The sequence below is a fragment of the Micromonospora andamanensis genome, from assembly GCF_016863495.1.
In the GTDB taxonomy this organism is placed as follows: Bacteria; Actinomycetota; Actinomycetes; order Mycobacteriales; family Micromonosporaceae; genus Micromonospora; species Micromonospora andamanensis.
The window spans coordinates 115,344-171,506 of record NZ_BOOZ01000002.1 but is presented as its reverse complement, the minus strand read 5'-3'; the positions used below and the strand labels follow the sequence as shown (position 1 = coordinate 171,506).

General features: G+C 72.2%; 52 protein-coding genes (2 of these 52 running past the window's edge). 20 read left to right on the top strand and 32 right to left on the bottom strand.

Translation table 11 applies throughout. The annotated features are described in order from the left end of the window. Together Van01_RS01360 and Van01_RS01355 are read right to left on the bottom strand one after the other, a co-directional pair. On the bottom strand, window positions 1-730 hold the 5' portion of the coding sequence (locus Van01_RS01360) for an AbfB domain-containing protein (protein ID WP_203998142.1). It extends 140 nt beyond the left edge of the window; only the first 730 of its 870 coding nucleotides appear in the window; the start codon lies at window positions 728-730; its stop codon lies beyond the left edge, outside the window. A 366-nt stretch (window positions 731-1,096) separates the two neighbouring features. Then, window positions 1,097-2,155, bottom strand: coding sequence for a helix-turn-helix domain-containing protein (locus tag Van01_RS01355; protein WP_203998138.1), 1,059 nt, complete (start codon window positions 2,153-2,155; stop codon window positions 1,097-1,099). A 139-nt stretch (window positions 2,156-2,294) separates the two neighbouring features. Here Van01_RS01355 and Van01_RS01350 point away from each other — a divergent pair, with 139 nt between their 5' ends. After that, window positions 2,295-2,753: a DUF2690 domain-containing protein gene (locus Van01_RS01350; RefSeq protein ID WP_203998134.1), complete on the top strand. Its 459-nt coding sequence runs from the start codon at window positions 2,295-2,297 to the stop codon at window positions 2,751-2,753. Between the two features lie 105 nt (window positions 2,754-2,858). Here Van01_RS01350 and Van01_RS01345 read toward each other — a convergent pair whose 3' ends face one another. The 5 genes from Van01_RS01345 to Van01_RS01325 form a co-directional block, all read right to left on the bottom strand. Next, window positions 2,859-4,847, bottom strand: a complete 1,989-nt coding sequence (locus Van01_RS01345; RefSeq protein WP_203998131.1) for a cellulase family glycosylhydrolase — start codon at window positions 4,845-4,847, stop codon at window positions 2,859-2,861. 23 nt (window positions 4,848-4,870) lie between these two features. Next, complete coding sequence (locus tag Van01_RS01340; protein WP_203998913.1) at window positions 4,871-7,279, bottom strand: glycoside hydrolase family 2 protein; 2,409 nt, start codon at window positions 7,277-7,279, stop codon at window positions 4,871-4,873. 53 nt (window positions 7,280-7,332) lie between these two features. Beyond that, on the bottom strand, window positions 7,333-8,247 hold the full coding sequence (locus tag Van01_RS01335) for a carbohydrate ABC transporter permease (protein ID WP_203998128.1): 915 nt from the start codon (window positions 8,245-8,247) through the stop codon (window positions 7,333-7,335). Beyond that, window positions 8,244-9,236 carry a carbohydrate ABC transporter permease gene (locus tag Van01_RS01330; protein WP_203998125.1) on the bottom strand — a complete coding sequence of 331 codons (993 nt, stop codon included), beginning with the start codon at window positions 9,234-9,236 and terminating at the stop codon, window positions 8,244-8,246. The genes Van01_RS01335 and Van01_RS01330 overlap by 4 nt, the downstream gene beginning before the upstream one ends. A gap of 87 nt (window positions 9,237-9,323) precedes the next feature. Further along, on the bottom strand, window positions 9,324-10,601 hold the full coding sequence (locus Van01_RS01325; RefSeq protein ID WP_203998122.1) for an ABC transporter substrate-binding protein: 1,278 nt from the start codon (window positions 10,599-10,601) through the stop codon (window positions 9,324-9,326). Between the two features lie 342 nt (window positions 10,602-10,943). Here Van01_RS01325 and Van01_RS01320 point away from each other — a divergent pair, with 342 nt between their 5' ends. Further along, window positions 10,944-12,041: a LacI family DNA-binding transcriptional regulator gene (locus tag Van01_RS01320; protein WP_203998119.1), complete on the top strand. Its 1,098-nt coding sequence runs from the start codon at window positions 10,944-10,946 to the stop codon at window positions 12,039-12,041. Here the strand turns inward: Van01_RS01320 and Van01_RS01315 are convergent. Beyond that, window positions 12,033-14,306, bottom strand: a complete 2,274-nt coding sequence (locus Van01_RS01315) for a bifunctional diguanylate cyclase/phosphodiesterase (RefSeq protein WP_239098804.1) — start codon at window positions 14,304-14,306, stop codon at window positions 12,033-12,035. The two genes, Van01_RS01320 and Van01_RS01315, sit on opposite strands and share 9 nt — an antisense overlap. 234 nt (window positions 14,307-14,540) lie before the next feature. Between Van01_RS01315 and Van01_RS01310 the strand changes: the two genes are divergently transcribed. After that, window positions 14,541-14,939, top strand: a complete 399-nt coding sequence (locus tag Van01_RS01310; RefSeq protein ID WP_203998114.1) for a PH domain-containing protein — start codon at window positions 14,541-14,543, stop codon at window positions 14,937-14,939. Here the strand turns inward: Van01_RS01310 and Van01_RS01305 are convergent. Further along, window positions 14,933-15,859 carry a 2-hydroxyacid dehydrogenase gene (locus tag Van01_RS01305; RefSeq protein ID WP_203998111.1) on the bottom strand — a complete coding sequence of 309 codons (927 nt, stop codon included), beginning with the start codon at window positions 15,857-15,859 and terminating at the stop codon, window positions 14,933-14,935. The genes Van01_RS01310 and Van01_RS01305 overlap by 7 nt on opposite strands. A 38-nt stretch (window positions 15,860-15,897) precedes the next feature. Here Van01_RS01305 and Van01_RS01300 point away from each other — a divergent pair, with 38 nt between their 5' ends. Next, a complete protein-coding gene (locus Van01_RS01300; protein ID WP_203998108.1) occupies window positions 15,898-17,121 on the top strand; it encodes a PQQ-dependent sugar dehydrogenase in 1,224 nt (407 codons plus the stop codon). A 66-nt stretch (window positions 17,122-17,187) separates the two neighbouring features. Beyond that, window positions 17,188-18,804, top strand: a complete 1,617-nt coding sequence (locus tag Van01_RS01295) for a metallophosphoesterase family protein (protein ID WP_203998105.1) — start codon at window positions 17,188-17,190, stop codon at window positions 18,802-18,804. Window positions 18,805-18,883: 79 nt separating this feature from the next. On the opposite strand, the gene Van01_RS01290 is transcribed toward Van01_RS01295, so the two are convergent. The 13 genes from Van01_RS01290 to Van01_RS01230 form a co-directional block, all read right to left on the bottom strand. Then, window positions 18,884-21,241, bottom strand: coding sequence for a thiamine pyrophosphate-binding protein (locus tag Van01_RS01290; protein WP_203998910.1), 2,358 nt, complete (start codon window positions 21,239-21,241; stop codon window positions 18,884-18,886). Window positions 21,242-21,377: 136 nt separating this feature from the next. Further along, window positions 21,378-22,877, bottom strand: a complete 1,500-nt coding sequence (gatB, locus tag Van01_RS01285; RefSeq protein ID WP_203998102.1) for an Asp-tRNA(Asn)/Glu-tRNA(Gln) amidotransferase subunit GatB — start codon at window positions 22,875-22,877, stop codon at window positions 21,378-21,380. 13 nt (window positions 22,878-22,890) lie between these two features. Further along, window positions 22,891-24,366 (bottom strand): Asp-tRNA(Asn)/Glu-tRNA(Gln) amidotransferase subunit GatA, encoded by a 1,476-nt coding sequence (gene gatA, locus Van01_RS01280; protein ID WP_203998099.1) that lies wholly within the window; start codon window positions 24,364-24,366, stop codon window positions 22,891-22,893. Continuing rightward, a complete protein-coding gene (gatC, locus tag Van01_RS01275) occupies window positions 24,363-24,668 on the bottom strand; it encodes an Asp-tRNA(Asn)/Glu-tRNA(Gln) amidotransferase subunit GatC (RefSeq protein ID WP_088995614.1) in 306 nt (101 codons plus the stop codon). Before gatC ends, gatA begins: the two co-directional genes overlap by 4 nt. A gap of 223 nt (window positions 24,669-24,891) precedes the next feature. Next, window positions 24,892-27,330 (bottom strand): putative bifunctional diguanylate cyclase/phosphodiesterase, encoded by a 2,439-nt coding sequence (locus Van01_RS01270; protein ID WP_203998096.1) that lies wholly within the window; start codon window positions 27,328-27,330, stop codon window positions 24,892-24,894. A gap of 145 nt (window positions 27,331-27,475) precedes the next feature. Beyond that, on the bottom strand, window positions 27,476-29,608 hold the full coding sequence (gene ligA / locus Van01_RS01265) for an NAD-dependent DNA ligase LigA (RefSeq protein WP_203998080.1): 2,133 nt from the start codon (window positions 29,606-29,608) through the stop codon (window positions 27,476-27,478). Window positions 29,609-29,699: 91 nt separating this feature from the next. Continuing rightward, a complete protein-coding gene (locus tag Van01_RS01260; RefSeq protein ID WP_203998077.1) occupies window positions 29,700-30,704 on the bottom strand; it encodes an ADP-ribosylglycohydrolase family protein in 1,005 nt (334 codons plus the stop codon). A 196-nt stretch (window positions 30,705-30,900) separates the two neighbouring features. Further along, window positions 30,901-31,269 (bottom strand): VOC family protein, encoded by a 369-nt coding sequence (locus Van01_RS01255; protein WP_203998074.1) that lies wholly within the window; start codon window positions 31,267-31,269, stop codon window positions 30,901-30,903. Window positions 31,270-31,305: 36 nt separating this feature from the next. Continuing rightward, window positions 31,306-32,304 carry a methionine synthase gene (locus Van01_RS01250; RefSeq protein ID WP_203998071.1) on the bottom strand — a complete coding sequence of 333 codons (999 nt, stop codon included), beginning with the start codon at window positions 32,302-32,304 and terminating at the stop codon, window positions 31,306-31,308. 136 nt (window positions 32,305-32,440) lie between these two features. Next, window positions 32,441-33,514 carry a tRNA 2-thiouridine(34) synthase MnmA gene (gene mnmA / locus Van01_RS01245; RefSeq protein WP_203998068.1) on the bottom strand — a complete coding sequence of 358 codons (1,074 nt, stop codon included), beginning with the start codon at window positions 33,512-33,514 and terminating at the stop codon, window positions 32,441-32,443. Between the two features lie 48 nt (window positions 33,515-33,562). Then, entirely contained in the window at window positions 33,563-34,738 is a 1,176-nt protein-coding gene (locus tag Van01_RS01240; protein WP_203998065.1) for a cysteine desulfurase family protein, read from the bottom strand. A 60-nt stretch (window positions 34,739-34,798) separates the two neighbouring features. Then, complete coding sequence (locus Van01_RS01235; protein WP_203998062.1) at window positions 34,799-35,449, bottom strand: class F sortase; 651 nt, start codon at window positions 35,447-35,449, stop codon at window positions 34,799-34,801. Then, window positions 35,446-36,276, bottom strand: coding sequence for a DUF4397 domain-containing protein (locus tag Van01_RS01230; protein WP_203998059.1), 831 nt, complete (start codon window positions 36,274-36,276; stop codon window positions 35,446-35,448). Before Van01_RS01230 ends, Van01_RS01235 begins: the two co-directional genes overlap by 4 nt. 230 nt (window positions 36,277-36,506) lie before the next feature. Here Van01_RS01230 and Van01_RS01225 point away from each other — a divergent pair, with 230 nt between their 5' ends. Continuing rightward, entirely contained in the window at window positions 36,507-37,109 is a 603-nt protein-coding gene (locus tag Van01_RS01225) for an RNA polymerase sigma factor (RefSeq protein ID WP_203998907.1), read from the top strand. Continuing rightward, window positions 37,063-37,827, top strand: a complete 765-nt coding sequence (locus Van01_RS01220) for an anti-sigma factor (RefSeq protein ID WP_203998056.1) — start codon at window positions 37,063-37,065, stop codon at window positions 37,825-37,827. The genes Van01_RS01225 and Van01_RS01220 overlap by 47 nt, the downstream gene beginning before the upstream one ends. Before the next feature lie 106 nt (window positions 37,828-37,933). Here Van01_RS01220 and Van01_RS01215 read toward each other — a convergent pair whose 3' ends face one another. From Van01_RS01215 to Van01_RS01200, 4 genes are all read right to left on the bottom strand, one after another. Beyond that, entirely contained in the window at window positions 37,934-38,893 is a 960-nt protein-coding gene (locus Van01_RS01215; RefSeq protein WP_203998053.1) for an electron transfer flavoprotein subunit alpha/FixB family protein, read from the bottom strand. Between the two features lie 12 nt (window positions 38,894-38,905). Then, complete coding sequence (locus Van01_RS01210; RefSeq protein ID WP_203998050.1) at window positions 38,906-39,685, bottom strand: electron transfer flavoprotein subunit beta/FixA family protein; 780 nt, start codon at window positions 39,683-39,685, stop codon at window positions 38,906-38,908. 124 nt (window positions 39,686-39,809) lie between these two features. Next, complete coding sequence (locus Van01_RS01205) at window positions 39,810-40,232, bottom strand: hypothetical protein (RefSeq protein WP_203998047.1); 423 nt, start codon at window positions 40,230-40,232, stop codon at window positions 39,810-39,812. Continuing rightward, entirely contained in the window at window positions 40,229-41,026 is a 798-nt protein-coding gene (locus Van01_RS01200; RefSeq protein ID WP_203998044.1) for a GNAT family N-acetyltransferase, read from the bottom strand. Before Van01_RS01200 ends, Van01_RS01205 begins: the two co-directional genes overlap by 4 nt. Before the next feature lie 41 nt (window positions 41,027-41,067). On the opposite strand from Van01_RS01200, the gene Van01_RS01195 reads away from it, so the two are divergent. From Van01_RS01195 to Van01_RS01185, 3 genes are read left to right on the top strand one after another with little or no spacing between them, the layout of a single operon-like run. Then, complete coding sequence (locus Van01_RS01195; protein ID WP_203998041.1) at window positions 41,068-41,457, top strand: YidH family protein; 390 nt, start codon at window positions 41,068-41,070, stop codon at window positions 41,455-41,457. Next, complete coding sequence (locus Van01_RS01190; RefSeq protein ID WP_203998039.1) at window positions 41,454-41,756, top strand: DUF202 domain-containing protein; 303 nt, start codon at window positions 41,454-41,456, stop codon at window positions 41,754-41,756. Before Van01_RS01195 ends, Van01_RS01190 begins: the two co-directional genes overlap by 4 nt. Before the next feature lie 30 nt (window positions 41,757-41,786). Continuing rightward, on the top strand, window positions 41,787-42,200 hold the full coding sequence (locus Van01_RS01185; RefSeq protein WP_203998036.1) for a PLD nuclease N-terminal domain-containing protein: 414 nt from the start codon (window positions 41,787-41,789) through the stop codon (window positions 42,198-42,200). A gap of 24 nt (window positions 42,201-42,224) precedes the next feature. Here Van01_RS01185 and Van01_RS01180 read toward each other — a convergent pair whose 3' ends face one another. After that, entirely contained in the window at window positions 42,225-43,847 is a 1,623-nt protein-coding gene (locus Van01_RS01180; protein ID WP_203998033.1) for an acetolactate synthase, read from the bottom strand. 76 nt (window positions 43,848-43,923) lie between these two features. Further along, window positions 43,924-44,697 (bottom strand): enoyl-CoA hydratase-related protein, encoded by a 774-nt coding sequence (locus Van01_RS01175; RefSeq protein WP_203998030.1) that lies wholly within the window; start codon window positions 44,695-44,697, stop codon window positions 43,924-43,926. 193 nt (window positions 44,698-44,890) lie between these two features. Here Van01_RS01175 and Van01_RS01170 point away from each other — a divergent pair, with 193 nt between their 5' ends. From Van01_RS01170 to Van01_RS01160, 3 genes are read left to right on the top strand one after another with little or no spacing between them, the layout of a single operon-like run. Then, window positions 44,891-45,367 carry a DUF6232 family protein gene (locus Van01_RS01170; RefSeq protein ID WP_203998902.1) on the top strand — a complete coding sequence of 159 codons (477 nt, stop codon included), beginning with the start codon at window positions 44,891-44,893 and terminating at the stop codon, window positions 45,365-45,367. Between the two features lie 48 nt (window positions 45,368-45,415). Further along, entirely contained in the window at window positions 45,416-45,895 is a 480-nt protein-coding gene (locus Van01_RS01165) for a DUF6232 family protein (protein WP_203998028.1), read from the top strand. Window positions 45,896-45,940: 45 nt separating this feature from the next. Next, window positions 45,941-46,612, top strand: coding sequence for a hypothetical protein (locus tag Van01_RS01160; protein WP_203998025.1), 672 nt, complete (start codon window positions 45,941-45,943; stop codon window positions 46,610-46,612). Window positions 46,613-46,644: 32 nt separating this feature from the next. On the opposite strand, the gene Van01_RS01155 is transcribed toward Van01_RS01160, so the two are convergent. Further along, a complete protein-coding gene (locus tag Van01_RS01155; RefSeq protein WP_203998022.1) occupies window positions 46,645-47,103 on the bottom strand; it encodes a rhodanese-like domain-containing protein in 459 nt (152 codons plus the stop codon). A 71-nt stretch (window positions 47,104-47,174) separates the two neighbouring features. Here Van01_RS01155 and Van01_RS01150 point away from each other — a divergent pair, with 71 nt between their 5' ends. Continuing rightward, window positions 47,175-48,209: a helix-turn-helix domain-containing protein gene (locus tag Van01_RS01150; protein ID WP_203998019.1), complete on the top strand. Its 1,035-nt coding sequence runs from the start codon at window positions 47,175-47,177 to the stop codon at window positions 48,207-48,209. Here the strand turns inward: Van01_RS01150 and Van01_RS01145 are convergent. Both Van01_RS01145 and Van01_RS01140 read right to left on the bottom strand, forming a co-directional pair. Next, window positions 48,191-49,090: a ribokinase gene (locus Van01_RS01145; RefSeq protein WP_203998016.1), complete on the bottom strand. Its 900-nt coding sequence runs from the start codon at window positions 49,088-49,090 to the stop codon at window positions 48,191-48,193. The two genes, Van01_RS01150 and Van01_RS01145, sit on opposite strands and share 19 nt — an antisense overlap. Before the next feature lie 31 nt (window positions 49,091-49,121). Next, window positions 49,122-49,964 carry an ABC transporter ATP-binding protein gene (locus Van01_RS01140; RefSeq protein WP_203998013.1) on the bottom strand — a complete coding sequence of 281 codons (843 nt, stop codon included), beginning with the start codon at window positions 49,962-49,964 and terminating at the stop codon, window positions 49,122-49,124. A 102-nt stretch (window positions 49,965-50,066) separates the two neighbouring features. Between Van01_RS01140 and Van01_RS01135 the strand changes: the two genes are divergently transcribed. Both Van01_RS01135 and Van01_RS01130 read left to right on the top strand, forming a co-directional pair. Then, entirely contained in the window at window positions 50,067-51,080 is a 1,014-nt protein-coding gene (locus Van01_RS01135) for an ABC transporter ATP-binding protein (protein WP_203998010.1), read from the top strand. After that, on the top strand, window positions 51,077-52,090 hold the full coding sequence (locus Van01_RS01130) for an ABC transporter permease subunit (RefSeq protein WP_203998007.1): 1,014 nt from the start codon (window positions 51,077-51,079) through the stop codon (window positions 52,088-52,090). Before Van01_RS01135 ends, Van01_RS01130 begins: the two co-directional genes overlap by 4 nt. A gap of 26 nt (window positions 52,091-52,116) precedes the next feature. Here the strand turns inward: Van01_RS01130 and Van01_RS01125 are convergent, their stop codons facing one another. Further along, a complete protein-coding gene (locus tag Van01_RS01125; protein WP_203998004.1) occupies window positions 52,117-53,292 on the bottom strand; it encodes an ROK family transcriptional regulator in 1,176 nt (391 codons plus the stop codon). 167 nt (window positions 53,293-53,459) lie between these two features. On the opposite strand from Van01_RS01125, the gene Van01_RS01120 reads away from it, so the two are divergent. The 4 genes from Van01_RS01120 to Van01_RS01105 form a co-directional block, all read left to right on the top strand. Beyond that, window positions 53,460-54,911 carry a glycoside hydrolase family 3 N-terminal domain-containing protein gene (locus Van01_RS01120; RefSeq protein WP_203998001.1) on the top strand — a complete coding sequence of 484 codons (1,452 nt, stop codon included), beginning with the start codon at window positions 53,460-53,462 and terminating at the stop codon, window positions 54,909-54,911. Window positions 54,912-54,993: 82 nt separating this feature from the next. Beyond that, a complete protein-coding gene (locus Van01_RS01115; protein ID WP_239098801.1) occupies window positions 54,994-55,533 on the top strand; it encodes a DUF4813 domain-containing protein in 540 nt (179 codons plus the stop codon). Next, the gene (locus tag Van01_RS01110) at window positions 55,530-56,024 is read left to right on the top strand and encodes a thiol-disulfide oxidoreductase DCC family protein (protein WP_203997997.1); all 495 of its coding nucleotides are present in this window, start codon (window positions 55,530-55,532) and stop codon (window positions 56,022-56,024) included. The genes Van01_RS01115 and Van01_RS01110 overlap by 4 nt, the downstream gene beginning before the upstream one ends. Next, window positions 55,987-56,163, top strand: the start of a protein-coding gene (locus Van01_RS01105; RefSeq protein ID WP_203997994.1) for a TetR/AcrR family transcriptional regulator. 522 nt of this gene lie beyond the right edge of the window; the window shows 177 of its 699 coding nt (coding positions 1-177); it begins with the start codon at window positions 55,987-55,989; its stop codon lies off the right edge, out of view. The genes Van01_RS01110 and Van01_RS01105 overlap by 38 nt, the downstream gene beginning before the upstream one ends.

The following is a 56,163-nucleotide window of genomic DNA, read 5'->3' as shown; positions in this document are numbered from 1 at the left end:
CGCCGATGCCGGTGACCGGGCAGAACGTGGCGTCGGCGCGGAACAGGGCGCTGCCGTCGGCACGGTGCAGGAACACCCGGAACTCGGAGTGTCGTAGGTAAAGGCCGGGGAAGTTGACCGACTCGAAGGAGACGCAGCCGCTGCGGGCGAGACCGGAGCGGACGATGAACGCGGCATCGGCTTTCGTACCGGCGCTGCTTGTGGCGTTCACCTGTTCGACCCGGGCCTGGAAGTTGGCGTGTCGGACCCGGTGTCCGGCCGAGTTGGCAGCTTCCAGACCGATACGGGCACCGGGGACCAGCGCCGGTCCGGCCGGTCGGGCGGGTGCGGAGCCGGGTGCTGCGGGGGCGTTCGGGGCGGCCGGTGGGGCGTGGCCGGCCGGCTGCGACGGCGGATCACCGGGGCTGGTCGAGCCGGAGCCGGCGTCGGCCGGGGTGCCGCCGTCGGCGCGCGGGTTGAGGCCGGGCCGGACGACAGGGTCGGTACTCGGGTCACGCGAAGCCGCTCCGTCGCCGGGCACGTCGGATCCGGTGCCGTCGAGGCCGGAGGGCCCGCCGTCGACAGGGTCGTCAGTTGCGCTGTCGGGAAGGGGCATGCCGGCGACGAACTCGCCGTGGATCGGCTCCTGGGGAGCCCCGTCGCGCAGCGTCAGCACCCCGACGAGCACGGTAACGACGATGAGGGCGACACCGCCAAGCAACTGCGTACGCCGTGGGGCGACCCGGCCCATGATCGCGCCCTGGTCGCCCGGGGCGGTGGGCGGGCCCGCGTCGAAGCCACCCGGCCGTCGGACGCTCGACGCGATGGCGGTGGCCGGTGCGGACGGTGTGGTCGGTCGGTCGGCTCTGGCGGGCCGATGCCGCGCGCCGGGGACCGGTTGATCGGCTGCAGGCGGGGTGGGACCCGAACCGGGAAGCCAGCCACCAATCCGCAGGTGAGACTGATCATTGCCGTTCTGGGACATGGTGCTCCCCTGCTTGTTCAGCGCACACGGCTGACCCGGACATGATCAAAGGGCCGCAGCGGACACACTCTCACCTTCGCCGGACTGATGCCAGTACCTGTCGACGGTGAACCCGGTGCCGGTCGGGCCGCCTCACGGTACGGGACGGATCTGGGTCGCGCCGCGCCAACAGCCGGTGCGGCCCAGGGCCGAGCGCCATCCCGTCCCGGACAGCTGCACCTGTCCGTAGACGCAGCTCCGGGTACTCGTCAGCAGGTTGCCGAAGGTGGAGATGCCGCCGTAGTCCATGGCGAAGTCCGCCGACCGGGTCGGCTGGTCACCGTCGATCACGGTGAGCTGAATGCTGGCGGGCCGAGGTACGGCGTCCGCGCCGCCGGGCACCGGCATGAACCGGGGCCAACTCGCGCCGCAGGCCGGTGAGTAGCGCAACTCGACAGTGCCGATCACCCGTTCGTCGAGGAGCACAGCGGCACTGTCCAGGGTGGTCACATCGGCATCGGCGGCGCACCCGGCGTCCTTCGGGTCGGCACCGTCGCGGACGCCCACCGTCACTGTCGTCGGTTCGGCCGCAGGTGCGGAGGTCGGCCCTGCCTCCGGCTTGCCGAACCCTCCGGCGAGCCAGGGCACCGCGGCGAGCCCGGTCAGCACCAGCGCCCCGGCGAACACCGCTCGGGCGGTGCGTCGGCCCGGGCCGACGAGCGGGCGTCGCACGTTGGCATCACCTGCCCTGGTGGGCGGACCAGCCGGTGCCTGGCCGTCCGGTCCGGCGGCGGCAGGACCCGCAGCGACGGGCGGTGCCGTGCCAGGCCCCGCAGCACCGGACCCCGCGGCGGTGGGCGGCGCAGTGACGGATACCGCAGCCCCGACCGGCGTCTCGCTCCCACCGTCGCGGTGGCTGGTCGGGGTGGCGTGTCCCTGTTCCGCCGTGACCCGGCCGGCGACGGTACGCCACCGCTCGGTCCACTCCGCCTCGTCGCCGCCGAGTGCCCGCACGTACGCCAGCGTCGTGTCAAGCGTCGGGAGTCTCCGCCCGCCAGCCGCCTCGGACAGCGAACTCGCGGACCTGTGGGCCCGCCGGGCGAGGGCCTGGTAGGTGGGGCGGCCTGCCTGGTCGCGCAGCGTCCGCAGGTCGGCGGCGAACGCTTGGAGCGGGTCGGCGGTGGGGTCCAGGGGGCGTTCCGCCCGGGCCATGGGCCGCTCCTCGAATTGATTGACCAGAACCGCGATTCATTGTCCGACGCGACACAGCGTAGAGATCAGTGTCGACGGACGGTAGAGATGAGAAGCCGAATCCGGGACTGGCACAGCCCACCAGACGTCAGGAGACACGATGATCCGGAACACCCGCCGGTTGGCCGCCGCTGCCGCCGGTACCCTCATCGCGGCCAGCCTGCTGGTCGCGACCCCCGCCAGCGCCGCCACCTGTAGTGGACACGGCTGCGACGGCACCGACCCGATCGACACGGGTTGCTCGGCCAACGCCCGCAACGCCACGCAGTATCCGAAGTACATCATGCAGGGCTCGACCACCCTCGCCGTCGTGGAGCTGCGCTGGAGCGAGACCTGCAAGACCAACTGGGGCCGGATCTCCAACCGGGTCAGCCCGCACAACACCGTCCGGGTACGGGTGACCCGGGCCAACCCGAGCGCCACCACCGACTGGTACGGCGGCACCGGCAACCAGTACTACGGCGACCAGCTCTACGGCCAGAACATGACTGTCTGCGCGGTGGGCGAGGTCGTGACGGCGTCCGGCACGAAGTACACGAGCGACCCGCTCTGCGCCTGACACCTGCCGCTGTCGGCCCTGCGGTGCGAGCAGGACCGGCAGCCACGGCTACCGGGCCGGCGCGTCGTGGGACCACGCGCCGGCCCGGTACCCCAACCGTGCGGCCTACTCGGCGCGCAGGTGGTCCAGGTCGTGCACCCCGGGGCTGACCCAGATCAGGATGCCCCGGACGTCGGCCAGGGCCGAGGCGTCACAGGACATCTGGGTCAGCAGATCGATCTCCACGGTGGTGGTCGTGCCCTCCCCGACCCAGCCGAACGCCGACTGGCACCAGGCCCAGCCGGCACCGGTCTGCACCGCGATCGAGGTGGAGGTGCCCGCCGAGGCCGAGGTGCGCAGGTCGTAGCGGAGCACACCCTTCGCCGACAGGTCCACCGGCTCGGGCAGGCTCACCCCGAACCAGCCGCCGCCTGTCGCACTGACCCGCAGGCCGTACGCGCCGGCCGTGGCGAAGGTGTCGGTAGGCGCCAGGGTGCCGGCGTCGGGCTGCCAGTCACCGGGCGCCCAACCCTCCAGGCCGGTCTCCCAGGAGGCCAGCACGATCGGAGCGCCGGGTGCGGGCTTGACGGTGACTGTCACCTCGGCGACGTTCGACCGCCGGCCGGCGGTGTCCTTGACCGTGTACGAGGCGACGGCCCGGCCCTGGAACCCGTCGGCCGGGGTGAACTCGACCGAGCCGTCGGTGCCCAGCGCGAAACGGCCACCGGTGACGGAGACGGCGCGCTGCTGTCCACGTACGCCTGGATCGAGGTCGAGTGTGGATGGCCGGACGGTTGCCGCGTACGCGATGTCGTTGCTCGTCGGGGTGAGGGTGACAGGCGTGCCGGCCTCGGTGACAGCGGTGTCGTGGTCGGCGACCGGCGGGCGCGGCCGGAACCCGCGCCTGATGGTCTCGCCCGCGTTGCTCAACGTGGTGCAGACCGGGCTCGGGCAGTAGACGGTGTAGCCGTCGTAGTCCGGGTAGAGGGTGCCGTCGTCGGAGATGCCGGAGAGGATCCAGTGCATCAGTCCGGTGCCGCCGGTGCGGATGAACGTGTCGGTCCAGCGCTTGTAGACCGGGTTGCGGGTGGCCTTGTCGTGCCAGCCGAACTCGCCGAGCACCGCCGGCTTGCCGATCCGCCTCGCCTCCCGGTTGTGCCGCTCGATCCAGCGCACGCTCCAGTCGGCGTCGGTGCCCCAGTGGTCCGGGTACAGGTGGTAGCCGAGCACGTCGACGGCGGGCAGCCGGCTCAGCGCGATCGAGTCGACACCCTCGCCACAGTTGACGGTCCAGTGCCCGGCGTCCGGACCGTCGCAGAAGAAGCCCTCGTCGCCGACGCCGACCAGGTGTCGGCGGTCGATCGACTTGATGTGCCGGCTCATCTCGTCGGCCCAGGTGGTGATGGTGTCGGTGGAGCACTCCGGCGACGCCGGGTAGACCCCGGAGCCCTTGCAGCGCGGCTCGTTCGCCAACTCCCAGGCCATGATGGTCGGGTCGTCCCGGTACGCCACCCCGGTCAGCGGATTGACCCGGTTGAGCAGGTGCGACACCCAGTCGCGGTACCAGCCCCGGATCACCGGGTCGGTGTAGAAGTCGTCGTGGTGTTCGGTGCCGCGCCAGCGCACGTACTGGTCCATGCCGCCGAAGTCGCGCCAGTTGTTGGTAAGCGGGATGACCACCCGGACGCCGGCCTGGCGGGCCGCGTACAGCACGTAGTCGAGGCGCTGGAGGCCGTCCGGGCCGTCGTTGACGGCGGGCTTCTCGCCGTCCCAGTACTGGAACCAGACGCCGTCGGCGGGACCGTGCACCGAGTCGGTGCCGCCCGGGGTGCCGATGTCGAGGAATCCCCAGTGCCGCAGCACGGTGAACCCGGCGGCCTTCGCGTCGGCGAAGACGTCGTCGACCATCGTCCGGGACTTGTACATCAGGTAGTAGTTGTTCGTCCCGGCGAACCGGAACGGCTTGCCGTCGACGAACAGCCTGTCACCCTTGCGGACCACGAACCCCTGGCCATCCGCCGGGGCCGGTGGGGGTGCCGCCCCCGCCGGCCCGGCACCGGCGGTGGCCAGCAGGCCGGCCACGGCCAGCAGTACGCCGACCAGTCTCCTTCTCATCGGCTTTCCTTTCGGTGGTGGTGTCACAGGTCGTTGACGCAGCGCAGCACCGGCCGAGTGGTGAGGGCGGTGGGATCGAGGGGCGTGGCCGACCGCACGGTGAAGGTCGCCGACTCGCCGGGAAGCAGGGTGACGAGCGCCGCGTCGACCTCGGCGGACGGGTCGAGGCGGTCCGGGTACAGCGTCACGTCGCGCAGGATGGTGCGGGCGGTGACGCGTACCCGCTGACCGTCGTCTGTCGGTTCCACTGTCGCGTCGAAGGCCGCCGCCGGCCATCGGACGTCGCGGTCCTCGGCAAAGAACCACAAGGCCCGTTCGGTCGGGTCGCCGGTGTCGGCGACAAGCAGCTCGTCGGCGGCGGCGTCGGGCCGCGCCACCTCGTCCGGCAGCGCCACGGTCACCGCCGAGTGCGCGGGCACGTCCAGTTCCAGCGTGGTCTTCGCCCTCGGCTCGCCGGTCAGGGTGAGCCGGACGGCGGTGGCCGACGCCCGCCACGGCTGCCCGCCGTCGTTGACCGCGACCAGAGCCAGCCCGGAATCGCGGGGCTGCACGGTGAGCAGCCGGTCGGCGTAGGCGTGGCGCAGCGCGTACCAGAGGGGTTTTCGGCGGCCGTCGCCGTCGATGGCCGCCCAGGAGGTGACCGGCCAGCAGTCGTTGAGCTGCCAGAGGATGGTGCCCATGCACCGGCCCCGGTGGGAGCGGAAGTGTTCCACCCCGAGGGCGATGGCCCGGGCCTGGTTGAGCTGGGTCAGCCAGTGCCAGTCGTCGAAGTCGCGCGGCTCGGGCAGGTGTGCGTCAAGTCCCCGGCGCAGTTTCCGGTCGCCGTCGGCGGCCTTCTGGTGGTGCGCCATGCCGGGTGAGTCATGGGCGAGCGGGTTGTCGGAGAGCGCCCGGCGCAGCGTCGCGTACGCCGGTGGTCCCTGGTAGCCGAACTCGGCGACGAACCGGGGCAGGTACTCCCGGTACTTGACGTAGTCGTCGGTGTTCCACACGTCCCAGATGTGCGTGGTGCCGTACGCCTGGTGGTTGGGGTGGATCTTCTCGCTGCCCGACCAGGGGCTGCCCGGCCAGTACGGGCGGGTCGGGTCCAGCGCGGCGAGGATGCCGGGCAGCAGGTCCAGGTAGTAGCCCCGCCCCCAGCTACGCCCGGCCAGGGGTGCCTGCCAGTCCCAGTCGTGCCAGCCCCAGATGTTCTCGTTGTTGCCGGTCCACAGCACCAGCGAGGGGTGCGGCGCGAGGCGGATCACCTGCTCGGTGGCCTCGGCGGCCACCTCGGTGGCGAACGGCTCCTCCTCCGGGTACGCGGCGCAGGCGAAGAGGAAGTCCTGCTGCACCAGCAGACCACGCTCGTCGGCCAGGTCGTAGAAGTCCTCCGACTCGTACCGGCCGCCGCCCCAGACGCGCAGCAGGTTGACGTTTGCGGCCTCGGCCTGGTCGAAGCGGTGGGCCAGCCGCTGGCGGGTGACCCGGGTGGGAAAGACGTCGTCGGGGATCCAGTTGACCCCCCGGACGAAGACCGGCACCTCGTTGACGTACAGCGCGAACGGGGCACCGTGCTCGTCGGGGGTGGTGTCCAGGCGTACCGACCGGAAGCCGATCCGGCGGTGCCATTCGTCGAGCGGGTCGCCGTCGGCATCGTGCAGGGTGACCGTCAGCTCGTGGCGGTGCGGTGCGCCGTGGCCCCGGGGCCACCAGAGTTCCGGTCGGTGCACGGTGAGAGCCAGCACCGCGGACCGCTGCCCCGGCGGGACTGTCACCTCGGCCCGCTGCCCCGCCACCTGCGCCCGCACGGTGAGCGGCCGGTCGACGGCCCGTTCGACCTCGACGTGCACCTCCACCCGGCCGGTGTCGCCGTCGACTGTGACAAGTGGGCGTACCACCGCCAGTCGGGCGACCGACCAGCCGTGCAGGGCGATCTCCTGCCAGATGCCGGCGGTGACGAGCGTCGGTCCCCAGTCCCAACCGAAGTTGCAGGCCATCTTGCGGATGAACTGGAACGGCTCCGGGTACGCGTTGGGCCGGTCGCCGAGCCGGTCCCGCTGCGCCTCGGCGTACCGGTAGGCGGAGTCGAAGCGTACGGCCAGGTTGTTGGCCTCGGCGCGGAGCAGTGACGTGACGTCGAAGCGGTGACCCCGGTGCATGTTCTCGGTGCGGCCGACCTCGACGCCGTTGAGCGTGATGGTGGCGACCGTGTCCAGGCCGGCGCAGACCAGGTCGAGGCGGGAGTGGTCGCCGGGCAGCCGGTCGAAGGTGGTTTCGTACACCCAGTCGGTGCGCCCGATCCAGGCCAGCGCCGTCTCGTTGTCGTCGAGGTACGGATCGGGGATCAGCCCGGCCGCCAGCAGGTCGGTGTGCACACAGCCCGGCAGGGTGGCCGGCACCGTCGCCCCGTCGATCTCGGGTGGCACCTGCTGGCCCTGCATCGCCCGCATGGTCCACCCGTCGTGCAGCGCCAGCCGGATCGGACCGGTCCCCCGCGCGTCGCTCAAGACTTCACCGCGCCTTCCATGATTCCCCGGACGATCTGCCGACCGCCGATGACAAGCATGATCAACAGTGGGATGGTGGCCACGAACGCACCGGCCAGCACCCGGCGGTAGATGACGTAGTTGCCGCTGGCCAGGTCGGAGATGGCCACCATCGAGGTCGGATAGTCGGTGCCGTTCAGGGTGATCAGGGGCCACTGGAAGTCGTTCCAGGTGGCCACGAAGGTCAGCAGGCCGAGCACCGCAAGCGCCGGCCGCACCGCCGGCAACACGATGTTCCAGTAGACCCGCATGGTGGTGGCCCCGTCCACCCTGGCCGACTCGACGAGTTCGTCAGGCACCGTGTTGACGATGAACTGCCGCATGTAGAACACCCCGAAGGCGGTGACCAGGCCGGGCACGATCACCGCCAGCAGGGTGCCGTTCCAGCCCAGCTTGCCCATCACGATGTAGAGCGCGACCACGCCGAGCTGGTTGGGCACGGTCAGAGTCAGGATCACGAACAGCATCAGCGGTCTGCTGCCTCGGAACCGCAGCTTGGCGAAGGCGAAGCCGGCCAACGAGCAGAAGAACAGCACCGACGCGGTGACCACCGTCGACACGATCACGCTGTTCACCAGGGAGGCCGCGAAGTAGACGTCCTGGAGTGAGAACACCTCGTCCAGGTTGACCAGGAACTGGTCACCCGGGAGCACCACCGGTGGCAGTTGAGAGGTCGCCTCGTCGGTGCTGGTGGAGATGACGAACATCCAGTACAGCGGGAACGCCGCGAACAGCGTGCTCAGTGCCAGGAACAGGTAGGTCCAGAGGCCGGCCGGGGTGTCCTGCGGCGCCCGGCCCAGCAGCACGGCCCGCCTGCGTTCACCCTGCGGTGCCGACGGTGCCGGTCGGGGTCGCTCCAGCAGCTCGCTCATTTGCGTCCCCCCGAGATGCGGTTGGTCAACAGGGTGTTCAGGGCCGCGACCACGAGGATGATGAGGAACAGCGCCCAGGACATCGCGGCGGCGTAGCCGAGGTTGAGGTCCTTCCAGCCGACCTTGTAGATCAGCTGCGCGACGGTCTGCCACTCGCCGCCGGAACCGCCGGTGGCGGCCTGCGCGTTGAGGTCGAACAGCATCGGCTCGGTGAACAGTTGCAGCCCGCCGATCGTGGACAGCACCACCGTGAAGATGACCACCGGCCGGATCATCGGCACGGTGATCCGCCAGAGCTGACGCCACGGGCCGGCCCCGTCGAGTGCCGACGCCTCGTACACGTCACGCGGGATGGACTGCATCGCGGCCAGGTAGAGCAGGGCGTTGTAGCCGATCCACTTCCAGTTGACCATGGTGGCGATGGCGATCCAGGAGTGCAGTTTGTCGGCCCGCCAGTCGATCGGGTTCTCGGTGCCGATGCCGATCAGGCCCAGCGCCCAGTTCGCCATGCCGAGGTCACGGGAGAAGAAGACGTTGAAGACGAGCGTGGAGGCGGTGATCGGGGTGATGTAGGGCAGCAGGGCGCTGACCCGCCACCAGGTCTGGGCCCGGAGCCGGCGGTTGAGCATCGACGCGATGACAAGCGCGAGCAGCAGCTGCGGGACCGTGGAGAGCAGGAAGATGCCGAAGGTGTTGTAGAGGGCGTTGCCGAAGTCGCCGTCGGTGAACAGTCGACTGAAGTTCTCGAACCCGGCCCAGCCGGTCAGTTCCGGGTCGTCCAGGCGCCAGTGGCGTAGCGCCACCACGCCGTTGAAGACCATCGGGAAGAGCCCGAAGCCGAAGAAGAGCAGGAAGAACGGCGCGATCATCAGGTACGGCATGTACCGGACGTCGAAGCGGTGCAGCCGATCGCGCCAGGTCGTCGACCGGCCGGGGGTGGGCCGGGGGCGGCGGGTGGCCGGTTCGGGGGCCGCGCGCGTGGTGGACATGGGCACTCCAGTGCGGGGGCGACGGGGACTTCAGGCCGGAGCCGAGGTGGCGCGGGCATCCAGGCACCCGCGCCACCCACGATGGCGTTACCTGCTGGCCTTCTCGGCTTCCTTGATCGCCTCGGCCCAGGCGGCGTCCGAGGAGAGCGTGCCGTTCTGCACCCGGTTGATCACGTTCTCCACGGCGACGCGGGTGGGGCCGTTCTTCTTGCCCAGGTACTGCGGCGTCAGGCCCTCCGCCATCCTGGGGAAGATCTGGCCGACCGGCGCGGAGCTGAAGAACTCGTTCTTGAAGTCGGCGATCGCGGGGTCGGCGTAGAGCGCCGGCTGCGACGGCAGGTTGCCCACCGTCTTGAAGACCTCGATCTGCTGCTCCGGCTGGATCAGCCACTCCAGGAACTTGTACGCCTCGTCGACGTTCCTGCCCTGCTTGGGGATGGTGAGGAAGGAGCCACCCCAGTTGCCGCCGCCGCCGGGCACCGCCGCGATGTCCCACTTGCCCTTGGTGCCGGGCGCGGTGTTCTGGATGTGCCCGAGCATCCACGCCGGGCAGGCCAGCACGGCGAAGGAGCCGCTGGTGAAGCCCTTGTCCCAGTCGGCCTGGAAGCTTGTCAGGTTGGCCGACAGGCCGGCGTCGGCGGCCCGGACCGCGTAGTCGAAGGCGACCTTCGGACCGCCCTCCATGCGCAGTTGCTCACTCTCGTCGTAGAAGCCGACAGGCTGCTGACCCAGAATCGGGTTGAACAGGTTCGTCGCGTTGTCGACGAACTTCTTGTTGGTCTTGGCGGTGTACTGCTGGCCGACCTCCAGGAACCTGTCCCAGGTGGGCCAGAGCGCGGAGACCTGGTCCCGCTCGGTGGGCAGGCCGGCGGCCTCGAACAAATCGGTGCGGTAGCACATGGCCAGACCACCGACGTCGGTGCCGAGACCGATCTGAGTGGCACCGTCGGCCGACAGGGACTGCTTCCACTTCCACGGCAGGTAGTTCGTCTCGTACTTGCCGGCACCGGAGTCGAGCAGGTTGACGAACTTGTCGGCCTGGCTGCGGAACTGCACCATGAAGCCTTCGTCGATGGCCGCGATGTCGGGCGCGCCCGACCCGGCGATCAGCTTCTTCTGCAGGTCCTCGTGCTGGGCGTTGTACTCGCCCGAGTTGAGGGCGATCTTGACGTTCTGGTTCTCCGCCTCGTACTTCGCCTTCAGGTCGGTGAGGCCGAAGTCGCCCCAGAAATTGATCGTCAGCGTCACCGTGCCACCGCTGTCGCCGCCACCCTGGGTGCTGCGCCCGCTGCACGCCACGACCAGGGAACCGACCGTCAGACCTACGGCTGCCACCCGCAGCCAACGAGGCGTAGACCGTGTCATGACCCATCCTCCGAGACCATTGAGAACGCTCCAGAGATCGAGGAACGTTGACTGAACCGGATAAGTGAGGCCACCGTACGGGCGTGCTCCCACCGTGTCAACGACGGATTAAGGCCGAGCCAGATCCGTAACCTCAGCTCTACCTGGGGGCGTGAAATCGCCTGCCACCGCACGGTTCTGCGCAGACGGCCAGTACGTCCCAGGGCGACCAGGGAAGATCCGGACGGGCCGCTCCCGTAGACTGAACCGAACAAGCTCCGACACCCGGCAGGTGGCGAGCATCCCCGTACCGCCGCACCGGCGGGCGGACGGGTAGCGTGTCCAACGCCGCCCGCGCCACCGATGCGGCCGGCAGGACGAACTGGTTCAGGAGGACGTACGCCGGTGAAGCGGCCCACGATCGCGGACGTCGCCCGGCGGGCGGGGGTCTCCAAGGGCGCGGTCTCGTACGCGCTGAACGGGCAACCGGGCGTCTCCGAGGCGACCCGGCAGCGCATCCTCGCCATCGCCGCCGAGATCGGGTTCAGCCCGAGCAGCGCCGCCCGCGCCCTGTCCGGCGCGACCGCCCGCGCGATCGGCCTGATCCTCGCCCGACCGGCCCGCACCCTCGGCATCGAGCCCTTCTTCATGGAGCTGATCAGTGGCGTCGAGGCGGAGCTGTCCGCCCGGTCGTACGCGCTGACCCTCCAGGTGGTGGCCGATCAGAGCGCCGAGATCGCGGTCTACCGGCGCTGGTGGGGCGAACGGCGGGTCGACGGTGTGCTCGTCTGCGACCTGCGGACCGACGACGGTCGGGTACCGGTGCTTGAGGAACTGGGCCTGCCGGCCGTGGTGATCGGCGGTCCGACAGGTACCGGCGGGTTGCCGAGTGTCTGGTCGAACGACGCGGCGGCACTCGTGGAGACCGTGGAATACCTCTACGCCCTGGGTCACCGGCGCATCGCCCGGGTCGGCGGCCTGCCCGAGTTGCAGCACACCGCGATCCGTACCCAGGCGTTCACCGAGGTGTGCGGGCGTCTCGGTCTCGCCGACGCGGTCACCGCCTCCTCCGACTACACGGGCGAAGAGGGGGGGCGGGCCACCCGGCGGCTGCTCAGCTCCCGGGTCCGCCCCACCGCGATGATCTACGACAACGACGTGATGGCTATCGCCGGGCTGTCGGTAGCCCAGGAGATGGGGCTCGCGGTCCCCGCCGACCTGTCCATCGTGGCCTGGGACGATTCCCCGCTGTGCCGGCTGGTGCACCCGCCGCTCACCGCACTGGGCCGGGACATTCCCGCCTACGGGGGGCACGCGGCGCGCCAGCTGCTGCAGCTAATCGAGGGAGCCCCGACGGTCGGGCTGGAGGACGAGACTCCCCACCTGACCCCACGCGGCAGCACCGGCCCGCCCCCAGCACAAGCAGATGAAACGGTTAAGCAGCAGCGCCGGTCAGCGTGAGGTCGACGGAAACTCCTCGAAGTACGCCTCGACCCGCTCGGCGGTCGCCGGCCGGGCCAGCTCGAAACCCTGGCCGTACCGGCACCCGGCCCGCTGCGCCCCGTCGACCTGGTGCGCCGACTCCAGTTCCTCGGCCACCACCTCAAGGCCCAGCCGCTCGGCCACCGTGACCACCACGTCCAGCAGGGGACGGTGCGGGTCACCGCTCGCCGTGGCCACCTCCGGCCCGACCTTGAGCAGGTCGATAGGTAGCCGCCGGAGCTGGGCCAGCGAGGCGTGCTCGGCCCGGAAGTCGTCAAGGGCTGTGCGAATGCCCATCGAGCGCAGGCCGGCCAGTCGGGCCACCACTGTCGGCAGCTCGGCGGCCACCTTCGGCTCGGCGACCTCGATCACCAACTGGTCCGGCCCCACCCCGTACGCCTCGAGCACCGCCGCCGTCCGGGGCACGAAATCCGGTGAGGTGAGTTCCCGGGTGGTGACGTTCACCGCCATCCAGAGTCGTCGGCCGCCCACCGTCCAGTCGGCCAACTGTCGACAGGCGCGGTCCAGCACCCAGACCCCCAGCTCGCTCATGATGTCGAGGTCCTCGGCCACCGGGAGCAGCTCCGCCGGAAACACGGTGCCGAGTACCGGGTTGCGCCACCGCAGCAGCGCCTCCGTACCGACCGGAGCCCGATCGGCCAGGCCGAGCACCGGCTGGTAGACCAGATCCAACTCGCCCCGGGCGACCGCGCCGGGCAGTTCCCGCTCCAGGTCCAGCCGGCGGACCAGCTGTTCCTCCAGGTAGGCGTCGTACCACTCGACCCGGTCCCGGCCGAGCTGGGCCGCGCGCCGACGGGCCAGGTCCGCCTGACGGAGCAGGTCCTCCGGCCGGCCCCGCCCCAGCTCGGCCAGCCCGACGCTGGGGCGCGACCGCAGCACCGCCCCCGAGACCTCGTACGGTCGGCTCAGCGCGGTGAGCAGCCGGGCGCCCAGCGCGTACGCCAGCACCGGCCCGGACCCGCTGACCACCGCGAGTCCGCTACCGGCCAGGTCGAACACCTCGTCCTCGTCGGCTGCCACGGCGCGGGCCCGGCGGACCGCCTCGGCTGCCACGTCGTCGCGCACCAGCCGGCCGGGCAGCTCGGTTAGGTGCAGGTCGACCACGAGCAGGGCGCCCCGGACCGGTTCGGGACGGGCCGCCAACGCCCGCAGCAGGGCGACGCGACCGGCCGGGCCAGCCGAGTCGGTGGCTGTCGGTGCCGCCGGGGGCCGCGGAGTCGGGTCGGTGGCTGCCGGCACGTCCGGCCCGGTCGAGGCGGTGCCGAACAGCTCGCGCATCACCAGCGGTGGGACCACGGCGAGCGCGAGCAGCACCGCCGTACGGTCGGGTAGCAGGCCGGCCTGCAACTGGTGGACGACGGCGAACACCACAGCGACAGGTGGAAGCACCGCCCTCGGCCAGCGCAGCGGGCTCTGCCGGGTGGTCTCGACCTGGGCCACCTGCCGGACTCCGGCAGCGACAAGCAGCACGCCGACCACGAGTGGCGGTACGGCCAGCAGTGCCGCCCGCCCGGCGACCGGCCCGGCCGGCAGCGCGGCCAGCAGCACCAGGGCGAACAGGGTCAGGGCGGCGCCACCGCGACAACGGGCGGTACCGCTGTCGCGGTCCGCCCCGGTCAGCGCGGCCAGGGCGGCCACGGCGAGCAGGCCCAGGACCACCGCCACCGCCAGCCGCACCGGAACCGTCACCCCGGCGTACGGCAGTAGCAGCCAGGCGGTGAGCACCAGGCAGACGCCCGGCGCGGTCTGGTCGAGCAGGCGGTGCAGCCAGGCCCGGACCGACGCGCGCGACAGGTGCGGGAGGCTGACCAGACCGCCACCGAGCAGCGCCGTGGTGCCGACGAGCCCGGTCACGGCGGCCGCCGGTCGGTATCCGGTGGAGGCCAGCGGTAGCACCGCCGCGGTCAGGCCGGCGGTCACCACCGCGGCGTGCAGCAGGGCGGCAGCCCGACGCGGACGCGCCGCCCGACGGCGGGCCAGCCGTCCGGCGGGTGGGCCGTCGGGAGGCGAGTCGGGGCCGAGGGTCAACCGGGACAGCCGCACCCCGGCCAGTGTGGAGGCGGCCGCACCGGCGAGCGCCACCACCGCGAGCGCGGGCACCGGACCGGCCGCGCCGAGGGCGACAAGCAAGGCGGCGACCGCGAGTACGCAGATCTCCGGCAGGATCGGACGGTGGGCGGTGGCCCGGAACGGGGCGGCACGGAACACAGACGCGACGGGCACGACGTTCGCCTTCGTGAGGGGGCACGGGGGCGGTACGTGGGCGGTGGACATGGTCCACGGCCCACCATCGATGAACGAGTCGTTCGGCGGGAAGTGACGGCCAGTCGACAGTGAGTCAGGTCACCGCGACTGAGCGTCCGGGTGAGCGGGTACCGCCGGGTCCACCGGGTGGAGGTCCCGCCCGCGACCTCGGCCCACCGTCGGTCGGCCCGGCCCGGGTGGGATCATCTGGTCATGCCGCGCACCGACGTCACACGATTCCGGCACAACCAGGCCATCCTGGCCGGGGCGATCGTCGCCACCATCGGCGCCCTGCCGCTTGCCAGTTCCCGGCCCTATCTGCTGCCGGTGCTCGTGGTTCCGCTGGCGGTGGCCGTCTGGGCCTGGCGGGCCGGGACCGACGCCGACGTGCGTGGGTTGCGGGTACGGGCGCTCGCCGGAGAACGCCGGATCCCCTGGGACCAGGTGGTGGAGCTGGCGGCCGACCCACGCGGCCGGGCGGTGGCCCAGCTCGACGACGGCCGGTGGGTCATGCTCCCGGCCGTGCGTGGCGTGGATCTGCCGAGGCTGGTGGCCGCGTCCGGACGCGACGCCGCGGTACCGGAGCGCGACGCACCCGGATCGGATCAGTAGCCGTCCACCACCACGTTGCGCGGCGGCTCGCCGGCCACGAACCGTCGGATCTGCTGACCGACGAGGCGGTACGCCCTGGGCAGCAGACCCCGCACCGAGCCGGCCACATGCGGCGTGATCAGCACGTTCGGCAGCTCCCAGAGCGGATGATCGGCGGGCAGCGGCTCGGGTTCGGTCACGTCCAGCGCGGCGGAGATCCGTCCGGTGGACAGCTCGGCGACCAGGGCGTCGGTCCGGGCCACCGGGCCTCGGGCGGCGTTCACCAGCAGCGCGCCGTCCCGCATCGCGGCGAGGAAGGTCTCGTCGGCAAGCCCTCTGGTCTGGTCGGTGAGCGGCACCAGCAGCACCACGATGTCCGCCTGCGGCAACAGTCGCGGCAGCTCGTCAACGCCGTGCACGCCCTGCTCGGGCCGGGCGGTCCGGGCCACCAGCACGAACTCCACCTCGAACGGTGCCAGCCGGTTCCGCAGCGCGGTGCCTATCGAACCCGCGCCGACGATCAGCACCCGTTTGCCGGCCAGCTCGTCGGTGGGGGCCACCTCGTCGTACGCCCACTGGCGCCGGGTCTGTGCCCGGGCCATCGCCGGGAAGGCCCGCAACTGGGCGAGGATCGCGGCGACCACCCACTCGGCGGTGGACGGGTCGTGCACCCCACGGGCGTCGCAGAGCGTGACCCCGGCCGGTACCCGCCCCACCCAGGCGTCCGCGCCGGCCGAGAGGAGCTGCACGACGGCCAGGTCGGGCAGCTCGCGCAGCAGGGCAACCGCGTCCCCGCCGGACAGGAAGGGTGGCACCCAGAACCGGACGCCGGCCATCGGTGAGGGCAGCTTCGCCGGATCCGCCATCGTCTCGACGGTGACCTCCGGCGGCAGCTCGCCGAGCAGGGCGTGGCCGGCCTCGTGCGGGATCCATACCTTCACCTCGCCGACGATAGGCGTCAGGGCCGGCCGGCCAGCCGATGGGGGTCGGCCCGCGTCGCCTGCCACGGGGTCGGCCCGGGCGGGCTACTCTGGGGCGGGTGAGCGCTCCCCCGTACCTCCGCGCCCGTCAGGTCCGTGCCGCCCTCGTGGCGTCCTGCGCGACGCTGCTGCTCGTCGCCAGTGGTTGCAGCCTCGGGGATCCCGAACCCGACCCGGCCGGTGAGCCACCCAACCTGCCCAGCCCCACGATCACTGCGGACAACGGCGACCAGGAGGTCGTCGCCACGGTGCTCGCCCAGGGCCTGCGGGTGCCGTGGGGGATCGCCTTCCTGCCCGACGGCGGCGCCCTGGTCACCGAACGGGACAGCGGCCGGATCGTCCAGGTGGGGCCCGAGTCGACAGCCGACGGTCTACGGGTCACCGAGGTGCAGACCATCGACGACGTGGTCGCCTCGGGTGAGGGTGGCCTGCTGGGCATCGCGGTCTCACCCGAGTTCGCCCAGGACCGGATGGTCTTCGTCTACTACACCGCCGAACGGGACAACCGCGTGGCCCGACTGCGGCTCGGCGAGGAGCCGACCCCGATCCTCACCGGCATTCCCAAGGCGGGCATCCACAACGGCGGCGGCCTGGCGTTCGGCCCCGACGGGCAGCTCTACGCCAGCACCGGCGACGCCGGGGACACCGATCAGTCGCAGGACGTCAAGCAGCTCGGCGGCAAGATCCTGCGGATCACCCCGGAGGGGAAGCCGGCACCCGGAAATCCCTTCCCGGACTCGCCTGTCTGGTCCCTGGGTCACCGCAACGTGCAGGGCATCGCCTGGGCCGGCGAGCGGATGTACGCCGTCGAGTTCGGCCAGAACACCTGGGACGAGATCAACCAGATCACCAAGGGCAAGAACTACGGCTGGCCCGAGGTCGAGGGGCGCGGTGACGACGACCGGTACGTCGATCCGATCGCGCAGTGGTCGACCGACGAGGCGTCCTGCTCCGGCCTGGCCGCGACGGAGCGGATGCTCGCCACCGCGTGCCTGCGTGGTCAGCGGCTCTGGCTGGTCGAGCTGACCGAGACCGGCACGGTCCTCGGTCAGCCGCAGGCCCTGCTGACCGAGCGGTACGGGCGACTGCGTGGGATCGCCGCCGCGCCGGACGGATCGCTCTGGGTCAGCACCTCCAACCACGACGGGCGGGGCCGACCGGCACCCGAGGACGACAGGTTGCTGCGTCTCGTCTTCTCCGGCGGTGGCGCCGGGCGAAGCTGAGGCGACCGCACGACGCGTCATCCCAGGTTTGCCAAGATCCTTCGGCGGGCAGGTCAGAATCTCAGCATGGACGGTCAGCAGAACGACGAGTCGCGCCGCGATCGGGACGGGAGCCCGCCCGCTGGTCGGCCCCGCCGCTTCCCACAGCTGCGACTCTCCGCCGTACCGCGGGGTGGCGCGGGGCGGCAGCGAGGGCTGCGCCGGTTCGCCGTCGCCGTGGCCGTCCTGGTCGTCGCGCTCGTCGGGGTGCTCGCCGGTGTCGTGGCGGGCGGGAACGTGGGCACCGACATCGGGCCCTTCCACGCCCGGCTCTCCGTGTCGCCCGCGACCACCGGCGGCACCACCGTCGACATCCCTCCGCTGGGCTCGTTGCTGCTGGAGAGCCACGACGGGCCGACCCACCTGACCGTGGAGCTGGGCGCGCTGGACCAGGGCCGGGTCGAGGCGCTCATCGACGACCCGGCGAGCCTCAACCGGGCCACCCAGTCGGCGGTCGACGAGGTCCGGGAGGGGGTGATGCGGCTCGGGCTGCGTACCGTCGGCTCCTCCGTACTGGCCACGCTGGTGCTGGCGCTGCTGGTGTTCCGCGACACCCGCCGGGCGGCCTGGGCCGGCGGCCTGGCGCTGTTGATCACGGCCGGCAGTCTGGGCAGCGCCGCGGCGACCATCCGGCCCCAGTCGATCGAGGAGCCCCGGTACGAGGGACTGCTTGTCAACGCCCCGGCGATCGTCGGCGACGTACGCAAGATCGCCGACGACTACACCAGGTACGCCGAGCAGCTCCAGCGGCTCATCGGTAACGTCACGCAGCTGTACACGACGGTGTCCGCGCTGCCGGTGTACGAGCCCGAGCCGGGCACCACCCGGGTGCTGCACATCTCCGATCTGCACCTCAACCCGAGCGCCTGGCAGCTCATCCGGACCGTGACGGAGCAGTTCGGCATCGACGTGGTGATCGACACCGGCGACATCACCGACTGGGGCAGCGAGCCGGAGGCGTCCTACGTCGGCTCGATCAGCCTGCTGGAGAAGCCGTACGTCTACATCCGGGGAAACCACGACTCGGGCCGTACCGCCGCCGCGGTGGCCCGCCAGCCCAACGCGGTGGTGCTGGACAACCAGACCACCACCGTCGCCGGGCTGACCATCGCCGGAATCGGCGATCCCCGCTTCACCCCGGACAAGAGCACCTCCCCGGCCAGCGGTGGGCTGAGCCAACCCACCGCCAACGAGTTGATCACGACGGGCGAGAAGCTCGCCGCCACGGTCCGCAGCTCACCCCGGCCGGTGGACATCGCCCTGGTACACGACCCCGCCGCCGCCGGCCCGCTCTCCGGCACCTGCCCCCTGGTGCTCGCCGGGCACACCCACGATCGGCAGGTAAACACGCTGCCGGAGGTACCCGGCCAGCAACCCACCACGCTCATGGTGCAGGGTTCCACAGGCGGTGCCGGGCTGCGCGGGCTGGAGAGCGACGAGCCGACCCCGCTGGCGATGACAGTGCTCTACTTCGACCAGGAGCGGCGACTCCAGGCGTACGACGACATCACTGTGGGCGGCACCGGCCAGACCCAGGTGAACCTGGAACGCACAGTGATCGCCCCACCCCCCACCCCCCTGAACCCCACCCCCACCCCCACCACAACCCTCTCCCCCACCCCCACCCCCACCCCCACCCGCTGACCCCCACCCCGTCCCAGCGTCGATCATGAAGTAGTTGCCCGGGAGAGCGCCGGGGTGAAGGGGGTGGGGTGGATGTGGGTCAGCGGAGGGAGAGGGCGGCCAGGGCGGCGTTGACGATGCTGCCGGGGAGCAGGTCGTGCAGGTCGTAGAGGTCGTGGACGGTGCCGGACTGGCCGAACTCGTCGACACCGAGCGGCACGGCAGGGGCACCTACCGCCGAGCCGAGCCAGGCCATCGCGTGCGAGGCGGCATCGTGCACGGTCACCACCGGCACCCGGTCGGCGAAGGCCGACCGCAGCGCCCCGGGCACGCTCGGCACGGTCGCCGTGCGTACGCCCTGACGCAGGGTGCGCTGCCAGGCCCGGTAGAGGCGGTCCAGGCTCGTCACGTCGACGACGTGGGCGGCGACACCCTCGTCGGCAAGTTCCGCCGCGGCGGACAGCACCTCGGGCAGCACCGCCCCGGAGGCGGCCAGTTGCACGGTCGGCGCGTCGGCCAGGTGCGGGTACGCCTGATGGGCGTCGACCAGCCGGTACGCACCGGCGAGCACCTGCCGGCGCAGTACCGCGTCACCGAGCCGCGCCCGGGCCGCCTCGAACGGCGCCTGGTCCACCGGCCGGGTGCTGAGCCGGAAGTAGTACGCCCCGTCCTCGGCCGGCACCGCGGTCGGCGTCGGCCGGGCCGCGCCGGCGATGTGCCCGAACGCGTCGCAGAGCAGCCAGTCGAGGCTTGCCGCGTACGCGGGCTCGACGAACGTCACCCCTGGCAGTTCCAGACCGACGCTCGCGGTGATCGTCGACTGGTGCGCGCCGCCCTCCGGGGCGAGGGTGATCCCGGACGGGGTACCCGCGACGACGAACCGGGCACCCGAGTAGGTGCCGTACAGGAAGGCGTCGAGCCCACGCAGCACGAACGGGTCGTAGACGGTGCCGACCGGCAGCAGCGGCTGCCCGGACAGGTCCCAGGACAGGCCGAGCTGGCCGAGCAGCAGGAACAGGTTCATCTCGGAGATGCCCAGCTCGATGTGCTGGCCCTCAGGGCTCTCCGTCCAGCGCAGCATCCGGTCCTCGGACCAGGAACGCTGGGCGGTCGGGGCGAACACGCCTGTCTTGTTGATGAAGCCGGCCAGGTTCGTGGAGGTGGCCACGTCCGGCGCGGTGGTGACGAGGTATCGCCCCACCTGCGGATCGCGGGCCAGGTCGACAAGCACCCGACCGAAGACCTCCTGGGTGGAGATCGGCTTGTTGGCGCGTACGTTCGTGGCCTGTGGGACGGTGACCCCGAGCGCACGCTCTCGGGGCACGCGGGACAGTGCCTCCCGGCGCTGCCCGGCCCGGATCCCGGCCGGCGACGCCGGGTCCAGACGGTCCCACTCGGTGTCCCGGGTCAGCCCCTGCGCGGCGCGCAACGCGTCGACCTGTTCGCCTGTCAGCAGGGCGGAGTGGTTGCGCGGGTTCCCGGCGATCGGCAACCCCCACCCCTTGACGGTGTACGCGAACACCACGCTCGGCCGGTCGGTCACCGCGTCGCACTGGGCGTACGCGTCGAGCATGGCCGCCAGGTCGTGCCCGCCCAGGTCGGTGACGAGCGGACCGAGGTCGGAGTCGGAGACGTCGGCGATCAACGCCGCGATGCTTTCGGGGGCACCGTCCAGGAACTGCTTGCGCAGCGCCGGCCCGGTCAGCCCGAACAGCGACTGGTACTGCTCGTTGGGCATCGCGTCGATCCAGTCGCGCAGCGCCGCCCCGCCCGGACGGTCGTACGCCTCGGCGAGCCGGCGGCCGTACTTGACCTCGACAACGTGCCAGCCGGCGGCCTCGAACTGGCCGCGCCACTGGTCGATCCGCACCCCGGGGACGACCCGGTCCAGCGACTGCCGGTTGAAGTCGACCACCCACATCACATTGCCGAGCCCGGTGGTGGCCGGGTCGGCCACGGCCTCCCAGATGTTGCCCTCGTCCAGCTCCGCGTCACCGATCAGGGCGACGAAGCGGGAGTGTGGCCGCGCCCCGAAGTGGGCGTCGACGTAGCGCCGGGTCACCGCGGCGAACAGCGGCGCGGCGGCGCCGAGCCCCACCGAGCCGGTGGAGAAGTCCACCTCGTCCGGGTCCTTGGTCCGCGACGGGTACGACTGGAGGCCACCCCGCGCCCGCAGCCGGGGCAGGTACGACCGGTCCAGGTTGCCCAGCAGGTACTGGATGGCGTGGAAGACCGGGGAGGCGTGCGGCTTGACCGCGACCCGGTCCTCGGCGTCCAGGTGGGCGAACCACAGCGCGGTCATCGCGGTGACGAGCGACGCGCTGGACGCCTGGTGCCCACCGACCTTCACGCCGTCGCCAGCACCCCGGTCATGGTTGGCCGCGTCGACGATCCGAGTGGCGAGCCACAACACCCGCCGCTGAATCTCGTCAAGAACATCAAGATCGTGCTGGTCCACGGTGAACTCCATCCAGGACGTCCCCATTGACGCCCTCGCGAGGGGTGGTACACCTCGTTGATCATGGGGTTGACGGCAGTACGAAGATCGACAATTGCCGCCAACCTCATGGTCAACGCGGGTTGGTGGAAGGGGCTCAGCCTTGGGCGCCGAGGCGTTCGAGGATGAGGGTGCGGACGGTCTGGGCGTCGGCCTGGCCACGGGTGGTTTTCATCACCGCGCCGACCAGGGCACCGGCTGCGGCGACCTTGCCGCTGCGGACCTTGTCGGCGATGGCCGGGTTGGCGGCGATCGCCTCGTCCACGGCGGCGGTGAGCGCGCCGGTGTCGGAGACGACCTCCAGGCCCCGGGCGGTCATGATCTCGGTCGGCGAGCCTTCCCCGGTGACCACGCCCTCCAGCACGGTGCGGGCCAGCTTGTCGTTGAGCTTGCCGGCGTCGACAAGGCCCTGCAACTCGGCGACCTGGGCCGGGGTGGCCCCGATGTCGGCCAGTTCCACGCCCGTCTCGTTGGCCCGCCGGGACAGCTCACCCAGCCACCACTTGCGGGCGGCGGCCGGCGTCGCACCGGCTGCCACGGTGGCCTCGATCAACTCGACAGCACCGGCGTTCAGCACCGACTGCATGTCCGCGTCCGACAGGCCCCACGCCTCCTGGAGGCGACGGCGGTGCAGCCGGGGCAGCTCCGGCAGGGCGGCCTTCAGCTCGGCCACCCAGGCCGGGTCCGGCGCGAGGGGCACCAGATCCGGCTCCGGGAAGTACCGGTAGTCGGTGGCGGTCTCCTTGGACCGGCCGGGGGTGGTGTCCCCGGTGTCCTCGTGGAAGTGCCGGGTCTCCTGGGTGATCCGGCCACCCGCGCCGAGGACGGCAGCCTGACGCAGCATCTCCGAGCGGACCGCCCGCTCCACCGAGCGCAGCGAGTTGACGTTCTTGGTCTCGGTGCGGGTGCCCCACTCCTCGCCGGGCAGGTTCAGTGAGGTGTTGACGTCGCAGCGCAGGGAGCCCTCCTCCATGCGTACGTCGGAGACGCCCAGCGAGCGGATCACGTCACGAAGCTCGGTGACGTACGCGCGGGCCACCTCGGGCGCCAGCGCCCCGGTGCCCGGGATCGGCTTGGTGACGATCTCGACAAGCGGAATGCCGGCCCGGTTGTAGTCGACGAGCGACTCGGTGGCGCCGTGGATGCGACCTGTGGCGCCGCCGACGTGCAGCGTCTTGCCGGTGTCCTCCTCCAGGTGCACCCGCTCGATGCCGATCCGCACCAGCTCGCCGTTGACCTCGACGTCCAGGTAGCCGTCGAAGCAGAGCGGCTCGTCGTACTGGCTGATCTGGAAGTTCTTCGGCATGTCCGGGTAGAAGTAGTTCTTCCGGGCGAACCGGCACCACTGTGCGATGGAGCAGTTCAGCGCCAAGCCGATCCGGACGGTCGCCTCGATCGCCGCCTTGTTGGCCACCGGCAGGGAGCCCGGCAGGCCGAGGCAGACCGGGCAGACCCGGGTGTTCGGCTCGCCGCCGAAGTCGGTCGGGCAGCCGCACCACATCTTGGTGTTCGTGCCCAGCTCGACGTGGGTCTCCAGGCCGATCACCGGCTCGTAGCGCGCGACGACCTCGTCGTACGCGGGCAGTGTCGTGGTCATCCGTGCTCCTGCCTCACAGTGCCGGTGGGGTGAACGTGCCGACGGCGCTCTCCAACGCGGCGGCGACCCGGTACATCCGGTCGTCGGCCATGGTCGGGGCCATCACCTGCAAGCCGACCGGCAGCCCCTCGGAAAGTCCGCACGGCACCGAGATGCCCGGCCCGCCGTACAGGTTGCTCGGGATGGTGAACAGGTCGGCCAGGTACATCTGGTACGGGTCGGAGGTGCGCGCGCCGAGCGGGAAGGCGACGAACGGGGTGGTCGGCGAGATCAGCGCGTCGACCCGCTCGAACGCGGCGGTGAAGTCGCGGGTGATGAGCGTCCGCACCTTCTGCGCCTGCCCGTAGTAGGCGTCGTAGTAGCCCGAGGAGAGCGCGTACGTGCCGAGCATGATGCGCCGCTTGACCTCGGGGCCGAAGCCGGCCTCCCGGGTCAGCGACATAACCTCCTCCAGCGACCGGTTGCCGTCGTCGCCGGTCCGCAGCCCGAACCGGACGCCGTCGAAGCGGGCCAGGTTCGAGGAGCACTCGCTGGGCGCGATCAGGTAGTACGCCGGCAACGCGTAACGGAAGTGCGGGCAGGAGATCTCGACGATCTCCGCGCCGAGCTTGGTCAACGTGTCGACGGCCTCGCGGAAGGTGGCCATCACGCCCGGTTCCGCGCCCTCTCCGCCGAACTCGGTGACGATGCCCAGCCGTACGCCGCTCAGGTCGCCTGTCGCGCCGAGCTTGGCCGCGGCCACCACGTCCGGCACGGGTGCCGGGATGGAGGTGGAGTCACGCGGGTCGTGCCCGCCGATCGCCGCGTGCAGCAACGCCGCGTCGAGCACGGTACGGGCGCACGGACCGGGAGTGTCGAGTGAGGACGAGAAGGCCACCAGCCCGTACCGGGAGGTGCCGCCGTATGTCGGTTTCGCGCCGACGGTGCCGGTGACCGCGCCGGGCTGGCGGATCGAGCCGCCGGTGTCCGAGCCGATCGCCAGCGGCGCCTCGTACGCGGCGAGCGCTGCCGCGCTTCCGCCACCGGAACCACCAGGGATGCGGTCGGTGTCCCACGGGTTGCGGCTCGGCCCGTACGCCGAGTATTCCGTGGAGGAGCCCATGGCGAACTCGTCCATGTTGGTCTTACCGAGCATCACCGTGCCGGCGGCGCGCAGCCGTTCCACGATCGTCGAGTCGTACGGCGGACGCCAGCCCTCAAGGATCTTCGAGCCGACCGTGGTCGGCACACCCTTCGTGGTGAGGACGTCCTTGACCGCGACCGGCACACCGGCCAGCGGCCCCAGTTCCTCGCCGGCCGCCCGACGGGCGTCGATGTCCCGGGCGGCGGCGAGCGCGCCCTCGGTGTCGACGTGCAGGAAGGCGTTGACCCGGCCGTCCACGGCGGCGATCCGGTCCAGGTGGGCCTGGGTGACCTCGACCGCGGAGGCCGCGCCGGTGGCGACGAGCCCCGCGATCTGCGTCGCGGTCATTGCGGTGACGTCGGTCATGAGGCCACATCCTCGTCCAGGATCCGCGGTACGCGGAACCGCTGCTCCTCCGCGTCGGGGGCGCCCGACAACGCTTCCTCGGGGGTCAGGCACGGCGTCACGACGTCCTCGCGGAGCACGTTCGTCAGTGGCACCGAGTGGGAGGTCGGCGGGATGTCCGCGGCGGCGACCTCGCCCACCTGCGCGACGGCTTGGAGGATCACGTCGAGCTGACCGGCGAAGGTGTCCAGCTCCTCCTCCGTCACGGCGAGCCGCGACAGTCGCGCCAGGTGCGCGACCTCCTCGCGGGAGATGGCGGCCATCGGTGCCCCCTTCGTGGCTGTGCTGCGTCTGCCTGACCTGCGCCCACCGCTGCCGGGTACGCGACGCGCGGTGACCGCAGCGAGTCTATTGTTTCCCGCCCGGGGGGCCGTTGCCGCCTCCCCGAGCACCGGCCCGACCGGTCCCGCCCCGACCGGCGCCGCTGGTCCGGGCGCACCGACACCGCTGGTCGCGGTTCGGCCGACGTGGCTGGTCCGGCCGGGCTCAGCGGGCGTGCCGGCGCGGCACCTCCGCCTCGTCGTGACCGCCGAGCGGCCGCAGCGGGCGGTACCGGGCCAGCCAGGCGACAAGTTCCTCCGCCGGCATCGGCCGGGCGTAGAACCAGCCCTGGGCGGCGTCGCAGCCGGCCGCGTGCAGCATCCGCCAGGTCCGCTCGTCCTCCACGCCCTCGGCCACCACCCGCAGCCCCAGCGCCTTGGCCAGCTCGATCGTCGAGCGGACGATCGCCGCGTCGTCGCTGTCCTCGGCCATGCCGAGGACGAACGACCTGTCGACCTTCACCTCCGCCAGTGGCAGCCGACGCAGGTGCTGGAGGGAGGAGTAGCCGGTGCCGAAATCGTCGAGCGCGATGCCCACCCCGATCCGGTGCAGCCGGGTGATGGTGGTCAGCACCCGGCGCGGATCAGCCATCAGCGCGCCCTCGGTGATCTCCAGTTGCAGCCGCTCCGGAGCCACCCCGTAGCGGGCCAGCCGGTCGGCGATCTGGTCGGCGATGTCGCAGGTGTGCAGGTCCCGCACGCTGACATTGAGTGCCGCCCGCAGCCCGAGGCCAGCCGCCGACCACTTGGCGAGCTGCTCGACCACATCGTCGACGACCCGCCGGGTGAGCAGCCGCATCACCGCACTCTGCTCGGCGACCCGGATGAGCTCCTCCGGGTCGACCATCCCCCGGCGTGGGTGCCGCCAGCGCAGCAGGGCCTCCACCCCGACCACCTCGCCGGTGGCGATGGCGATCTGCGGCTGGTAATACATCATGATCTCGCCGGCGTCGGTGCCCGGCTCGGCACCGACGCGGCTGTCGGTGGTCGGTGTCGTGGGATCCGCTCCGGAGCCGTCGAGGTCCGGCTGCCCCCCGGACCACACCGCGCCGCCGGCCGGCACGTCATCCGATCCCACCGTCCGGGCCGCGCGGCGCAGGGTCGGGTCCGCACCGGTGATGATCCGGGCGATCAACTCGTCATCGTGGATCACCACCCGGGGACGGCGTCGCCACCGACCCCACCAGCGGGCACCGTTCGGCGCCTCCAGGGGTGTGGCGGTGGGGAGCACCGCGCCGTCCCCGCCACGGACGGTTGTCCCGACGGTCGGCGTGGCCCCGTCGTCCCGCCCCGACGCACCGGCCTCCAGCACCCGGCGCAGGTCGGCCAGCAGGCCCAGTCGCTCGGCGGAGTTGTGGTCGGATTCGGCGGTGTAGACGGCGACCGTGTCGTTGCGGTGCTTCGCGTCGTACATCGCCACGTCCGCGTGCCGCATCAGGGTGGCGAAGTCCTCACCGTGTTCCGGGTACAGGGCGATGCCTATGGAACCGCCGACATCAAGCGGCAACCCGTCCAGCGGCACCGGCTCGGCGAGGGCCTGGACCACCTGGTCGGCCAGGGCGCGGGCCTCGCCGGCATCGCTGAGCCCGGTCATCACGATCGCGAACTCGTCGCCGCCGAGCCGGGCCACCATCTGCGGCGGCGCGACCGCGTCGGTCAGCCGGGCGCTCACCTCCACCAGCAGCCGGTCGCCGACCGCGTGACCGAGCGCGTCGTTGACGTTCTTGAAGCGGTCCAGGTCGATGAGCAGCAGGGCGAGCCGGGTGCCGGGCTCCCCCCGCGCGGCGCGCTCGGCGTGCCTGTGCACCTGCTCGTTGACCTCTGCGAGCAGCGCCTTGCGGTTGGGCAGCCCGGTGAGCGGGTCGAGTGCGGCCAGTTGGTGCTGTTCCACGGTGAGGCGAGCCATCCGGTAGACCGCGAACAGCGGTACCAGCACCAACGGCACCAGGGCGGCACTGGCCCGGGCGGCGGTGACAAGCACCGGTGCGAGCAGCAGCAACGACCCGGTGGAGAGCAGCTCGAAGGGCAGGCCGTGCCACGCGTTTGGCCACCACCGCTCCCCGAAGCGCAGCCGCACCGCGGCGGTGACCAGCCCGTAGTTGACAGCGAACCAGGCGACCCCGGCACCGCCGATCGCGACGATGTCGGTCCAGTCGAGCGCCGCGCCGTCGTAGAGCCCGCCAGGGCCGAGCCGGGTCACCGCGTAAGCCGCCGCCAACGAGCAGGCGTACTGCCCGGCGTTGAAGGCCGTCCGCCAGGGCGCGTGCCGCATCCGGATTCCGGAGACCACCACGGCGACCGCCTGCACCGCGACCGCGGGGCCCAGCCCCCAGCCGAGCAGGATCGCGAAGGTGAAGCAGGTGGAGGGGAAGACGGCCGAGGAGGACTGCCCCCGGCCGGGTGGCAGGAAGGGACGCGCGTCGCAGGCCACGGCGAGCACCGCCATCGTCCAGAACGCCGCCGGCAGGTCGGGCACTGTCGACGGCAGGGACACCAGCCCGCCCGCCGAGACCAGCACGGCCACCACGAGTACGGCCGCGACGAACGTCGTGAACTGCGCGGTCCGCCCGGGCGGGACGAGGTTGCGCGGATCGGGCGACTCCATCACACCTCCCGGCACGAGACCGGCCCGTGGTTTCACGCGCCGTGCCCCAATGAAACGCCTCCACCACCCACTTTCCCGTCGCGACAGTCACGAATCGGTAGTAGTCGTAATTAAGTTGGTATCCGGGAGAGTGCCGTAAAGATCGTCACTCCGCGACGCGGGCCACCTGTCGGGCCGCCTCGGGGCCGGCGTCGAGCAGCACCCGGAAGCCGTCCTCGTCGAGCACCGGCACCTTCAGGCTGGCCGCCTTGTCCGCCTTGGACCCGGGGTTGTCGCCCACCACCACGAAACCTGTCTTCTTCGACACCGAGCCGCTGACCTTGCCACCCCGGGACTGGATCGCCTCGGCGGCCTGGTCTCGGGAGAAACCACCGAGCGTGCCGGTCACCACCACTGTCACCCCCTCCAGCGGGCGTGGCCCCTCCTGCACGGCCTCCTCGGCCATCCGGACACCCGCCTCGGCCCACTTGCGGACCACCTCGCGGTGCCAGTCGACGGCGAACCACTCGCGGATGCTGGCCGCGATGGTCGGGCCGACCCCGTCGACCGAGGACAGCTCCTCCTCGGTGGCCTGGTCGACAGCCTCGATCGAGCGGAAGTGCCGGGCCAACGCCTGCGCGGCGGTCGGCCCGACGTGCCGGATCGAGAGGGCCACGAGCACCCGCCACAGGTCGCGCTCCCGGGCCGTGGCGAGGTTGTCGAGCAGCTTGGCGGCGTTGCTGCCGAGGCTGCCGTCCTTGTTGACGAAGAACGGCGCGCGGGCCAGCCGCTCGGCGTCGAGCGAGAACAGGTCACCCTCGTCGGTGATGATCTGCGCGTCGAGCAGCGCGGCACCGCTCTTGTAGCCGAGCGCCTCGATGTCGAACGCACCCCGCCCGGCCAGATGGAACACCCGCTCCCGCAGCTGCGCCGGGCAGCTGCGTGAGTTGGGGCACCGGATGTCGACGTCGCCTTCCTTCGCGGGGGCGAGCGGCGTGCCACAGGCCGGGCAGGTGGTCGGCATGACGAACGCGCGGGCGTCCGGCGGACGCAGGTCGACCACCGGCCCGAGCACCTCCGGGATCACGTCACCGGCCTTGCGGATGACCACCGTGTCGCCGATCAGCACCCCCTTGCGCTCGACCTCGCGGGCGTTGTGCAGGGTGGCGTACTCGACTGTGGAGCCGGCCACCCGGACCGGGTGGAGCACCGCCCGGGGCGTCACCCGACCGGTCCGGCCGAGCTCGACCTCGATGTCGAGCAGGGTGGTGTTGACCTCCTCCGGCGGATACTTGAAGGCGATAGCCCAGCGTGGTGCCCGACTTGTCGAGCCCAGCCGCCCCTGGATGGGCACCGGGTCGACCTTCACCACCACACCGTCGATCTCGTGCTCGACGTCGTGCCGGTGCGCGGCGTAGTGCGCGATGTACTCCCGGACGCCGGTCAGGTCGGGCACCACCCGCCAACGGTCGCTGGTGGGCAGGCCCCAGGCCCGCAGCGCCGAGTACGACTCGGACTGGGTGGTCGGCTGAAAACCACGACGGGCGCCGATGCCGTGCACCACCAGGCGCAGCGGACGGGAGGCGGTGATCCGCGGATCCTTCTGCCGCAGGCTGCCGGCCGCGGCGTTGCGCGGGTTGGCGAAGGGTGCCTTGCCCTGCTCGACCAGGCCGGCATTGAGGTCGGCGAAGCCGGCCACCGGGAAGTAGATCTCGCCACGCACCTCGATGAACTCGGGCGGCGGCCCGAACTCCGCCGACTCGGTCAGCCGGCCCGGCACGTCCCGGATGCTGCGCACGTTCGCGGTGACGTCCTCGCCGGTACGGCCGTCGCCGCGGGTGGCCGCCCGGACCAGCCGGCCGCTCTCGTAGGTCAGGTTGATCGCCAGACCGTCGACCTTCAGCTCACACAGGTAGGGTGCCGGACCGCCGGCGTCCCGCTCGACCCGTTCCGCCCAGGCCGCCAGCTCCTCGTCGGCGAAGGCATTGTCCAGCGACATCATCCGTTCAGCGTGGGCGACCGGGGTGAAGTCGGTGGAGAACGTGCCGCCGACCCGCTGGGTCGGTGAGTCAGGGGTGCGCAACGCGGGAAACTCCGCCTCCAGCGCCTCCAGCTCACGCAGCTGGCTGTCGAAGTCGGCGTCGGAGATGGTCGGCGCGTCGAGCACGTAGTAGCGGTACTGGTGCTCGGTCAGCTCCTGGCTGAGCGTGGTGTGCCGCTCCCGCGCCTGCGGCGTCGGCTCGGGGCCGGCGGCCTCCTGCACCGCATCGACCTGCTGGGGAACCGCTTCCTCGGACACCCTGCCGCCTCCGGACACCGCTGTCGACCTCCCGTGATCGTGCTACCCCCGCACGGTAGTCCCCGGGTGGGACAACTGTGCCGCCACCTGGTCAGTCGTGCGGTGTGGCAAGCGCGGCGAGTTGATCCGCGTACTCGATCCGGCCCGCCCACCCGGCCGGCCAGCCCGGCATGCCGTGGGCCGCGCCGACGAAGGCACCGGCGAGGGCGGCGATCGAGTCGGAGTCGCCAGCGGTGCGGGCTCCCCGGGCGATCGCGTCGACCGGGTCGTCGGCGTGCCGGACGGCGCAGTACAGGGCCGCCGCGAGGGCCTCCTCGGCGATCCAGCCCTCGCCTGTGAACCGGCACGGGTCACCGCCGTCGTCCGGGGCGGTGAGTGCCGCGGCGAGCCGGGTCAGCGTCCGCTGGCACTCGTCCCAGCCCCGGGCGATGAACTCCTCGGGGGTGGCGGCGTCCGAACGCCGCCACAGCTCGCCGAGCCAGTCGGCCCGGTAGACCGTGCGTTGCTGGTGGGCCCGGGCGGTGAGCAGGCCGGGCAGCTCGGCCAGGGCCACGCCGTCGTCGACGAGCAGCCGGACCGCGTACGCGGTCAACTCGCTCGCCGCCAGCCCGGTCGGATGGCCGTGGGTCAGACCGGCCTGGAGCTGGGCCAGCCCGGCGAGGGTGTCGAGATCGACGTCGAGCAACCCGACCGGGGTGACCCGCATGTTCGCCCCGCACCCCTTCGACGCGGCCTGGGTGGCCTGCTGCCAGGGCAGGCCCCGGGACAGTTCGGCGCAGGCCCGCAGGCAGGTCATCCCCGGCGCGCGGTTGTTCTCCGGGCTGGCCGCCCAGTCCAGGAAACGGCGGCGCAGCAGCGGCTCCACCGCCTCGGCGGTGTACCTCGATGCGTCGTGCAGCGCCCAGCCCACCGCCAACGCCATCTGGGTGTCGTCGGTGACCAGCGCCGGGTCGCCGACAAGCTGCCGGGGGCCGGTCGGGCCGAACCGCCTGTCGATCTCGGCGACGGTGAGAAACTCGGTGGGTTTGCCGAGCGCGTCCCCGTAGGCCAGACCGAAGAGTGAGCCGGCGGCGCGGCGAGGTGCTGGACTGATCATGGACGCGATGATGCCCGTCACCCGCAAGCCGCGCAGCCTCCGATCGGACCACCACCATCGGGCGGCCGGCCTGCCGAGGTCGGCCGCCGGCCAGCTCCCGACACTTCGCGGCCAGCCGTGCGCACCCGCCCGTCCGGCGACGCCCGCCGGCCCGGCCGAGCCCGCTGGCTGGCCGGGCAACCCGCGCGGGCGGCGGTCAGTCCCAGCAGAGGCAGAACGGGTGGCCGGCCGGGTCGGCGTAGACCCGGAAGCCGTCCCCCTCGCCGGGCAGCCGGCGGGCGCCCAGGGCCAGGGCCGCCTTCTCCGCCGACTCGATGTCGTCCACTGTCACGTCGAGGTGGAACTGCTGGGGACGCTCCGGATCGGGCCAGGCCGGCGGACGCAGGTCGATCGCCCGCTGGAAGGCCAGCCGGGGCTGGTGGCCGGGCGGCCCGCCGAGCACCACCCATTCGTTGTCGTCGGAGTTGTCCTCAAGCAGCGGCAGGCCGAGCAGCTCCGAGTAGAAGCCGGCCAGCGCACGCGGGTCGGGGCAGTCGATCACCGTTGAACGCAGCTGTCCAATCATGACGAGCATCGTGCCCCGTGGGTACGACCAGAAACCTCACGCCTCGGCCAGCCGGCGACCGGCGTCCCGGCAGGCCGCGAGGACCGCCCGGACGTACGCCGCGTCGGCCCCGGCCAGGCCACAGGCGGGCGTGACCACCACCTGTTCGGCGAGCCAGCGGCGCGGAAACCCGAGGCGGTCCCAGAGGGTGCGTACCCGGTCGGCGAGGTCGGCCGAGGTCGGCGCGCGACCGGTGGGTGTCGTCGGCGCGGCACCGGCCAGCAGCCCGAACCCGGCGTCGAGCGCCTCGCCGAGCGGGTCGAGGTCGGTGATCAGGCTCAGGTCGAGCGCGACGCCTGTCGCGCCGGTGGAGCGGAGCAGGTCCAGCGGCACGTCCGGGGCGCAGCAGTGCACAACTGTCGGCACTCCCACCGCCTCGACCACCGTGCCCAGCAGCGCGCGGGCGTCACCCGACTCCACAGCCCGGTAGGTGCCGAGGCCGCTCTCGGTGGGCACCCGGCCGGCCAGCACCGCCGGCAGGGCCGGCTCGTCCAGTTGGAGCAGCACTGACGCACGCGGCAGCCGGCGGGTCACCGCCTCGACGTGGCCGCGCAGCCCTTCGGCCAGCGAGCCGGTCAGGTCCCGCAGCGCACCCGGGTCGCGCAGCAGCCGACCGCCGATCGGCAGTTCGATCGAGGCGGCCAGGGTCAGCGGCCCGGCCGCCTGGATCTTGAGTGGGCCGGCGTACTCCTCGGCCTGTTCGGCGAGCTGGTCGAGGTCGCGTTCCATCAGGTCGCGGGCCCGGCGCAGGTCGCGGCCGGGCCGCGGGGCCACCCGCCACCGCGCCGCGTACAGCTCGATCGGCAGTTCCACGAGCAGACCGCCGGTGCGCCCGATCAGATCGGCACCCGGCCCCCGGGCCGGCAGCTCCGGCAGATGCGGCAGGCCGGGCAGCTCACCGAGCACAACCCGCTGCGCCTCCGCGATGTCGGTCCCCGGCAGCGACCCGATACCCGTCGCCGCACCCACCCCCCACGGCAACCCCAGATCACTCACCGCCGCAGGGTACTGCCCGGGACCGTGCGGGCAGGGCCGAGGGCAGGACTTGCGGTATGTCGGGCGATCACGCCGACGGGAAGGCCCGAGATGCCGCAAGCCGTGACCGGTCCTCCACCGAGGGGCCGGCGCCCCCTCAGCTCGTGATGGTGGCGGAGCCGAGGACGATGTCGCCGGCGGGGTCGGGGCGGTAGGCGACGATGGCCTGGCCGGCGGCCACGCCACGCACCGGGTGGCGCAGGTCGGCGTGGAGGGCGTCGCCGTCGACCGTGACCGCGGCGGGCACCACGACGCCGTGGGCACGCAGCTGGACCTCGCACTCGATCGGGCCGTCGGGCCGTGGGCCGCCGGTCCAGACCGGGCGGGTGGCGGTGACCTCGGTGACCTCCAACGCCTCGGCGGGGCCGACGGTGACGGTGTTCGTCTTCGGCGTGATGGAGAGCACGTAGCGGGGCCGCCCGTCCGGGGCAGGCCGGTCCAGGTGCAGGCCGCGCCGCTGGCCGACGGTGTACGCGTACGCACCGGCGTGCTGTCCCACCACCGCGCCGGTGCTCGCGTCAACCACGTCGCCGGGTGTCTCGCCGAGCCGCTGGGCCAGGAAGCCCCGGGTGTCTCCGTCGGCGATGAAGCAGATGTCGTGCGAGTCCGGCTTGTCGGCGACCGCGAGGCCCCGGTCGGCGGCCTCCTGCCGGACCTGAGCCTTCGTCGAGTCGCCGAGCGGGAAGATCGACCGGTCCAGCTGCTCACGGGTGAGCACGGCCAGCACGTACGACTGGTCCTTGGCCGCGTCGACGCTGCGCCGCAGCAGGCCGTCGGGGCCGAGCCGGGCGTGATGCCCGGTGACCACGGCGTCGAACCCCAGGGCCACCGCCCGGTCCAGCACCGCGGCAAACTTGATCTTCTCGTTGCAGCGCAGGCACGGATTGGGGGTACGCCCCGCGGCGTACTCGGCGACGAAGTCGTCGACCACGTCGGCGTGGAAACGGTCGGCCATGTCCCAGACGTAGAACGGGATGCCGAGCACGTCGGCGGCCCGCCGGGCGTCCCGTGAGTCCTCCAGGGTGCAGCAGCCCCGGGCACCGGTGCGGTAGGTCTGCGGGTTGCGGGCCAGCGCCAGGTGCACGCCGGTCACGTCATGCCCGGCCTGCACCGCCCGTGCCGCCGCCACCGCGGAATCCACGCCGCCGGACATCGCCGCCAACACCCTCACCCGGACCACTCTCCCTTCCCACCGAGCCTATCTCCGCCCGGCGCCGGTTCAGCGGGGCGTACGCGGCGCCGCCGCCCGCCGGGCCCGCTCCACGGCCCCCGGAAGGGCGGCGATGAGCGCGTCGACGTCCGCTGTGGTGCTTGTGTGACCGAGGGAGAAGCGCAGTGACGAGCGGGCCCGGTCGTCGTCCGCGCCCATCGCCAGCAGCACGTGGGAGGGCTGCGCCACCCCGGCCGAGCAGGCCGAACCGGTCGAGCAGGCGATGCCCTGGGCGTCCAGCAGGAGCAGCAGCGCGTCCCCTTCGCAGCCGGGGAACGAGAAGTGCGCGTTGCCCGGCAGCCGGTCGGCCGGGTCACCGTTGAAGATCACCTCGGGCACCGCCTGGCGGACCCGCCGCACCAGGTCGTCACGGAGCGCGGCGACCCCTGCCGCGTACTCCTGCTGGCCCTTGACTGTCGTCTCGACGGCGACCGCGAAGGCGACGATGCCGGCCGCGTCGAGGGTGCCGGAACGCACGTCCCGCTCCTGTCCGCCACCGTGCAGCAGGGGTACCGCCGCCACGTCCCGGCCCAGCAGCAACGCGCCGACCCCGACCGGGCCGCCGAGCTTGTGACCGGTCACGGTGAGCGCGGCGACGCCGCTGGCGGCGAAGTCGACGGGCACCTGACCGACCGCCTGGATGGCATCGGTGTGGAACGGCACGTCGTACTCGGCGGCCACCGCGGCCAACTCACCGACGCGCTGCACGGTACCGACCTCGTTGTTGGCCCACATGGCGGTGACGAGCGCCGCCCGATCGCCGTGTTCGGCCAACTCCGCGCGGAGCGCGTCCGGATGCAGCCGACCGGCCCCGTCGACGGGTAGCCAGCCCACCTCGGCGCCCTCGTGCCGGTCCAGCCACTCCACCGCGTCGAGGACAGCGTGGTGTTCGACGGCACTGGAGATCACCCGACGCCGCCCCGCGTCGGCGTCCCGGCGCGCCCAGAAGATGCCCTTCACCGCGAGGTTGTCGCTCTCGGTGCCGCCACCGGTGAAGATCACCTCGGACGGACGGGCACCCAGCGCGGCGGCCACCCGCTCCCGCGACTCCTCCACCCGGCGACGGGCGCGCCGACCGGACGCGTGCAGGCTAGACGCGTTGCCGACCTCGCGGGCGGTCGCGACGTACGCCTCCAGTGCCTCGTCGAGCATCGGAGTGGTCGCGGCATGATCCAGGTAAGCCATCACGGTTCAGCCTAACGACCACTCCGGTGCCGACCGCAGGCCGGATTGCCTGGCGGGACGTCAGACCGGTGACGCGGTCACGACGATGTTGTCCCGGTAGCGACGCGCCTCGGCGTCGAACGGACCGCCACAGGTGATCAACGTCAGGCGGGGGCGCCCGTCCCGGGCGAAGTAGCGCTCCAGCGGGATCTTCGTCTTGTCGTACTCCTCGCGGGCCACCACCCGGTAGGTCCGCTCGGTCCCGTCGTCGCCGGTGGCCGTCACGGTGTCGCCAGGTGCGAGTTCACGCAGCCGGTAGAAGGCGCCCCGGCCCTGCTCGGCGCTGTCCACGTGCCCGGCGATCACCACCGATCCGGAGTCGGTCTCCAGCCCGGGACCGTAGCGGTACCAGCCGATCTGGTCGACGCTCGGCGGCACGTCGAACTCCTTGGTGCGCTCGTTCACACCGACCGGGCCGACCCGCGCGGTGACCCCGATCGAGGGGATTCGCAGCCGGACCGGGCGTACCGTATCGGTGTCTTCGGGCAGCGCGCCCGGGACCACCGCCACTGCGGGTCCGGCTGTCGACGGCGTGGGGCTGGCCAACGCGGCGGCCTGCTCGGCGCCGACGTCGCCCGCCGGTCTGGACACCACGGCCACCACGGCCGCGACAGCGAGCGCGGCGGCGCCGGCGGCCACAGCCGCCAGCGCCCCACGGTTGACGACGGTCACCGGCGACCCGACCGGACGACAGCCGCCCGCGCCCCACCCGCGACCAGCAGCAGGATCCCGGTGCCCGCCAGGGCGTACCACCAGGTGCCGAGACCGGTGTCGGCCTGACCGCCGGTGCCGCTCGGCACGCCGGACGGCGCCGAGTGCAGACCCTCGATGGTCTGCGCCACCACTGCCAGGTTCTCCGCCTCGGCCGAGCCGATGGCGTAGACGATCGTCGCCGTGCCCTCAGCCAGGTTGAGGTCGGCCGGACCGATCACCACGGTGTCGGTGCCGGCGAGCACCACGTCCGCCGAGACGCTGCCGGCGTCCACGTCGCCCTTGGCCTCGTTCGGGTTGGTCAGGCCCTCGAAGACCGGGCTGCCGCCGGCCCGCACGTCCACCGCCGGCGCGGCGGCGGTGTGCCGCACGATCAGCCGGGCCTTGCCGGCGTCCACCTTCGCGGTGTCGTTGACGAAGGGGGTGATCGTGGGTTCACCGTCGGCGTCGAGGTGGGCGGCGATGCTGATGTTCGCCCCGCCGGGGACCTCGGCGTCGTCGGCGGTGAGGATGGCCTGCCCGATCGGCTCGCCCGGCTTGGTCAGGGCGATGTCGTACTGCCCCTCCGGCAGGTCGAGCGGTCCCGCCACGTCACCGGGCTCGAAGTTCTCCAGGGTCTTCTCGCCGTTGACGTAGACGTCGACAGGGGTGTCCGGGATGCCGTGCACGACGGAGACCTTCGAGTCGGCGGCGTACGCCGGGGTGGCCGTCGCGATGCCGGCGCCGACGAAGGTCAGCGCGGCGACCGCGCCACCCGCGGCGACGCGGCGAAGGTACGCGAACTGCATGTCTGCCTCCTGGTGGTTCATGCCATTTCGTCAGGCTTGCTGTGCACCCCGAGTTACGCCGGCTCGTCGCCGCCCGGATGCGGGCCGGAGCGACTTTCTTTTTCCTGCCGCAACCGCATCCGCCGGGCACCACCCGGACGAAGAGAGGCCGAGGAGACGCTGGGCTGACAGAGGGGACGGCACCGGTGCGAGCTACAGTCGGGCATGCCCCCAACCAGGCGAACCGTCCCGTGACCGGGATCCGGCAGCAACCGGGCACACCCGAGGACGAGCTGGCCCGGCGGTTCCGCGCCGGCGACGAGCAGGCGCTGCGTGAGGCGTACGACCGTTACGGTCGGGCCGTTCTCCACCTGGCGACAAGCACGCTCGTGAACCGCAGCGACGCGGAGGACGTGACCCAGGCCACGTTCGTCGCCGCCTGGCTCGGCCGGGAGACCTTCGATCCGACGAAGGGCTCGCTTGTCGGCTGGCTGCTGGGTATCGGCCGACGCAAGGTCATCGATCGGCTCCGGTCCGCCGCGCGCGAGCACCGGGTGGTCGAGACCGTACGACAACTGCCCGATCCGGTGCCCGCCGGCAGTGACCCGGACACCGTGGTCGACCGGCTGGTGATCGCCGACGAGCTGGCGCGGCTGCCGGACGAGCAGCGGCGCATGCTGGAATTGGCCTTCTTCGACGACCTGACCCACCAGCAGATAGCGGCGGTGACCGGAGTGCCGCTGGGCACTGTGAAGAGTCACATCCGGCGAGGTATGGCAAGCCTGAAGCGCAGATGGGAGGTGGACGGTGCAGCACCTGGAGCACGACCGGCTGGTATTTCTGGCGCTCGGTGAGAGTGAGGTGGACACCTCCGACCGCACCCACCTCGACGCCTGCCCGCACTGCCGGGCCGAGTTGGAGAGCCTGCGCCATGTCGCCGGTCTCGGTGCCGCCACTCAGGGTCTGCGGGATCTGCCCGACCCGCCGGAGCACCTCTGGCAGGGCATCATGACCGAAATCACGGCGGCTAAGGAACTGCCCCGGCTCACCGCCGACCGGCACCGGCCGGACCCGGTCGAGCCGGCCGGCCCGGTCACCACCGACGCCCCGCCCGCACCGCGTCGGTCCCGGCGCGGACGCTGGTCCCGGCTTGCCACGACGGCGGTCACGGCGGTCGCCGCTGCCACCGTCGGGGTGGTCGGCACCGCCGCCGTGCTGCGCGACGGTACGCCCGCCGAGCCGACGGTGGTGGCAAGCGCTCCGCTGGCGGCGTACGGCTCGACCCCACCGGCCGCCCGGGGCGACGCCCGGGTGCTGGGCAGTGGCGAGTTGCACCTGCACGTGGCGAATCTCCCGGCCGTACCGGGGTACTACGAGGTGTGGCTCATCAACCCGCAGAGCATGGAGATGTTCTCGGTGGGTGTCCTCGGTGACGGCGCTGACGTGTTGTTGCCGCTGCCGCCGAACGTCGACCTGGGGCAGTACTCCGTCGTCGACGTCTCGGCCGAGGCGTTCGACAACAACACCGCCCACTCCGGTGACAGCTTGTTGAGGGGCTCCCTGACGGGCTGATCGGCGGGCCGGTTCAGCTCCCCGGCCCGCCGATCAGCTCCCTCGCACCAGAGAGACGCCACGGCCGCCGTCCGGATACCCGGACGGCGGCCGTGGCGCGTACTACTCACTTACGCTTGCGGATCTCCTCGGCGGCCTGCGGGACGATCTTGAACAGGTCGCCCACCACGCCGAAGTCGGCCAGCTCGAAGATCGGCGCCTCGCCGTCCTTGTTGACCGCGACGATGGTCTTCGAGGTCTGCATGCCGGCCCGGTGCTGGATCGCGCCGGAGATGCCCAGCGCGACGTAGAGCTGCGGGGAGACCGTTTTGCCGGTCTGGCCCACCTGGAACTGGTGCGGGTAGAAGCCGGAGTCGACAGCCGCCCGGGAGGCCCCGACGGCACCGCCGAGCAGGTCGGCCAACTCCTCGACGAGCTTGAAGTTGTCCGCGTTGCCGACGCCGCGACCACCGGAGACGACCACGCCGGCCTCGGTCAGCTCGGGACGGGAACCCTTCTGCTCGGCCACCCGGTCGACCACCCGGGCCAGCTTGTCGCTGTCGGTGGCGGTGACGGTGAGCTGCTCGACCGCGGGGGTGGCCGCGGCCGGCGTCGGGTTCACCGAGTTCGGCCGGACGGTGACCAGCGGCAGGCCCCGGGTGACCTTGGACTTGACGACTGTCGACCCGGCGAAGGCCACCTGGGTGGCGGTGCCGTCGGCGGCCAGGGCCACCACGTCGGTCAGGATGCCGTTGTCCAGCTTGACCGCCAGCCGGGCGGCGATCTCCTTGCCCTCCTGGGAGGAGGCGAGCAGCACGGCGGCCGGCTGCACCCGCTTGACCAGGTCGGCGACCACACTGGCCTTCGGCGCCACCAGGTAGCCGTCGATCTCGTCACCCTCGGCCGCGTAGATCTTCTCCGCGCCGTACTCGCCCAGTTTGCCCGCGAGAGCCTCGGCGGCACCGGTGCCGCCGAGCACCACCGCCGACGGAGTGCCCAGCTCACGGGCGAGGGTGAGCATCTCCAGGGTGACCTTCTTGACGCCGAACTCCGCTGTGGCTTCGACGACGACGAGAACCTCAGACATGTCCCACACCCCTCACACGAACTTCTCGGTGGCCAGGAACTCGACGAGCTGCGTGCCGCCGGAGCCCTCATCGGTGACCTTGACGCCACCCGAACGCGGCGGACGCTTGCTGTGCTCCACGACGGTGCTCGTCGCCCCGGCGAAGCCGACCTCGTCCGCGGCGACGCCCAGGTCGGTCAGGGCGAGCGTCTGCACCGGCTTCTTCTTGGCGGCCATGATGCCCTTGAACGACGGGTACCGGGGCTCGTTGATGGTGTCCCACACGGAGACGATGGCCGGGGTCGAGGCGGTGACCACCTCGTAGCCCTCCTCCGTCTGCCGTTCCACGGTCAGCGTGGCCCCGTCGACGGTGAGCTTGCGCGCACCGGTGAGGGCCGCGATGCCCAGCCGCTCGGCGAGCATGTGCGGCATCACCTGCACCCGTCCGTCGGTCGACTCCGAGCCACAGAGCACCAGGTCGGCGTTGAGCTGCCCGAGCGCGGCGGCGAGCACCTTCGAGGTGGCGACGGCGCAGGAACCGTGCAGGGCGTCGTCCACCACGTGCACCGCCTTGTCCGGGCCCATCGAGAGCGCCTTGCGGATCGACTCGGTGGCCCGGTCCGGACCCATGGTCAGGATCGTCACCTCGCCGCCGTGCGCCTCCTTGATCTTCAACGCCTCCTCGATGGCGTACTCGTCCATCTCGTTGATGACGTTGTTCGCCGAACCGCGGTCGACAGTGTTGTCGTCAGTACGCAGGTTGCGGTCCGCGCCCGAATCAGGCACCTGCTTGACGAGTACGACGATGTTCATCGCGCTTCGACGACCCTCCTGCTGTGGTTATGTGATCTTTTCGCCCGGATCTGGGCGCAGCCTCGCGCGTGCGGTGCCGTCCGGTCAACCATGGGCTGTTGTGCGGTTGCCCACGGCGCCCATGTTACCTGTCAGTAGCATCGACGCCCAGCACGCCCCTGATCCGTTCGATGACAGCGGCCTCGGCCGGGCTGACACCGTCGTGGGCACGGGCCGTACGGTCGGCCGCCGCCAGCACCACGGCGCGGTAGACCGAGACGTCCTGAGGGACCTTCTCGGTCAGGATCTCGACACCCCGCCGCAGCGCCGGCAGCACCACCGACTCCACCTCCAGCGCCGAGTCGCGCGGCAGTTTCGGCAGCGGCCCGCTCGTCAACGCCTCCTTCACCACGCCACTGGCGTCGGCCATCGCCCCGGAGGCGGCGAAGCTCTCGCGAAACAGCGCGAGCACCCCCGGGTCGGCGTTCGAGACCATGAACACCGCACCGAAGGCGCCCGTCTTCAGGGTCATTTTCTCGTCGTCCGTCAGCCGCTGGCCCATGATCACGGAGTGTAGACGTAGGGCGTGGTGGTGGTGACCGGGACGAGCCCGAGCCGCTCCAGCACCGGCCGGCTCTCGTCCGACGCGTCGACCTGGACCAACGTCCGACCACGCGGCCCGGCCAGTCGGGCCCGGTAGGAGACCAACGCGCGGTAGATGCCCTTACGCCGCCACTGCGGCAGGGTCGAGCCGCCCCAGAGGGTGGCGAACGTGCTGTCGGTCGGGTAGCGCACCCACCCGGCGCTCACCATCGTCTCCCCCGCCTCGGCCACCACGACGGTGATCGACTGCGGATCGGCGGTGATCTCCCGGTCCAGCGCGTCGGCCAGCCCGGACAGGTCACGTCCCCACACCTGGGTCTTCAGCGCCGCGATCCGGTCCAGGTCCGCGCGCCCGGTCACCTCACGCAGGCGTACGCCCTCGGGGACGACAGGCAGTGCGGAGGCCAGCGGGGCGACCGGGCCGACCACCACTGTCTCCTGCTCCTCCGGCACGAAGCCGGCGGCTCGCAGGCGCTGCGGCAGGTCGGCCGGCTGGTCGTGGCCGTGCAGCTTCCACTCGACCGGCTCGCCCCGCTCGCGGAACACCGCCACCTGCCGGGCGATCAGCTCGTCGAGGTCGGCTCCGGCCAGCCCGCCGAGGTCGCGGTAGGTCACCATGCCCCGCTGATCCAGGCCCAGCACCCGGAACAACGGACCGTCGGACTCCACCACCACGCCGTCGGGCACCGGGTCCGGCAGATCCGGCCGCAGTTGGTTGTCGTACGCCGCACGCAGGGTGGTCGCATCAAGATCCGTCATGCTCCCAAACTATTCCCGCTGGGCACCGGATAATCACACGCGTGTGGCAGATGATCAGGAACTGGTTCGATCCGCAGGAGTTGCGGTCGGTGGGCAACACCCCCGACTACCGCTTCTCCCTGGCCAACGAACGCACGTTCCTGGCCTGGCTGCGTACCGGCCTGGCGTTGATCGCCGGGGGGCTCGCCGCCGCGCAGTTCCTGCCGACCCTGTCCCTGGTCCACCTGCGCGAGGCGATCGCCGTGGTGCTGCTGCTGCTCGGCGGCGTGGTCGCCATCCGGGCCGTCGACCACTGGGCACGTACCGAACGGGCCATCCGGCTCGGCGAGGAACTGCCTGCCTCCCGCTTTCCGGCCGTCCTCGCCCTGGTCGTCGGCCTCGGCGCGTTGTCGCTGGTGGTGGCGGTGCTGGCGGGTGCGATAAACGGATGACCACGCTCCGCGACCCGGGTCTGCAACGCGAACGCACCAGGCTTGCCTGGCGGCGCACCCTGCTCACGCTGACGGTGGTGACAATGCTTGCGGTACGACTCGCGCTCACCGGGGGGCGGGGCGGGGCGAGGCCGGCGGCGTTGGCCATCATCGGCTGGGGCACGGTCGTCACGCTCTGTTGGCGGCGGGCCACCGGCAGCGGGGTGTCCCGCGCCGGCGGCCGACACCTCGCCCTGGTAGGGCTGGCCGCCGCCGGATTCGCGGTCCTCGGAGCGCTGCTGGTGCTGCGCGGGCTGTGACCGCTGTGCAAGGTAGGTAATGATGGTTACATGGCCCGGCTGTACATCCTCCTCTTCCTGGTGCAGGTCGTCCTCGCCGTCTGTGCCCTGATCAGTTGCCTCTCCGCCGAGGAGGACGGCATCCGCCACCTTCCCCGGATCGCCTGGTTGCTGATCATCCTCTTCTTCCCGCTGGTCGGCTCGATCGCCTGGTTCGTCGCCGGGCGGGAGCGCAAGGCCGTCGGCGGGTCGACGTCCTGGGCTCCGGGCGCGCGCCCGGCCGAGCGTCCCCGGCCGCTCGCCCCGGACGACGACCCGGAGTTCCTCCGCTCGATCGAGGAGCGCTCGCGCCAGGAGGACCAGGAACTCTTCCGCCGCTGGGAGGAGGACCTGCGCAAGCGCGAGGACGACCTGCGCAAGCGCGAGGGTGAGCCGCCGCGCGAGGAACCCCGCCCCGAGGTGTGACGGCCGGGGCGGGGGGCGCCCCGGTCAGGCCAGGTTCGAGGAACGGGGGTACGCGTCGGCCGGATCGGTGAGCACGTTCACCAGGTACGGCACCCCGGCGTCGAAGGCCCGTTGCAGGGCCGGACCCAGCTCGGTGGCCTTGGCGACCGTCTCGCCCGCACCGCCGAGCGCGCCGACCACCCGGTCGTACCGCAGCTCGGGCTGAAGGTCGGCGGCCACGTCGTAGCCGTACATGGCCCGCATCGGGTGCTTCTCCAGCCCCCAGATGCCGTTGTTGCCGACCACGATGACCACCGGCAGCTTCTGCCGGACCAGTGACTCCACGTCCATCAGCGAGAAGCCGGCCGCGCCGTCGCCCATGAGTACGCAGACCTGCCGGTCCGGGTGGGTGACCCGGGCACCCATCGCGTAGCCCATGCCGGTGCCGAGGCAGCCGTAGGGGCCGGGGTCGAGCCAGGTGCCGGGCTGGGCCGGCTCCAGGTAACGCCCGGCGTAGGAGACGAAGTCGCCGCCGTCGCCGATGGTGACCGCGTCGCGGGCGAGCACCTTGCGCAGTTCGCCGTAGATCCGGGCCGGGCGGATCGGGTCGGTCTCGGCGGCCATCTCCTCGGCGTCGCGTGCCTTCGCGGCGTCCTCCGCGGTCCGCAACTGGGCGACCCAGTCGTCGTGGTCGACCCGGTCGCCGGGGTGATCGGCCAGGGCGGTGAGGATGCCGCGCAGGTCACCGGCGGGGGCGGCGGCGGGTTGTACGTGGCCGGCACGCTGGCTGGGCGCGTCGACGATGTGCACCACCTGCGCCTCGCCGAAGTCGCCGAAGGAGAGCCGGAAGTCCAGCGGGGTGCCGATCACCACCACCACGTCGGCGTTGGACAGGGCCACCCGGCGTGCCTTGGCGAAGGCCAGCGGATGCTCCGGCGGCAGGGCGCCCCGGCCCATGCCGTTTGTGAAGACCGGCACGGTGAGCGCCTCGGCGGCGGCGCGCAGCTCGTCCACCGCGTCGCCGGTCCAGACGTCCGATCCGGCGATGATCACCGGACGGGCCGCCCCCGCGATCAGGCGGGCGGCGCTGGCCACCTCGTCAGGGTCGGCTTCGAGCGGGCTGAGCTGCGGGCCGGCCGGAAGCTCCGCGTCGCCGACCGAGAAGATCGCCTCCAGCGGGAAGTCCAGGAACACCGGACCCCGGTGCGGGGTGAGCGCGGTGGTCAGCGCGGCGGCCACCGCCCGGGGGATGTCGTCCGCGCTGAACACCGTCTCCGCGTGCTTGGTGACCGGGGCGACGAGCGGGAGATGGTCCATCTCCTGGAGGCTGCCCGAGCCCCAGCGGAACTGAGGTGCCCGACCGCCGAGCACCAGCACCGGCGAGGCGTTGAAGAAGGCGCTGGTGAGCCCGGAGATGCCGTTTGTCACGCCGGGGCCGGCGGTGAGTGCGGCCAGCCCGGGTCGGCGCTGGAGCTTCGCCACCGCCTCGGCGGCGAAGACGGCGGACTGCTCGTGCCGCACGTCGTAGATCGGGAAGTCGGTCTTGTGCGCGGCGTCGTAGAGCGGGAACACGTGCCCACCGGAGAGGGTGAACATCTCCCGCACCCCGTACGCACGCAGCGCCGCGAGGGCGAGTTCCCCACCGTGGCCTTCGATCCGCTCCGTCATTCCCGCTCCTTCTCGTCGCCTGACCGGAGTCACACGCTACTGGCCGGTAGAAGGAATGTGAACCGTTCTCGCGCGCTCAGCGGCCGGTGAAGTCCGGCTTCCGCTTCGCCACGAAGGCCGCCATTCCCTCGCGCCGGTCGTCGGTGGCGAACAGCGCCGCGAAGAGCTGGCTCTCCCAAGCCAGACCCGAGGACAGGTCCATGTCCAGACCGCCGTCGACGGCGAGCTTGGCCGCCCGCAGCGCCTGCACCGGCCCGTCGAGATACGGCCGGACCATCGCCACCGCTGTGTCGTAGACCTCGACCGCCGGAGCGATCCGGTCGGCCAGGCCGATCCGCAGCGCCTCCTGCGCGTCCACCATCCGGCCCGACATGATCAGGTCCTTGGCGCGGGCCGGGCCGACCAGCCGGGCCAACCGCTGGGTGCCGCCGGCGCCGGGGATGATGCCGAGCTTGATCTCGGGCTGGCCGAGCTTGGCGTCCTCGGCCACCACCCGCCAGTCGCAGGCCAACGCCAGCTCGCAACCGCCGCCGAGGGCGTAGCCGGTGATCGCGGCCACGACGGGCTTGGGGATCCGGGCGATCGCGCCGAGTGCGCTGGACAGGTCGGCGGCCCGCTCCGCCATGTCCACGTAGGACATGCCCGCCATCTCCTTGATGTCCGCGCCGGCAGCGAAGACCTTCTCCCCGCCGTACACGATGACCGCGCGGATGCCGGCGTCGGCGGTGGCGGCGGTCGCGGCGGCGCGCAACTCCTCCTGCACCTGGGTGTTGAGGGCGTTCATCGGTGGCCGCTCCAGCCGGATGGTGCCGATGCCGTCCCGGGTCTCCAGCCGCACGAACTCGCCCACGCTGAGCCTCACTTCCTCGTCGAAGTCGCGTGCCAACCTTACGACCCGGCTCGTTGGGGTAAGTAGTGTGGTGCCAGCCCCGTCAGTCGGGAGTCGCACGATGAAGCCTGGTCAGCCTGAGCCGCGCGGCGGCCGAGCCGGGATGCCGGCGGCCCACCCGCGAGTGGCGCACGGGCCGGTCGACAGGCGTCCCGTGGTCACCTACTACGACGACCGGCTGGTGCGGGTCACCTCGGCCGCGGTGACAGTCGAGGGCCGGGTCTACCCGCTGGCCGAGATCACCGAGATCTGGCACCAGCACGGCACCCTCTCCTGGCGGGTGCTGGCCGGGCGGGGCGCCATCGGCGCCGCGCTCGTCGCCCCGCTCGTCGCCGCCGCCGCCGGAGTGGCGCTGGCCGTCTGGCTGGACCGCTCGGCCACCATCACGATCGCGGTCATCGGGGCTTCGGTGCTTGTCGGGCTGGCCGTCGGGCCGGTCGCCGACTTCCTCTTCGAGCACCTTGACCGCTCCTACGCCCGGGGCAGCCGGCAGCGCGAGATCTGGCTCCGCTGGCGAGGTCGGCCCGTGCAACTGCTCCGCACTCCGGACGCGCTGCGTTTCGGGCAGATCTACCGCGCCGTGCAGCGGGCCATGGAGGCCGGCCGACCGATACCGCCCCGCCGACGCTGAGCGACCGCCCGGCTACGCGAAGTTGTCCGGGGGTGCTTAGGCTTAGTGATGGCGCTCTATTACCGGGACGACGCGGTGCAGGTGACCTCCGAGGCGATCCGGGCCGGCGGACACGTCATTCCGATCGCCGAGGTCACCTACGTCTGGCATGCCAAGGGCCGCACCACACTCGCCGTACGCGGTCGGGTGTTCGGTCGGGGCGTCCTGGTTCTGCTGCTGTCCCTGCCTCCGCTGGTGGCGCTCGTCTGTGTGCTCTCCCTGGCCTGGTCCGCGCAGGACCGGGGCGAGTGGCTGCCGGCGCTGATCGTGCTCGCCGCCTGTGTGATCGTCCCGCTCGCCCTGGTCCCGTTCCTGGAGATACCCCTCGGCTGGCTGGACCGCTCCTACGAACGCGGCAACCGGGTGCTGGAGCTGTGGGTGCAGTACCGGCGGCAGGAGGTGATGGTGCTGCGCACCCCGGACGCGCTGCGCTTCGGGCAGATCTACCGCGCGGTGCAGCGCGCCGTCGAGCAGCAGACCGATCATTGACCCGTCGTCCGGCGGCCCTGGCCCGCCCGGCGCACACTTGATCCCATGGCTCTCCCCCTTCCCCGGCCGACAGCTGTGCTCGGTCTCACCCGTTCCGCCCTCGACCAGGCCGCGTCCTTCGCCGCCATCCCGGCCCGCGCGTTCGCGGTGCTCGACGAGGTGGAGGCGCTGCTGGCAAGGATCAACGGGGTGGTTGACCGGGTCGAACAGACCCTGGACCGGACCGACCGCATGGTCACCGACGCCGAGGTGGCCGTCCGTGAGGTAGCGGTGATCAGTGCCGCCGCCACCGCCGCTGTGGACAACGCCACAGCCGTGGCCGGCGCTGCGGCGGTAGTGGTGGAGTCGGCCCGGTCGGTGGCCGGGCGGGCCGCCGAGACGGTGGGCACGGCGGCCGAGGCCGCCGCCACCGCGGCCGAGCTGTTGTCGGCGTACGAACCGGCGCTGCGCCGAGCCGCCCCGATGGCCAACCACTTCGTCGAGCAGCTCAGCCACGAGGAGCTGACCGCGGCGGTCCGGCTTGTCGACGAGCTGCCCAAGCTGCGCCAGCACCTCACCGCCGACGTCCTGCCGATCCTGGCCACCCTCGACCGGGTCGGCCCGGACCTGCACGACCTGCTCGACGTGACCCGGGACCTCAAGCTCGCGGTGGCGGGCATCCCCGGCCTGTCGATGCTGCGCAGACGGGGCGAGAAGCTCAACGACGACGCCGGCTGACCCCCGGGGTGACGGCGTTCCGCCCCCGACGGTCAGCAGTCGCAGGCGGCGGAGGCGCGTGGGGCGGTCAGGTCGTCCACCGGGCGGTGGGTGACTCCGCTGGCGGTCACCACGGGCAGCCCTTCCCGGACCCAGTACTCGTAGCCGCCGCGCATCTCCTTCACCGGGTGGCCGAGCCGGGCGAACTCCAACGCCGCCCGGGTGGCGCCGTCACAGCCCGGCCCCCAGCAGTAGGTGACCACCCGCGCGCCGGACGGCACCGTCCCGGCGGCCCGCGTGCCGATCAGGGCGGTGGGCAGGTGCACGGCACCGGGCAGGTGGCCCTGTGCCCAGGCCGCGTCGCCGCGCGAGTCCACCACGACGAGATCGGGCACCACGGCGGTGAGGTCGGCGTGCACGTCGGCCACGTCGGTCTCGAAGCTCAGCCGGGCGAGGAAATGGGCGACAGCGGCCGGCGGGTCGGCGGCCGGTACGGCGAATGCTCGGGTCATGTCCCCGATCGTCGGCCCGAGCCGGCCGGTGGACGAGTGGCGGTGACGCCGTACTCCGCTAACATCCCGCCATGGACCCGGTCGGCCGCAGCGTGGCCGTGCTCGCGTACCCCGGGATGTCGGGTTTCGAGACCGGGATCGTCACGGAGGTCTTCGGGCTGCCCCGACCGGAGCTCGACGTGCCCTGGTACGACCTGCGGCTCTGTGCCGAGCGCCCCGGCCCCGTACCGCTGCTCGGCGGTGCCAGCCTGCACAGCCCGTACGGACTCGACGTGCTGGCCGCCGCCGCGACGGTAATCGTTCCCGGGGTGCCCGACGTGCACGGCACACCGTCGCCCGGTCTGGTCGCCGCCCTGCGCCGGGCACACCGGGCCGGGGCGCGCCTGCTCTCCATCTGTTCGGGTGCCTTCGCCCTGGCCGGTGCCGGGCTGCTCGACGGCCGGCGGGCCACCACCCACTGGCGGTACGCGGACCTGCTGGCCCGCCGGTACCCCCGGGTCACGGTGGACGCCGATGTGCTGTACCTCGACGACGGCGACATCCTCACCAGCGCCGGCAGCGCCGCCGGGCTCGACCTGTGCGTGCACGTGGTACGACGTGACCACGGCGCGGTCGTGGCCAACGCGGTGGCCCGCCGGCTGGTGATCCCGCCGCATCGCGACGGCGGTCAGGCGCAGTTCATCGAGGCGCCGGTGGCTGTCGGCCCGGACGACGACCGGATCGCCGGCAGCATCGCCTGGGCGCTGGCCCACCTGGCGGAGCCGCTCACGGTGGCCCGGCTGGCCCGGCAGGCCCACATGTCGCCCCGCACCTACCTGCGGCACTTCGCGAAGGCCACCGGCACCAGCCCCATCAGGTGGCTCGTCGAGCAACGGATCCGGGCCAGCCTGGCGCTGCTGGAGACCACCGACGCGCCGATCGGGCAGATCGCGACGGCAGTCGGTTTCGACGCCCAGGTGACCTACCGGCACCACTTCACCCGGGCGATGCGGACCTCACCGTCGGCCTACCGTCGCGCGTTCCGGACCGGCGCCGACGCCCCTGCGGGTGGGCGGCGGGTGGGCCGGCCCCGCCCGGCCGAGCGAGGTCAGGGCGCGGGTACGTAGAGCTTGTCGATCTCGACCCGCTGCGGCAGCGAGACGCTCGCCCCCAGACGCCGGACGCAGGCGGCACCGGCGGCCGAGGCCCAACGGACCGCGTCCACCAGGTCACGCCCCTCGCCCCAGGCCACCGCCAGCGCACCGGTGAAGGCGTCCCCGGCAGCCGTCGAGTCGACAGTGTCCACAGTGAGCGCCGGTACGTGCACCGCCGCGCCGTCCCGGTCGCCGTACCAGGCACCCTCCGCGCCGAGCGTCAGCACCGCCCGGGGCACCAGGTCGAGCAGCGCACCCGGCTCCTCCCGACCCCGTCCGGTGTACGCCTGCGCCTCGTTCTCGTTGACCACGAGCAGGTCCACGGCGGCGAGCAGGTCCGGCGGGAGCGGGACGGCCGGCGCCGCGTTGAGCACCACCCGGGTGCCGGCGGCCCGGGCCGCCACCGCCGCGGCGGTCACCGTCTCCACCGGAATCTCCAGCTGCGCGACCAGGACGTCGGCGTCGCGCACGGCGGCGAGTTCGGCCTCGGTCAGCTCGGTGAACGAGGTGTTCGCCCCCGGGGTCACCAGGATCGCGTTCTCACCCGCCGCGTTGACCATGACCAGGGCCACCCCGGACGCGCCGTAGGTGGTACGCAGCTGGCTGGTATCGACCCCGGCGGCGGTTATCCGGGCCCGCAGGGTCACCCCGAAGGCGTCCGAGCCGATCGCGCCGAGGAAGACGCTTACGGCACCGGCCCGCGCGGCGGCGATGGCCTGGTTGGCTCCCTTGCCGCCGGGCACGGTGACGAAGTCGGTGCCGAGCCGGGTCTCCCCCGGCCGGGGCAGCGCCTCGGCGGTGGCGACCAGGTCCATGTTCGCGCTGCCCACCACCACGACGCGGGTCTGTCGCACGGCCACCTCCCGGGATCGCGCGGGCGTCGCCTCAGGCGGCGCGGGCGGTGTAGCGGTCGCCGTTGCGCTCGACGAGCAGCGGCAGCCCGAAGGTCTTGGTGAGGTTGTCGGCGGTGAGCGTGTCGTGCAGCAGGCCCTGCGCCATCACGGCACCGTCGCGCAGCAGCAGCGCATGGGTGAAGCCGGGCGGAATCTCCTCGACGTGGTGGGTGACGAGCACCAACGCCGGGGCGTCCGGGTCCTGCGCCAGGTTGGCGAGGCGGGCGACCAGATCCTCCCGGCCGCCCAGGTCCAGACCGGCCGCCGGCTCGTCGAGCAGCAGCAGCTCCGGGTCGGTCATCAGGGCCCGGGCGATCTGCGTCCGCTTGCGTTCCCCCTCCGACAGGGTGCCGTACGCCCGGTCGGCCAACCCGCTGACCCCGAGCTGGTCCAGCAGCGCCCGGGCGCGGGCCTCGTCGGCCGGGTCGTAGCTCTCCCGCCACCTGCCGACCACCGACCAGGCGGCGGTCATCACCACGTCGACGACCCGCTCCTGGGCGGGCAGCCGCTCGGCGAGCGCGGCGGTGGACAGGCCGATCCGGGTGCGCAGCTCCATGACGTCGGTGCGGCCGATCCGCTCGCCCAGCACGTGCGCGGTGCCGGTGGTCGGGTGCAGTCGCCCCGACGCGAGGTTGAGCAGGGTGGTCTTGCCGGCCCCGTTGGGCCCCAGCACCACCCAACGTTCGTCCAGCTCCACCCGCCAGTCGACGTCGTGCAGCAGGGCGGTGCCGGACCGGCGTACGGCGACGCCGTCGAGGCTGACCACCAGATCCGCGTCCACGGGCGAGGGGGCGGGTGCGGCGCCGGCGGCGCCAGGGATCAGGTCACCAGTCACCAGCCCATCCAACCACGCACCGCCGAGGTGCCCCCATGGGCGGGCGCTGCCGCCGTAGGGTGAGGCGCCGTGTCGTTGCTCACCCCGCCCGGAGGACCGCCCATGACCAGTGGGGTCATCGAGATCGAGGGTCTCCGCAAGACCTTCCACAGCCTGCGCCGCGGGCGACGGGTCGCGGTCGACGGTTTCGACCTGCTGGTCGAGGCCGGCCAAGTGCACGGCTTCCTCGGGCCGAACGGTTCGGGCAAGACCACCACACTGCGCGCCCTGCTCGGGCTGGTCCGCGCCGACGACGGACGGATGCGCGTGCTCGGGGCCAACGCGCCGGAACAGTTGCCCCAGGTCGCCGGCCGGGTCGGTGCGATCGTGGAGAGTCCGCAGTTCTACGGCAACTTCACCGGCTACCGGACGCTGCGGCTGCTCGCCCTCGCCGGCGGCGTACCAGTCGCCCGGGTCGACGAGGTGCTGGCGCAGGTCGGGCTGGCCGACCGGGGCGACGAGCGGGTCAAGGGCTACTCGCTGGGCATGAAGCAACGCCTGGCGGTGGCCTCGGCGCTGCTCAAGCGACCCGAGCTGCTGATCCTGGACGAGCCGGCGAACGGGCTCGACCCGGCGGGCATCCGGGAGATGCGGGATCTCGTCCGGTCGCTGGCGGCGAACGGTGTGACGGTACTGATCTCCAGCCACATCCTGGCCGAGATCCAGTTGATCTGCGACCACGTCACGATCATTTCGCGGGGCCGGCGGGTGACGGCAGGTCCGGTGGTGGAGGTGCTCGCCGGGTTCGACCACAACGAGCACCTGGTCCGGGTCGACGACCTGGACCGGGCCGAGGAGTTGCTGCTGGCCGCCGGGCTGACGGTCACCGGGCATGCCGACCACCTGGTGGTCAGCGGGGTGCCGGACCCGACAACGGTCAGCCGGACGCTCGGTGAGCAGGGTGTCTGGGTTCGCGAGCTGACGCCGCTGCGGCCGGATCTGGAAAGCGTCTTCCTGGAGCTGACGGGCACCCCGGCGCACCCCGGAGTTCCCCGGCAGGTCGACGGCTCCACACCGCCGGGCCAACCGACCACCGACCAGGAGATCGACCTCGGGATGCGGGGAGTGGACGCGTGAACCTGATCCGTGCCGAGGTGGAGCGGCTCAGCGCTCGCCGCTTCGTACAGCTGATGATCGTGCTGCTGATGCTGGCCTTCGGGGTGACCGCCGCGACCACCCTGGCCGGCTCGCACCAGCCCACCGCCGTCGAGCTGGCCGCGGCGCAGCGGCAGGCCACCGCGAACATCCGCGGCATGGAGCTGGAGCACGCGCGGTGCCTGGCCCGGGAGCGGGGCGAGCCGTTCCGCGACGACCCGGGTCTCTACCTGCCGTCGGACTGCTCCGAACTGGATCCGGCGCTACAGGACCGGCTACCGGTGGCGGCCGACTACCTGACCGGGGTGTTCACCTTCACCCGGCAGGCCGAGCCGCTGCTCTACTTCCTGGTCGCGTACCTGGTGCTCTTCGGGTTCCTGGTCGGCGCCTCGTACATCGGCGCCGACCTGAACTCCGGCGGAGTGGTCAACCTGCTGCTGTGGCGACCGCGCCGGCTGACGGTGCTCGGCACCAAACTCGGCACGCTGCTCGGTACGGTGCTCACCGTCTCGGTGCTCGCCTCGCTGGCCTATCTGGTCACCTTCTGGGTGATCGCGCAGATCGCCGGCTATCCCGGCCCGACGAACGCGGCCTTCTGGGCCGAGTTGGGTGCGATCTGGGGTCGTGGGTTGACGCTCGTGCTGCTCGCGGCGGCGATCGGCTTCGCCATCGCGACGATGGGACGGCACACCGCGGCGGCCCTCGGCGCGGTGGCCGCGTACCTGGTGGTGTGGGAGCTGGGCGGGCGGATCGTGTTGCAGATCCTCGAGGTGGCCCGGCCCGACCAGCTCATGCTCGCCAGCTACGTCGGCGCGTGGCTGGCCGGGGAGGTCAGGTTCTGGGACAGCACCGCCTGCCGGACCGTCACGAGCGGCTACTGCGACGGCAGCTACACGCTGACCTGGCAACCCGCCCTGGTGGTGCTCCTGCTGCTCACCGCCGGCCTCGCCGCCTCCGCATTCGCCCTCTTCCGCCGCCGCGACCTGCTCTGACCCACCCCGCTCCCGAGGATCTGGGGTCAGGCGATCGTGGAGCCGAAGACCTCGTCGCGGACGGCGTCGAGGGCGGTGCGGAGGGCACCGTGCAGGATCGGCTCCTCGGTCAGGCCGGTGGGCACCACCCGGGGGCGCACCAGAGTGATCGCGGCGACCTCGTGCTGCACCCGCTCGGCCAGGGCCGCCCCGCCGGCCTGGCCCACCTCCCCGGCGAGCACCACGAGCGGCGGGTCCAGCACCACGCAGGTGCTCGCCACGCCGAGGGCGAGCCGGCGGGCCACCTCGTCGAGCATCGGTCCCCCCGAGGTGCCGTCGGCGATGGCGGCCCGGACCGCGTCGGCGGCGGCACCGTCCGGGTAGCCGTGTTCCCGGGCCAGGGCACGGATCGCGTCGGCGCCGGCCAACTGCTGGAAGGCCGGCTTCGCCCGGCGCGAGACGTCGCGCGGGATGGGTGCGCCCGGCACCGGCAGGTAGCCGATCTCACCTGCGGCACCGCTGCTGCCGTGATGCAACCGACCGCCCAGCACGATCGCCAGACCGACGCCAGCGCCCACCCAGACCAGGACGAAGTCCGACAGGCCCTGGGCCGAGCCGGACTGCGCCTCGGCCACCGCGGCGAGGTTCACGTCGTTCTCGAAGACGACAGGGGTGTCCAGGTCGTCGCGGAGCGCGGCGAGCAGCCCGCGGTGCCAGCGGGGCAGGTTGTACGCGAAGGTGATGTCCCCGGTGCCCGGGTCGACCAGACCGGGGGTGCCGAGCACGATCCGGCGTACGCTCGACAGCTGCGCTCCGGCGCTGCCGGCCACCCGGACGACCGCGTTGTGCACCACGCCCACCGGGTCGTCGGTGTCCTGGGTGGACTGCTCGACCCGGCCGATGACGGCACCCGTGATGTCGGCGCAGGCGGCCACCACCCGCTCCGGGCCCACGTCCACGCCGACCACATGGGCGCTGCCGGGCCGTACGGCGTAGAGCTGGGCGTTCGGCCCCCGACCGCCGGCCTGCTCGCCGACCCGGGCGACAAGCCCACGTTCCTCCAGCCGCTCCACCAGTTGCGAGGCGGTGACCTTGGACAGGCCGGTCAGCTCGCCGATCCGGGCCCGGGTCAGTGGCCCGCGCTCCAGCAGCAGTTCCAGCGCCGCACGGTCGTTGAGGGCCCGCAACAGACGTGGGGTGCCGGGCAGCCGGGTCGCGCTCATGCCATCTGTCCTCAAGTATTAGTAAACTTTGCTAACCTTTAAGCTTTTAAGTAACTGTAGACCGACAGGCGAACGGGTAAGCCGTAGCGTATCGGCCACGTGGGAACGCGACCCTCCACCGACCCGGTACGAGATCCTCGCCGGCCGGCATCGAGAGGAGAGAGTACGTGGGGCTGGATCCAGGACTGCGCCGACTGGCGCTCGGCACCCTGCTGGCCGCGTACCCGGGGCCGATCCCGCCGGACTGGGCAGTGGATCTGGTCGCCGACGGGCTCGCCGGGCACACCCTGTTCGGCAGCAACGTCCACCAGCCGGCGCAGGTGTCGGCCAGCACCACGGCGTTGCGCGCCGCCCGGCCCGACGTGCTCATCGCCATCGACGAGGAGGGCGGCGACGTGACCCGGCTGGCGCACGCCACAGGCAGCCCGTACCCGGGCAACGCCGCGCTCGGCACGGTCGGCGACCTGGCCCTCACCCGCCAGGTCTACCAGGCCATCGGTGCCGAACTGGCAAGCCTCGGCATCACCGTCGACCTCGCCCCGACCGTCGACGTCAACACCGCCGACGACAACCCGATCATCGGCACCCGGTCCTTCGGTGCCGACCCGGTGACCGTCGCCGCACACGCCGCCGCCGCGACCACCGGGCTCCAGGCCGCCGGGGTGGCGGCCTGCGCCAAGCACTTCCCGGGCCACGGGGCGACGGTGACCGACTCCCACCACGAACTGCCCACCGTGGACGTCACGCCCGACCTGTTGCGCCGCCGGGACCTGCCCCCGTTCGCCGCGGTGGTCGCCGCCGGGGCCAGGGCGGTGATGACCGCACACATCCGGGTACCCGCGCTGACCGGCGACGGGCCGGCCACGTTCAGCCGTACCGTGCTGGTGGACCTGCTGCGCCACGAGTACGGCTTCGACGGCGTGGTCGTCACCGACGCGCTGGAGATGAAGGGCGCGGCCCTGGCCGCCGGTGGTGTCGCCCCCGGCGCGGTACGCGCCCTGGCCGCCGGCGCCGACCTGCTCTGCGTCGGCGCCACTGTCGACGCCGACCTGGTCGAGCGGGTCGCCGCCGAGATCGTGACCGCACTCGGCGACGGCCGGCTGGAGCGGGCCCGCGTCGAACAGGCCGCCGGCCGCACCGCGGAACTCGCCGCCTGGACCCGGACCGCCGGCCGCGCCGCGGTCAGCCCCAGTGACCTGGGGTACGCGGCGGCCCGCCGAGCCGTGCGGGTGGAGGGTGTGCCGACCGGACTGGACCGGTCGCTCGTGGTGCACCTACACGCCACCTCCACGATCGCCGAGGGCCGGGTGCCGTGGGGACTCGGACCACACCTCAACGGCGCCGAACAGATCCGGGTGGTGGCCGCCGTCACCGACCCGGCCGACCTGCGCCGACGCGCCGGTGACCGCCCGATCGTCCTGGTCGGCCGCCACCTGCACCGGCTACCCGGCGGCCCGGAGCTGGCAACCGCGCTGGCCGCCACGCATCCGGTGGCCGTGGTGGAGATGGGCTGGCCGGCCACCTGGCGGCCGGACGGCGTGCGGGCCTTCGTCACCACCTACGGGGCGAGCCACGCCAACGGCCGCGCCGCTGCCGAGGTGCTCGGTCTGACCGGCTGACACCAGCCCATCTTGAACGCGTTCAATTTCTGCCGTACGCTGACGTCCATCAAGTTGAACGCGTTCAAGATGGGGCCTTAACATGGACATCAAGGTCTGGATGTACCTGGTCTACCTGGCAGTCAGCATCGGCCTGACCGTCTGGGTGGCGCGGGCGCTCACTCGCAACGGGCTGGTCTTCCTCGATGAGGTGTTCGCCGACGAGCGGCTGGCCCGGGCGGTGAACAACCTGCTCGTGGTCGGCTTCTACCTGCTCAACCTCGGCTACGTCACGGTGGCGATGCGGCACTCCGGGTCGGTCGGCTCGACGAGCGTCGCGATGGAGGAACTCTCGTTGAAGATCGGGCTGGTGCTGCTCGTGCTCGGCGCCCTGCACTTCTTCAACGTCTTCGCCCTGGGCCGGTACCGGCGGAACCGACTGCGCCAGCTCGCCACCCATCCGCCCCTGGCTCCGGTCGGTCGGCTCCCGATGCAGCACGCCTACCCGCCCGTGCCGCACGGCCCGCGCACCGGACCCGCACCCGGCCAAGGCAACCCACCGGCCGTACCCGGCCAGGGCAACCCACCCGCCGCGCCGGGCCAGGGAAACCCGCCGGCCGCGCCCACGCCGCCAGCCCGATGACAACGCCAGGTCGGGGCGGGTCGGAGGGACTGCCGGATGCCACCGCACACGGGGGCGGTGGCATCCGGCGCCTCACCGTCCTCTACGACGCGCACTGCCCACTGTGCCGGGCCGCACGCGGCTGGCTGGCGTCGCGGGCCCAGCTCGTACCGCTGGAGTTTGTGCCAGCCGGTTCGGTGACCGCCCGGCTGCGCTTCCCGGGCCTCGACCACGACGCGACTCTGCGCGATCTCACGGTGATCGCCGACACCGGCGAGGTGTACGCGGGCGACGGCGCCTGGTTCGCGTGCCTGTGGGCACTCGCCGACCACCGGGAGACAGCCCAACGCCTCGCCCGCCCGCACCTGCTGCCGCTGGCCCGGCGGGTGGTGGCCGCCGCCTCCGCGGTACGCGAACGGGTCCGTGAGCCGTCGTCGGAGCCGACCGGCGGCACGGCGGGATACGGTGACCGGAATGACCGACCAGACTGTGCCGACGACCGCTGCGGGTGAGGCGGCGACCGCCCGGGGCGAGCAGACGCGTCAGCTGATCCTGGAGACCGCGATGCGGTTGTTCCGCGAGCGTGGTTACGCCCGCACCACGATGCGCGCCATCGCGACGGAGGCCGGGGTGGCGGTCGGCAACGCCTAC

Excerpts from the sequence above, each read along its gene's own strand:
- gatA (WP_203998099.1), bottom strand. The coding sequence starts at position 24,366 with ATGACCGACGTCACCGCAATGACCGCGACGCAGATCGCGGGGCTCGTC.
- Van01_RS01345 (WP_203998131.1), bottom strand. The coding sequence starts at position 4,847 with ATGAGAAGGAGACTGGTCGGCGTACTGCTGGCCGTGGCCGGCCTGCTG.
- Van01_RS01165 (WP_203998028.1), top strand. The coding sequence starts at position 45,416 with ATGGCGCTCTATTACCGGGACGACGCGGTGCAGGTGACCTCCGAGGCG.
- Van01_RS01350 (WP_203998134.1), top strand. The coding sequence starts at position 2,295 with ATGATCCGGAACACCCGCCGGTTGGCCGCCGCTGCCGCCGGTACCCTC.
- Van01_RS01335 (WP_203998128.1), bottom strand. The coding sequence starts at position 8,247 with ATGAGCGAGCTGCTGGAGCGACCCCGACCGGCACCGTCGGCACCGCAG.
- Van01_RS01340 (WP_203998913.1), bottom strand. The coding sequence starts at position 7,279 with ATGCGGGCGATGCAGGGCCAGCAGGTGCCACCCGAGATCGACGGGGCG.
- Van01_RS01255 (WP_203998074.1), bottom strand. The coding sequence starts at position 31,269 with ATGATTGGACAGCTGCGTTCAACGGTGATCGACTGCCCCGACCCGCGT.
- Van01_RS01135 (WP_203998010.1), top strand. The coding sequence starts at position 50,067 with ATGACCAGTGGGGTCATCGAGATCGAGGGTCTCCGCAAGACCTTCCAC.
- Van01_RS01180 (WP_203998033.1), bottom strand. The coding sequence starts at position 43,847 with ATGACGGAGCGGATCGAAGGCCACGGTGGGGAACTCGCCCTCGCGGCG.
- Van01_RS01110 (WP_203997997.1), top strand. The coding sequence starts at position 55,530 with ATGACAACGCCAGGTCGGGGCGGGTCGGAGGGACTGCCGGATGCCACC.
- Van01_RS01240 (WP_203998065.1), bottom strand. The coding sequence starts at position 34,738 with ATGGCTTACCTGGATCATGCCGCGACCACTCCGATGCTCGACGAGGCA.
- Van01_RS01260 (WP_203998077.1), bottom strand. The coding sequence starts at position 30,704 with ATGATCAGTCCAGCACCTCGCCGCGCCGCCGGCTCACTCTTCGGTCTG.
- gatC (WP_088995614.1), bottom strand. The coding sequence starts at position 24,668 with ATGGCCGCCATCTCCCGCGAGGAGGTCGCGCACCTGGCGCGACTGTCG.
- Van01_RS01150 (WP_203998019.1), top strand. The coding sequence starts at position 47,175 with ATGGACCCGGTCGGCCGCAGCGTGGCCGTGCTCGCGTACCCCGGGATG.
- Van01_RS01295 (WP_203998105.1), top strand. The coding sequence starts at position 17,188 with ATGGACGGTCAGCAGAACGACGAGTCGCGCCGCGATCGGGACGGGAGC.
- Van01_RS01200 (WP_203998044.1), bottom strand. The coding sequence starts at position 41,026 with ATGACGGATCTTGATGCGACCACCCTGCGTGCGGCGTACGACAACCAA.
- Van01_RS01115 (WP_239098801.1), top strand. The coding sequence starts at position 54,994 with ATGGACATCAAGGTCTGGATGTACCTGGTCTACCTGGCAGTCAGCATC.
- Van01_RS01320 (WP_203998119.1), top strand. The coding sequence starts at position 10,944 with ATGCGGCCGGCAGGACGAACTGGTTCAGGAGGACGTACGCCGGTGAAG.
- Van01_RS01190 (WP_203998039.1), top strand. The coding sequence starts at position 41,454 with ATGACCACGCTCCGCGACCCGGGTCTGCAACGCGAACGCACCAGGCTT.
- Van01_RS01270 (WP_203998096.1), bottom strand. The coding sequence starts at position 27,330 with ATGGAGTCGCCCGATCCGCGCAACCTCGTCCCGCCCGGGCGGACCGCG.
- Van01_RS01215 (WP_203998053.1), bottom strand. The coding sequence starts at position 38,893 with ATGTCTGAGGTTCTCGTCGTCGTCGAAGCCACAGCGGAGTTCGGCGTC.
- Van01_RS01230 (WP_203998059.1), bottom strand. The coding sequence starts at position 36,276 with ATGCAGTTCGCGTACCTTCGCCGCGTCGCCGCGGGTGGCGCGGTCGCC.
- Van01_RS01210 (WP_203998050.1), bottom strand. The coding sequence starts at position 39,685 with ATGAACATCGTCGTACTCGTCAAGCAGGTGCCTGATTCGGGCGCGGAC.
- Van01_RS01310 (WP_203998114.1), top strand. The coding sequence starts at position 14,541 with ATGCCGCGCACCGACGTCACACGATTCCGGCACAACCAGGCCATCCTG.
- Van01_RS01300 (WP_203998108.1), top strand. The coding sequence starts at position 15,898 with ATGGGGGTCGGCCCGCGTCGCCTGCCACGGGGTCGGCCCGGGCGGGCT.
- Van01_RS01355 (WP_203998138.1), bottom strand. The coding sequence starts at position 2,155 with ATGGCCCGGGCGGAACGCCCCCTGGACCCCACCGCCGACCCGCTCCAA.
- Van01_RS01160 (WP_203998025.1), top strand. The coding sequence starts at position 45,941 with ATGGCTCTCCCCCTTCCCCGGCCGACAGCTGTGCTCGGTCTCACCCGT.
- Van01_RS01185 (WP_203998036.1), top strand. The coding sequence starts at position 41,787 with ATGGCCCGGCTGTACATCCTCCTCTTCCTGGTGCAGGTCGTCCTCGCC.
- gatB (WP_203998102.1), bottom strand. The coding sequence starts at position 22,877 with ATGACCACGACACTGCCCGCGTACGACGAGGTCGTCGCGCGCTACGAG.
- Van01_RS01330 (WP_203998125.1), bottom strand. The coding sequence starts at position 9,236 with ATGTCCACCACGCGCGCGGCCCCCGAACCGGCCACCCGCCGCCCCCGG.
- Van01_RS01325 (WP_203998122.1), bottom strand. The coding sequence starts at position 10,601 with ATGACACGGTCTACGCCTCGTTGGCTGCGGGTGGCAGCCGTAGGTCTG.
- Van01_RS01125 (WP_203998004.1), bottom strand. The coding sequence starts at position 53,292 with ATGAGCGCGACCCGGCTGCCCGGCACCCCACGTCTGTTGCGGGCCCTC.
- Van01_RS01155 (WP_203998022.1), bottom strand. The coding sequence starts at position 47,103 with ATGACCCGAGCATTCGCCGTACCGGCCGCCGACCCGCCGGCCGCTGTC.